At 70.9% G+C, this 57,452-nt stretch carries 45 protein-coding genes, 1 tRNA gene, 2 pseudogenes and 1 riboswitch (1 of these 49 running past the window's edge); of the genes and pseudogenes, 30 read left to right on the plus strand and 18 right to left on the minus strand.

Features of this window, described 5'->3' with window-relative positions:
• Nucleotides 1–187 precede the first annotated feature (187 nt).
• Together AB0K43_RS21080 and AB0K43_RS21085 are read left to right on the plus strand one after the other, a co-directional pair.
• Nucleotides 188–682: a hypothetical protein gene (locus tag AB0K43_RS21080; RefSeq protein WP_363641912.1), complete on the plus strand. Its 495-nt coding sequence runs from the start codon at nucleotides 188–190 to the stop codon at nucleotides 680–682.
• The gene (locus AB0K43_RS21085; RefSeq protein ID WP_363641914.1) at nucleotides 679–2,448 is read left to right on the plus strand and encodes a hypothetical protein; all 1,770 of its coding nucleotides are present in this window, start codon (nucleotides 679–681) and stop codon (nucleotides 2,446–2,448) included. The genes AB0K43_RS21080 and AB0K43_RS21085 overlap by 4 nt, the downstream gene beginning before the upstream one ends.
• Before the next feature lie 233 nt (nucleotides 2,449–2,681).
• On the opposite strand, the pseudogene AB0K43_RS21090 reads toward AB0K43_RS21085, so the two are convergent.
• From AB0K43_RS21090 to AB0K43_RS21100, 3 genes and pseudogenes are all read right to left on the minus strand, one after another.
• Nucleotides 2,682–3,024 (minus strand): annotated as a pseudogene (locus tag AB0K43_RS21090) (NUDIX hydrolase).
• 544 nt (nucleotides 3,025–3,568) lie between these two features.
• On the minus strand, nucleotides 3,569–4,144 hold the full coding sequence (locus tag AB0K43_RS21095; RefSeq protein WP_363641916.1) for a GNAT family protein: 576 nt from the start codon (nucleotides 4,142–4,144) through the stop codon (nucleotides 3,569–3,571).
• A 23-nt stretch (nucleotides 4,145–4,167) separates the two neighbouring features.
• The gene (locus AB0K43_RS21100) at nucleotides 4,168–5,574 is read right to left on the minus strand and encodes a hypothetical protein (protein ID WP_363641918.1); all 1,407 of its coding nucleotides are present in this window, start codon (nucleotides 5,572–5,574) and stop codon (nucleotides 4,168–4,170) included.
• 381 nt (nucleotides 5,575–5,955) lie between these two features.
• Here AB0K43_RS21100 and AB0K43_RS21105 point away from each other — a divergent pair, with 381 nt between their 5' ends.
• The 6 genes from AB0K43_RS21105 to alaS all read left to right on the plus strand — a co-directional run bounded on the left by AB0K43_RS21105 (nucleotide 5,956) and on the right by alaS (nucleotide 12,400).
• Complete coding sequence (locus tag AB0K43_RS21105) at nucleotides 5,956–6,789, plus strand: aspartyl/asparaginyl beta-hydroxylase domain-containing protein (RefSeq protein ID WP_363641920.1); 834 nt, start codon at nucleotides 5,956–5,958, stop codon at nucleotides 6,787–6,789.
• Nucleotides 6,790–6,844: 55 nt separating this feature from the next.
• A complete protein-coding gene (locus tag AB0K43_RS21110; RefSeq protein WP_363641922.1) occupies nucleotides 6,845–7,717 on the plus strand; it encodes a hypothetical protein in 873 nt (290 codons plus the stop codon).
• Entirely contained in the window at nucleotides 7,714–8,313 is a 600-nt protein-coding gene (locus tag AB0K43_RS21115; RefSeq protein WP_363641924.1) for an LOG family protein, read from the plus strand. Before AB0K43_RS21110 ends, AB0K43_RS21115 begins: the two co-directional genes overlap by 4 nt.
• Nucleotides 8,310–8,861 carry a phosphoribosyltransferase family protein gene (locus AB0K43_RS21120; RefSeq protein ID WP_363641926.1) on the plus strand — a complete coding sequence of 184 codons (552 nt, stop codon included), beginning with the start codon at nucleotides 8,310–8,312 and terminating at the stop codon, nucleotides 8,859–8,861. The genes AB0K43_RS21115 and AB0K43_RS21120 overlap by 4 nt, the downstream gene beginning before the upstream one ends.
• Nucleotides 8,858–9,526 (plus strand): HAD family hydrolase, encoded by a 669-nt coding sequence (locus AB0K43_RS21125; protein WP_363641928.1) that lies wholly within the window; start codon nucleotides 8,858–8,860, stop codon nucleotides 9,524–9,526. The genes AB0K43_RS21120 and AB0K43_RS21125 overlap by 4 nt, the downstream gene beginning before the upstream one ends.
• A gap of 219 nt (nucleotides 9,527–9,745) precedes the next feature.
• Entirely contained in the window at nucleotides 9,746–12,400 is a 2,655-nt protein-coding gene (gene alaS, locus AB0K43_RS21130) for an alanine--tRNA ligase (protein ID WP_363641930.1), read from the plus strand.
• A gap of 82 nt (nucleotides 12,401–12,482) precedes the next feature.
• Here alaS and AB0K43_RS21135 read toward each other — a convergent pair whose 3' ends face one another.
• Nucleotides 12,483–12,947 carry a GNAT family N-acetyltransferase gene (locus AB0K43_RS21135; protein ID WP_363641932.1) on the minus strand — a complete coding sequence of 155 codons (465 nt, stop codon included), beginning with the start codon at nucleotides 12,945–12,947 and terminating at the stop codon, nucleotides 12,483–12,485.
• Between the two features lie 186 nt (nucleotides 12,948–13,133).
• Here AB0K43_RS21135 and AB0K43_RS21140 point away from each other — a divergent pair, with 186 nt between their 5' ends.
• The 6 genes and pseudogenes from AB0K43_RS21140 (at nucleotide 13,134) to AB0K43_RS21165 (ending at nucleotide 24,871) form a co-directional block, all read left to right on the plus strand.
• Complete coding sequence (locus AB0K43_RS21140) at nucleotides 13,134–13,607, plus strand: NUDIX hydrolase (RefSeq protein WP_363641934.1); 474 nt, start codon at nucleotides 13,134–13,136, stop codon at nucleotides 13,605–13,607.
• Between the two features lie 60 nt (nucleotides 13,608–13,667).
• Nucleotides 13,668–14,136: pseudogene (locus AB0K43_RS21145) on the plus strand (NUDIX domain-containing protein).
• A gap of 55 nt (nucleotides 14,137–14,191) precedes the next feature.
• A complete protein-coding gene (locus AB0K43_RS21150; RefSeq protein ID WP_363641936.1) occupies nucleotides 14,192–15,124 on the plus strand; it encodes a phosphorothioated DNA-binding restriction endonuclease in 933 nt (310 codons plus the stop codon).
• 683 nt (nucleotides 15,125–15,807) lie between these two features.
• Nucleotides 15,808–19,050 (plus strand): helicase-related protein, encoded by a 3,243-nt coding sequence (locus AB0K43_RS21155; RefSeq protein ID WP_363641938.1) that lies wholly within the window; start codon nucleotides 15,808–15,810, stop codon nucleotides 19,048–19,050.
• Nucleotides 19,047–21,902, plus strand: a complete 2,856-nt coding sequence (locus AB0K43_RS21160; RefSeq protein ID WP_363641940.1) for a DUF1156 domain-containing protein — start codon at nucleotides 19,047–19,049, stop codon at nucleotides 21,900–21,902. The genes AB0K43_RS21155 and AB0K43_RS21160 overlap by 4 nt, the downstream gene beginning before the upstream one ends.
• Nucleotides 21,902–24,871, plus strand: a complete 2,970-nt coding sequence (locus AB0K43_RS21165; protein WP_363641942.1) for a DUF499 domain-containing protein — start codon at nucleotides 21,902–21,904, stop codon at nucleotides 24,869–24,871. Before AB0K43_RS21160 ends, AB0K43_RS21165 begins: the two co-directional genes overlap by 1 nt.
• Nucleotides 24,872–25,328: 457 nt before the next feature.
• Here the strand turns inward: AB0K43_RS21165 and AB0K43_RS21170 are convergent, their stop codons facing one another.
• The 5 genes from AB0K43_RS21170 to AB0K43_RS21190 all read right to left on the minus strand — a co-directional run bounded on the left by AB0K43_RS21170 (nucleotide 25,329) and on the right by AB0K43_RS21190 (nucleotide 32,533).
• Complete coding sequence (locus AB0K43_RS21170; protein ID WP_363641944.1) at nucleotides 25,329–27,428, minus strand: glycosyl hydrolase family 28-related protein; 2,100 nt, start codon at nucleotides 27,426–27,428, stop codon at nucleotides 25,329–25,331.
• 153 nt (nucleotides 27,429–27,581) lie between these two features.
• On the minus strand, nucleotides 27,582–30,344 hold the full coding sequence (locus AB0K43_RS21175) for a molybdopterin-dependent oxidoreductase (protein ID WP_363641946.1): 2,763 nt from the start codon (nucleotides 30,342–30,344) through the stop codon (nucleotides 27,582–27,584).
• Nucleotides 30,341–31,165, minus strand: coding sequence for an FAD binding domain-containing protein (locus AB0K43_RS21180; RefSeq protein ID WP_363641948.1), 825 nt, complete (start codon nucleotides 31,163–31,165; stop codon nucleotides 30,341–30,343). The genes AB0K43_RS21175 and AB0K43_RS21180 overlap by 4 nt, the downstream gene beginning before the upstream one ends.
• Nucleotides 31,166–31,323: 158 nt before the next feature.
• Entirely contained in the window at nucleotides 31,324–31,980 is a 657-nt protein-coding gene (locus AB0K43_RS21185; protein ID WP_363641950.1) for a hypothetical protein, read from the minus strand.
• 82 nt (nucleotides 31,981–32,062) lie between these two features.
• Nucleotides 32,063–32,533: a nuclear transport factor 2 family protein gene (locus AB0K43_RS21190; protein ID WP_363641952.1), complete on the minus strand. Its 471-nt coding sequence runs from the start codon at nucleotides 32,531–32,533 to the stop codon at nucleotides 32,063–32,065.
• 164 nt (nucleotides 32,534–32,697) lie between these two features.
• Between AB0K43_RS21190 and AB0K43_RS21195 the strand changes: the two genes are divergently transcribed.
• The 5 genes from AB0K43_RS21195 (at nucleotide 32,698) to AB0K43_RS21215 (ending at nucleotide 35,012) form a co-directional block, all read left to right on the plus strand.
• Entirely contained in the window at nucleotides 32,698–33,132 is a 435-nt protein-coding gene (locus AB0K43_RS21195; protein ID WP_363641954.1) for a cupin domain-containing protein, read from the plus strand.
• A 62-nt stretch (nucleotides 33,133–33,194) separates the two neighbouring features.
• Nucleotides 33,195–33,635, plus strand: a complete 441-nt coding sequence (locus AB0K43_RS21200) for a MerR family transcriptional regulator (protein WP_363641956.1) — start codon at nucleotides 33,195–33,197, stop codon at nucleotides 33,633–33,635.
• Between the two features lie 12 nt (nucleotides 33,636–33,647).
• The gene (gene trxA / locus AB0K43_RS21205) at nucleotides 33,648–33,974 is read left to right on the plus strand and encodes a thioredoxin (RefSeq protein WP_363642062.1); all 327 of its coding nucleotides are present in this window, start codon (nucleotides 33,648–33,650) and stop codon (nucleotides 33,972–33,974) included.
• A gap of 83 nt (nucleotides 33,975–34,057) precedes the next feature.
• The gene (locus tag AB0K43_RS21210) at nucleotides 34,058–34,480 is read left to right on the plus strand and encodes a MarR family transcriptional regulator (protein ID WP_363641958.1); all 423 of its coding nucleotides are present in this window, start codon (nucleotides 34,058–34,060) and stop codon (nucleotides 34,478–34,480) included.
• Between the two features lie 106 nt (nucleotides 34,481–34,586).
• Nucleotides 34,587–35,012, plus strand: a complete 426-nt coding sequence (locus tag AB0K43_RS21215; protein ID WP_363641960.1) for a PPOX class F420-dependent oxidoreductase — start codon at nucleotides 34,587–34,589, stop codon at nucleotides 35,010–35,012.
• Between the two features lie 63 nt (nucleotides 35,013–35,075).
• Here the strand turns inward: AB0K43_RS21215 and AB0K43_RS21220 are convergent, their stop codons facing one another.
• A complete protein-coding gene (locus tag AB0K43_RS21220; RefSeq protein WP_363641962.1) occupies nucleotides 35,076–35,801 on the minus strand; it encodes an aquaporin in 726 nt (241 codons plus the stop codon).
• 204 nt (nucleotides 35,802–36,005) lie between these two features.
• Between AB0K43_RS21220 and AB0K43_RS21225 the strand changes: the two genes are divergently transcribed.
• Entirely contained in the window at nucleotides 36,006–36,782 is a 777-nt protein-coding gene (locus AB0K43_RS21225; protein ID WP_363641964.1) for a MerR family transcriptional regulator, read from the plus strand.
• A 66-nt stretch (nucleotides 36,783–36,848) separates the two neighbouring features.
• Here the strand turns inward: AB0K43_RS21225 and AB0K43_RS21230 are convergent, their stop codons facing one another.
• Nucleotides 36,849–37,886, minus strand: a complete 1,038-nt coding sequence (locus AB0K43_RS21230; RefSeq protein WP_363641966.1) for a helix-turn-helix domain-containing protein — start codon at nucleotides 37,884–37,886, stop codon at nucleotides 36,849–36,851.
• A gap of 134 nt (nucleotides 37,887–38,020) precedes the next feature.
• Between AB0K43_RS21230 and AB0K43_RS21235 the strand changes: the two genes are divergently transcribed.
• The 4 genes from AB0K43_RS21235 (at nucleotide 38,021) to AB0K43_RS21250 (ending at nucleotide 42,169) form a co-directional block, all read left to right on the plus strand.
• Nucleotides 38,021–38,473 carry a rhodanese-like domain-containing protein gene (locus tag AB0K43_RS21235; RefSeq protein WP_363641968.1) on the plus strand — a complete coding sequence of 151 codons (453 nt, stop codon included), beginning with the start codon at nucleotides 38,021–38,023 and terminating at the stop codon, nucleotides 38,471–38,473.
• A gap of 165 nt (nucleotides 38,474–38,638) precedes the next feature.
• Nucleotides 38,639–39,955, plus strand: a complete 1,317-nt coding sequence (locus tag AB0K43_RS21240) for a hypothetical protein (RefSeq protein WP_363641970.1) — start codon at nucleotides 38,639–38,641, stop codon at nucleotides 39,953–39,955.
• A 223-nt stretch (nucleotides 39,956–40,178) separates the two neighbouring features.
• Nucleotides 40,179–40,832, plus strand: coding sequence for a SigE family RNA polymerase sigma factor (locus AB0K43_RS21245; RefSeq protein ID WP_363641972.1), 654 nt, complete (start codon nucleotides 40,179–40,181; stop codon nucleotides 40,830–40,832).
• Nucleotides 40,829–42,169, plus strand: a complete 1,341-nt coding sequence (locus tag AB0K43_RS21250; protein ID WP_363641974.1) for a hypothetical protein — start codon at nucleotides 40,829–40,831, stop codon at nucleotides 42,167–42,169. The genes AB0K43_RS21245 and AB0K43_RS21250 overlap by 4 nt, the downstream gene beginning before the upstream one ends.
• A 70-nt stretch (nucleotides 42,170–42,239) precedes the next feature.
• Here AB0K43_RS21250 and AB0K43_RS21255 read toward each other — a convergent pair whose 3' ends face one another.
• Both AB0K43_RS21255 and AB0K43_RS21260 read right to left on the minus strand, forming a co-directional pair.
• Nucleotides 42,240–43,721: an aminopeptidase P family protein gene (locus AB0K43_RS21255; protein WP_363641976.1), complete on the minus strand. Its 1,482-nt coding sequence runs from the start codon at nucleotides 43,719–43,721 to the stop codon at nucleotides 42,240–42,242.
• Nucleotides 43,722–43,842: 121 nt separating this feature from the next.
• The gene (locus AB0K43_RS21260) at nucleotides 43,843–45,270 is read right to left on the minus strand and encodes a PP2C family protein-serine/threonine phosphatase (RefSeq protein ID WP_363641978.1); all 1,428 of its coding nucleotides are present in this window, start codon (nucleotides 45,268–45,270) and stop codon (nucleotides 43,843–43,845) included.
• A 496-nt stretch (nucleotides 45,271–45,766) separates the two neighbouring features.
• Here AB0K43_RS21260 and AB0K43_RS21265 point away from each other — a divergent pair, with 496 nt between their 5' ends.
• Nucleotides 45,767–46,471 carry a bifunctional DNA primase/polymerase gene (locus AB0K43_RS21265; RefSeq protein ID WP_363641980.1) on the plus strand — a complete coding sequence of 235 codons (705 nt, stop codon included), beginning with the start codon at nucleotides 45,767–45,769 and terminating at the stop codon, nucleotides 46,469–46,471.
• 217 nt (nucleotides 46,472–46,688) lie between these two features.
• Here AB0K43_RS21265 and AB0K43_RS21270 read toward each other — a convergent pair whose 3' ends face one another.
• From AB0K43_RS21270 to AB0K43_RS21285, 4 genes are all read right to left on the minus strand, one after another.
• Nucleotides 46,689–47,675: a DUF5926 family protein gene (locus AB0K43_RS21270; RefSeq protein ID WP_363641982.1), complete on the minus strand. Its 987-nt coding sequence runs from the start codon at nucleotides 47,673–47,675 to the stop codon at nucleotides 46,689–46,691.
• A 145-nt stretch (nucleotides 47,676–47,820) separates the two neighbouring features.
• Nucleotides 47,821–48,309 (minus strand): ATP-binding protein, encoded by a 489-nt coding sequence (locus AB0K43_RS21275; RefSeq protein WP_363641984.1) that lies wholly within the window; start codon nucleotides 48,307–48,309, stop codon nucleotides 47,821–47,823.
• 442 nt (nucleotides 48,310–48,751) lie between these two features.
• The gene (locus AB0K43_RS21280; RefSeq protein WP_363641986.1) at nucleotides 48,752–49,576 is read right to left on the minus strand and encodes a glycerophosphodiester phosphodiesterase; all 825 of its coding nucleotides are present in this window, start codon (nucleotides 49,574–49,576) and stop codon (nucleotides 48,752–48,754) included.
• Between the two features lie 140 nt (nucleotides 49,577–49,716).
• Nucleotides 49,717–51,078, minus strand: coding sequence for a cytosine permease (locus AB0K43_RS21285; protein ID WP_363641988.1), 1,362 nt, complete (start codon nucleotides 51,076–51,078; stop codon nucleotides 49,717–49,719).
• Nucleotides 51,069–51,220, minus strand: a riboswitch (TPP riboswitch). Its footprint overlaps the gene before it by 10 nt.
• Nucleotides 51,221–51,578: 358 nt before the next feature.
• On the opposite strand from AB0K43_RS21285, the gene AB0K43_RS21290 reads away from it, so the two are divergent.
• From AB0K43_RS21290 to AB0K43_RS21310, 5 genes are all read left to right on the plus strand, one after another.
• On the plus strand, nucleotides 51,579–53,069 hold the full coding sequence (locus AB0K43_RS21290; protein ID WP_363641990.1) for a trypsin-like peptidase domain-containing protein: 1,491 nt from the start codon (nucleotides 51,579–51,581) through the stop codon (nucleotides 53,067–53,069).
• A 61-nt stretch (nucleotides 53,070–53,130) separates the two neighbouring features.
• A tRNA-Ser gene (locus AB0K43_RS21295) sits at nucleotides 53,131–53,218 on the plus strand.
• A 315-nt stretch (nucleotides 53,219–53,533) separates the two neighbouring features.
• Nucleotides 53,534–54,223: a histone deacetylase gene (locus tag AB0K43_RS21300; RefSeq protein WP_363641992.1), complete on the plus strand. Its 690-nt coding sequence runs from the start codon at nucleotides 53,534–53,536 to the stop codon at nucleotides 54,221–54,223.
• A gap of 735 nt (nucleotides 54,224–54,958) precedes the next feature.
• Entirely contained in the window at nucleotides 54,959–56,323 is a 1,365-nt protein-coding gene (locus AB0K43_RS21305) for an FAD-linked oxidase C-terminal domain-containing protein (RefSeq protein ID WP_363641994.1), read from the plus strand.
• 431 nt (nucleotides 56,324–56,754) lie between these two features.
• Nucleotides 56,755–57,096, plus strand: coding sequence for a hypothetical protein (locus AB0K43_RS21310; protein WP_363641996.1), 342 nt, complete (start codon nucleotides 56,755–56,757; stop codon nucleotides 57,094–57,096).
• Between the two features lie 283 nt (nucleotides 57,097–57,379).
• Here AB0K43_RS21310 and AB0K43_RS21315 read toward each other — a convergent pair whose 3' ends face one another.
• Nucleotides 57,380–57,452 carry the final stretch of an EamA family transporter gene (locus AB0K43_RS21315; protein WP_363641998.1) on the minus strand. Its footprint extends 989 nt past the window's final position, so the window shows 73 of its 1,062 coding nt (coding positions 990–1,062); the start codon falls outside the window, past its right edge — the gene reads right to left on this strand; the stop codon is at nucleotides 57,380–57,382.

Here is a 57,452-nt window from a genome sequence, read left to right on the forward strand (position 1 = left end):
CCGCTCTTCCGATCTGGCGACGACGCGCTGATCCTCGCCCAGCGGCTGATCGAGTGGTGCACCCGCGCCCCCGCGCTCGGCATCACCGGACGTGCGGCGCCAGGGGGCGCCGTACGAGGAGAAGCCCAGCACCCAGCCGCCCGCGAACGTACAGCCGCTTGCCGTTCGCGCCACCGCTGTCCCCGACGTGCCCTCCGCCGAGAGCGACCCCGACGTCCCGCCCACACGCCTTGCCACCGCGCGGCGTCCCAAGCGAGCCGCCGCGCACCGCGCCCCCAAGCGCCGAAAGCGCAACAACGAGAACCCTCTCGACGACCAACTCACCTTCCGCTGCCGCAGCGAGGACAAAGCCGAGATCAAGCGCCGCGCCAAGGCCGCAGAGCTGGCCACCGCCGTCTACGTCATCCGCAAGGCCCTCGCCGACGACCACGCCGACATCGCCACCCGAGACGAGCGCCTAGACGCGGCGATCGACGAGGTCGCCGCCCTGCGAACCCAGATCGCCAAGCTCGGCAACAACGTCAACCAGCTCACCCGCGACTACCACTCCGACGTCGCCCTCCCACCGGGCCAGGTCCTGGACGCCTTCACCCAGGGCCGGTCCCTGCTCGCCGACGCCCGCACGCTCCTCACGCACCTGGACGAGGCGGCGATGCGCCTCGCGAAGAGCAGGAACCGATGATCGCCAGCATCGGCGGCGGCAGCAGCACCATGGGCCTGCTCAAGTACCTCTTCGGACCTGGCGAGCACAACGAGCACGACAACCCGCACATCGTCGGCTCCTGGGACGGCTTCGCCCCCGACCCCGGCCGCGAGCCGGGCGTCACCTTCACCCAGCTCCGCGACGCGCTGGACCTGCGCGTCGTCCAGGCCGGCGAGCGGGCACCCAAGGAACACGTGTGGCACTGCTCGGTGCGCGCCGCCTCGACCGACCGGCTCCTCACCGACGAGGAGTGGGACCACATCGCCCAGCGGATCGTCGCCGCTGCCGGGGTTGCTCCTGAGGGTGACCCTGACGGCTGCCGGTGGATCGCAGTGCGCCATGCCGACGACCACATTCACATCCTCGCCACCCTCGTGCGCGGCAACCTCACCCAGCCCCGCATCCGAGGCGACTGGGGCCGGGTCGAGAACGAACTCACCCTCATCGAGAACGAACTGGGGCTGTTCAGCCTCGCCCACGCCCGCACCAAGGACCGGCACAGCGGGCCCAAACGCCCCACCCGCGCCGAACTGCGCAAGGCCGAACGCCGCAACCTCACCCAGACCCCGCGCGAGACCCTGCGCACCGCCGTCCGCCAGTCCCTCGCCGGAGCCGCCACCGAGGAGGAGTTCCTGCGCCGCCTCGCCGAGCACGGCATCAGGACCAGCACCCGACGCGCGCCGTCCGGCGACGCCATCGGCTACAAGTTCGCACTCCCCGGCGACCGCAACGCCAAGAACGAGCCCGTCTGGTTCTCCGGCAGCAAACTCGACCCCGACCTGTCCCTCCCCAAGATCCGCGCCCGCCTCGCCGCCGGCGCGGCCGAACCCGTCTACCCCGATCCCAACGAGCACACCTGGCCCGCTTCCGGCCGACACCAGGCCAGCACCACCATCGACCACGCTCTGGCCGCCCTCGCCGACGACCAGAGCGACGATCGGACCGCCGCGACGATCAGCGGCAGCATCGAGATCCTCGACGCCCTCGCCGCCACCAGCCCCGTCCTCAGCAGGAAGGAGATCACCCAGGCCGCTCGCGCCCTCGACCGCACCGGCCTCACCCACACCCGAGCCGCCAAGACGGACCTGCGGGCCATGCGCTCAGCCGCCCGCGCCGTCCTCAACGCAGGACCAGCCGTCGGCCGTGCCGAGGACGGCGCCGCAGCCGCCACCGTCCTCTCCAGCCTCGTCCTGCTCGCCGTCGTCATCGCGAAGTGGCACACCGCCCGAGGTCACGAGTACCAGGCCCAGGCTGCCAACGCCGCCGCTGACCACCTGCGTACCGCCTACGCGCGGCACGCGGCCAAACCGATGGCCGTCCTCGACCTCCACAGCCAGCGCCTGCCCCAGCCCGCCCAGGACCGGCAGGCCGCAGCCATTCGCCACGCCCTGCCCGCCGACCATGCCACCAAGGTGCTGAACGAGAACGGCTGGAACGCGCTCTCCGCCACCCTCGCCGAAGCCGAAGCCGCCGGCCACGATCCGGCCGTCCTGCTCGCCCAGGCCGCTGGTCGACGCGAACTCGCCAGCGCCGACTCCGCCACCGCCGTCCTCAACTGGCGCATCCGACGCGATGCCGGCCTCCCGACGACGCCGACCGGCGCAGCTGCGAAGCCGACCACGCGCACAGGCGCGGCACTGGTCAGGACCACCACCGTCCGGCAAACAGTTCCCCGCGTCGACATCCCCGCCGCACAGCCTGCACCCGTGCCCGCAGCACCGTCGTCCCCTCGCCCCCGACGCTGATAGCCCATCACCCGCCGGTGTCAACTTCTCAGGCACTGGCGGGTAATGTCAGGTCGATGGCGTCTTCGGCGAACGGGAACGCTCCCAGCCGCGACAACTTCGAGGACGGCTTGATCGCATTTCGCTTCGATAGGCCCTGGCTGGAGTGACCCGGAAACTCACAGGTTGAAGCGCTGCACCGCTGCCATCAAGCCGGCGGCGGCCACGCAGTGCCCCTGTCCAGTGCGGCCAGGTCAGCCGCGGAGCGCGGCGTCCAGGTATGCCTGCACCGGTTCGAAGATCCCGTACGGCACGTACGTGGGGATCTCCGCATGGGAGACCCAGGCCAGCTCGGCGACTTCGTCGGGAGCCGCAACATACGCGGCTCCGATCCGTGCCGCACAAGCCACATAGGACATCCGCCGCCCCGTCTTCGGATGTACTCGCTCGCCAAGGAGACAGAGGGCTGCCACCTCGAGGCCCGCTTCCTCCCGCGTCTCACGGACAGCGGTCTGCAGCGGCGTCTCCCCGGCCTCGATCTTGCCTGCCGGGAACTGCCAAGGACAGCTCGCCCTCGCTGACCCGGCGTCGCAACATCAGCACGCGACCTTCGCGGACCACCTTCGCGGCGGCGATGCCCGTGGGCTTATGAGTCGTCGGGTTCACGTCGGCTCCTCAAGGCGGATAGGACGGGTGACTGATCGTGGAGGCGTCTCCGAAGTAACTCAGCGATGCCCGAGGACGCTGCGGCCTGGACTTCAAGTGCGACGCAGGAACCTGCGGGGGCCGCGATGGCGTCCCGCACGCCGGCCTACCCACTGCGCTGTTTCCAAATCTGTCGCTGGACTGGGCTGGCCTGGTTCGTCGTTGAGAACGATCGACTGCCAGACCCGCTCTTGGAGTTCCTGGATGCAGGGCCCGCAGGCGTACATCGCCGCCTGGGCGCCGGCCACGCTCGCCGGGCCGATCCACAGCACGCGTGTCCACTGCTGACCGCAGTAGAGCCAGCAGAAGCCGTCGACCCAGTGGTTGCCGTCGTCCGTGGCGGCAGGGGCGGGCAGGCCGCCACGGGCGAAGTCCGCGATCCCGGGTATCACCTGGTGGGGCACTGCCAGGTCCGTAAGCACATGTTCCCCCAGGGTCAGCTTCCGTCGGCAGTGGCGGTCTCCAACCCGTCGATCGGCGACCACTCCTGTTCCAGGATCGAGTAGGTGATCGAGTCGCGCCACGCGCCTCGGACGAAGACGTGGTCGCGGATACGGCCGTCCTCGGTCATCCCGGCCCGGAGGAGGGTTCGCGCCGATGCCTCGTTGAGCGGCGAGCGCGCGGCCCAGACACGGTGCAGGCCAAGGGTATTGAATGCCAGCGCGCACAGCAGATGGACGGTCTCTGTGCCCAGCCCCCACCCCCACCCGGCGGGGTGCAGGGCGAAGCCGATCGTGGCTGCCTGTTGTGGCTCGGTCGCCAGGCGGGCGAAGCCGATCAGTTCGGTCCCACCGAGTCGGGTGACGGCGAGGCAGTACTCCGTCCTCGGGCTGTCCTTCGCCGACTCGATCGAGCGGTCGATGATCAGCTGGACCTGCTCCGGGGTCCGCGGTTCGAAGCTGAGATGCCGGGTGGCCTCCGGGTCGCCGTAGACCGCTAGGAGGGCGTCGGCGTCCGCGGGTTCGATTTCACGCAGTGCTAGGCGGGGGCTGGCCAGGTGGACTGGAATCATGGGTGCGGAGCCTACCGGCGCGGTCACCGGATGAGGACCGACGTCGGGGTAGCAGTGAAGGCTTCGATCTCCTCGCGCAGGCTGATGACCGCTCCGCTGCCTCGGCGGCCATCGGCGTGCAGTGCGGTGTGGACGCGTTGGGCGCTGCTGGTGATACCGAAGTTCCTTTGCTCGACTGGGAGATCGAGCACCGGGCGAACAGCCTCGGCTGCGCCCTCGAACTCGCCGCGGGCGATGCGGGCGAGCGCGAGATCGGTCTGGGCGCCGGCCTCGTCGCCGAAGGCCCATTCGTCCTCGGAGGCGTTGCGATACGCGGTGACGGCAGCCTCGGACTGAGTCTCGCCGAGCGCGGGGTCCTCGCCCAAGTGCACGGTGGCCTCGGCGACGTAGTAGAGCTGTCGGGGCACCGGGAAGGTCATGATGCCGCCGAAGCCGTCGAGGTCGTCGAGCTGGACCGCAGCGCGGGCGTCCTCCGCTCGCTGGATGGCTGAGCGGGTGGCATCTCCGTCGCCGAGCAGGGCGTTGGCGCGAGCGGACAGACAGGCGAGCCACACGCTCGTGGTTCCACGAACGCTGCTGGCAGCGGTCTGCCCGAGTGCGGCGTAGTCGGCAGCTTCGCCGGGGCGGCCGGCCCAGTAGGCGATGAGCGACTGCAGGGAGCGGATCCAGGCGCGCATCGCGGGGTGGTCGGCGTTGTCGGCGCACACGTAGGCGGTGCGGGCCTGCATCATCGCGGCACTCGGGTTCCCCAGGTCGTGGCTGGCTTTGGCGAGCATCCCCGAGGTGATCCCGGCGAGGAGGTACAGGTCGCGGGCCTGCAGGGGCTTGACCCTGCCGTGCTCCAGCAACCGGAAGGTGAGGTCCTGGACCTCGACCAGGTCGCCGAGGAGGGTGGGGAGGGCGAGCCGAGGATAGGCGGCGGTCAGCCGCCGCACCTCGTCATGGATCTGCCCCAGCGTCTCCGGGCCGACACTGCTGCCTTCCGCCATCGCGGTGAACCGAAGCGCGCGACGAGCTGCCATCACAACCTGCCTTTCCAATTCCGTGGTGCCCGCTTCGTGGCGGGTCTCGATGCTGAACGGGCCACCAGCAGGCAGCACATGCGCCTGCTCGGACGAGAGGAGGACGGGGGCTGGCCGTGGTGGTGGGACGAAGAACGAGGGCGCGACGGCTTCCGGACTCGGAACCGCCGGTGCGGGTGCCAGGAGGAGATCGACGCTGACTCCGAACATGGCCTCAAGAACCCGGCACAGGTCCGGATACGGCCGTGTCTTGACCGCGCCGCCGTACCAGCGTTCGAACTGGCGCTTGGAGACCGACAGTCCCTCCAGTCGAGGGTCGTCGTCCTCCTGCGCCAGCCGGTTGGCCGTCGCTTCGAACCGGAGCCGGAAGGTCTCGTGCACCTGCCAGTGCCGCTGTAGCGTCAACACCCTTAACAGCGTTGGATCTTGAGCCACAGCAGATCCTCTCCGATCCCCGTTCGTCTGTTCTGACGATAGCCCTGGCGGCGCGGCAGGAAACCCCTTCAGGCGCCGCCCGGCCGAGATGACGGTGCTCATGACGGCAGTCATGACGCGCGACGACGCAAGCCTCTCGCTCCGCCCGCGAACGACGGCGGCCAGAAGACGGCAGCGGCGTCGTATCGAGGCCCGTCGACGCGCCGCCATCCTGAGCACTCCTTCGCTTTCCGTGCATTCCTGACAGCGAAGCGTGAGATCAGCTGCTGAGACCAGCAGCCCCCGAGAACACCCACGTCGAGCACCACGTGGACCCGGCCTGCCGAGGGGCAGGCCGGCAACGGGAGGGAACCGATGGACAACACCTTGACCACCCTGGCCGGGCAGATCGCCCAACTGGACGCGGTGGATCCCGCACAGCTCGAACGGATTCGCCACGAGGCCCTGACCGCGCGGGCCCCCTGGAAAGCCGAGTACAGCGCCTACCAGTCCGGCGGCTGGTGGACGACCTCGCTCATGAACGCCTCCGGCGACGCCGGCGACGTGACGATCGGCGACTGCACCGCCCAACCGACCGCGCTCCTCGGACAGATGCCGGCCACCGCCGCGCTGCTGACCGAGCTGGGCCTGAACTACATGTGGGTGCGCCTGGCCCGACTGGAGGCCAACGCCTTCCTCTGGGAACACCGTGACTACGACGAACTCGACCAGGTCGAGCGGCACCGGCTGCACATCCCGCTGCACACCAACTCCTCCGCGTTCCTGGTCACCGGCGGCACGAAGGTCCACATGACCGGCGGCCGGATCTGGCGGCTGACGCCGACCTACGCGCACGGGGTGTGCAATCTGCTCGGCCCCGACCGCATCCACCTGATCGCCGACGTGTATGCCGATGACGTCTACCGGCGGCTCGCGCGGCGCCCGTCCCTCCAATCGGCGGCTGCGGAACCGCTGCCCATCGCCGACGAAGCGACCCTCGCCGAACGGCTGGAAGCCGCCCGCGGCATGGCAGCGCTGGGCTACACCGATGCGGCCGAACGCATGCTGCTGCGGTTGTTCTACGCCTACGCCCTGCCCGAGGGCACGGTCTACGACCTGATCGCCGAGCTGCACACCTCGCTCGGTGACATGGAGGCCGCGACGCGCTGGACGGTGGCCAAGCGGCGCCTCCTCGCCCTCTCGCCCTGACCAGTCGCTCACCTCGCACTGTCCATCCCCGCCGGAATCCGAACGGAGGACGCGCATGCCCACCCTGCAACTGGCCGAGCTCACCGAGGCCAACCGCCCGACCCAGCTCCCGCTCCTGGCGAAGCTCGCCGACATCCTGGCCACCTCCCCGGCCGTCACCCACCTGATGGTCCGCGGCTCACTGGCCCACGGCACCGCCGACCGCCTCTCCGACGTCGACTTCGTCGTCGGCGTCGACGACGCCCAGCTGCCCGCCTTCGTCGAGGCCCTGAACGACCTGATGTCCATCGAGGCCGGCGCCCTGCTGCCCGGCTGGCGCGACACGATCGTCGCCGACCTCGGCGGGGTCGGGACGGTCTTCCTCATCCCGGACGAGGGCAGGCTGCACCAGATCGACCTCTACCTCGCGCCCGCCTCCCGCGTCCCCCACCTGCAGGCGACGGTCGCCACAGCCCCGCTCCTCGACCGCCGGCCCGCACCCGCCGCGCCGGACGCGGTCGCGCTGGCCGAGCGCTTCGCCGTCGAGTTCCTCGCTCGGCCGCGCTCGTGCACCGAGCTGCTGATCGAGCACCTGGTGCTGGCCGTACTGCTCCACAAGCGCATCAAGCGGGGTCAGCGGTTCGTCGCCTACTCCGAGTGGCACCGGCTGCACACCGCGACGAAGGACCTCATCAAGACCGCCCTCGCTCCGACCTCCCGGTACTGGGGCTGGTACCAGCTGCGCGAGGAGATCGCCGTCACCCCGATCGGCCGGGCCTGCCTGGGCGACCTGGACGCGGCGATCAGCGGGCCGGCGATCCCGCTGGCGGCGGACGTCGACTCGGCGATCGAGCGGATGCTCGCCCTGGTGAACCGCACCTGCCCGGAAGCACTCGACGGACTGCGCGACGCCGTCGCCGCCTACCGCACCTACCTGGAGCTCGTGTGAACGCGCTCCACCTCTCGGGCCCGGCGACCAGCCGGGCCCGAGAGGGCCTCACCGCCGTCTTCTTCGGGGGCGTCGTCCCCGCCTCCGAAGCGGAGGAGAAGCTGGCCGAGGAGATCGGCCGGGCCCTGGCCCAAGCCGGACACTCCCTTCTCCACGGCGGCTACAACGGGCTGATGGAGGCCGCCGCCCGCGGGGCCTCCTCCCAGGGAGCCACGGTCACCGCGGTCACGCTGATCGGCAAGCACGACGAGTGGGGAGCGTTCAACCCGCACGCCACCTCGTCGGTCCACCTGCCCGACCTCGGCGCCCGCCTCAACCACTACCTGGAACACGCCGACTTGGTCGTCGCGATGGGCGGCGGCGTCGGCACCCTGCACGAGCTGGCCGCCGCCGTCTACTACGCGACCACCGTCCGCCCCGTGCCGGTCTGTCTCGCCGGGCCGACCGCCGTTCGCCTGCTCGCCTTCCTGCGCGAGGAGAAGTGGCTCTTCGAGACTCCCACCCGGCCGCTCGGCTTCCTCACGGCCACCGAGTCCGCCGTCGCCTTCCGCGCCCACCTCACCGCCCTCGCCACGGCCCCGATCGGAGGAGCATGACCACCAGCACACCGCTGGCCGGCCTCGCCGCCAGGCTCGCCGAAACCGCCTGCGTCGACGCCCCGTTCAAGCTCGCCAACGGCACCCAACTCGACGCCTACTTCGACGAGTACCGCCTGGCCGCCGACCCGACGCTCCTGCGCGACGTCGCCGCCGCCATGGCCAACATCGTCCCCGACGACGCCCAGGTCCTGGCCGGCATCGAACTCGGCGGCGTCCCCCTCGTCGTCGCCCTGTCCGCCGCTACCGGCCTGCCCGCCGTCTTCCTGCGCCGTCAGCCCAAGGGCTACGGCTCCCACCGCCAGATCGAAGGCGCCGCCATCGACGGCCGACGCACCGTCCTCGTCGACGACGTGGTCCGCTCCGGCGGCCAACTGCTCCACATGACCCGCATCCTGCGGATCGCTGGGGCTCCCGTCGCCGATGCTCTGTGCGTGCTGGAACGCCCGCTCGGCGGACGTGGGCTGCTGGGCGATCAGCGGGTCACCCTGCACAGCCTGCTCGCCGAGGCCGACCTGCCCTCGCCCAGGAACGGAGATGCGGCGTGAGACGAGCCGCGCTCTTCGACGTCGACGGCGTACTCGTTGACAGCAGGGCCGCCCAACTCGCCGCCCTGGCAGGGTTCGCGACCTCCGCACTCGGCCGCCGCGTCAATGTCGCGGACCTCCCGTCGTGGGCTGCGACCACCCCGCGAGCGCAGGTGCTGGCCGAGCTGGGCCTGTATGGAGCGATCAACGAGGACGGCTGGGATGCGGCCACCTCCACGGCCAGCCTCGACGCCGTCGTCTTCCCGTACGTCAAGGACACCTTGAAAGCGCTCAGGGCCGAGGGCCTGGCCACCGGCATCGTCACCCGCCGCGACCGCCGCCGACTGGGCTGGCTGCTGCCGCCGGACATCCTCGACCTGATGGACACCGTCGTCTGCTACGAGGACGCGACGCCCAAGCCCGCGCCCGACGGACTGCACCTCGCCCTCGACCGACTCGGTGTCGCTCCCAGCGCCGCCGCCTTCGTCGGGGACATGGACGCGGATATCCACGCCGCCAGAGCGGCGGGCGTTACCTCCGTGGGCGCAGGCTGGGGCTTCACCGAGCCCGAGGCACTCGCAGGCTTCGGAGCCGACCTCGTCCTGCTCGACCCCGCCGAGCTCACCGACGTGCTGCTCGCCCTGCTGCACGCGGGGCAATCCGACAGGAACAGCAAGCGATCTTGACTCCAGATCAGCTAGGCTCGATGGTGCAGCGCACAGAAGATCGGCACGTGCGCTGCACCATCAGTGAGCGACGGATCTGGAGTCATGGTCTACACCGTGGGGGCGCGAGCTATCTGCGTCGAGCTGGAGAACTGAGAACTTCTCAGTCCCTGTTCTCGGCCCGGCTCGGCGTGTGATCTCCCCCCACCCTCCACGACTCTTCCGTGAGGCCATACCGCCATGCGCTCGACGCAGATCCGCTCCACCTTCCTGGACTACTTCGCCTCCCGCGGACATCGCGAGGTTCCGTCCAGCCCGCTGATCCCCTCCGATCCGACCCTGCTGCTGACCAACGCCGGCATGAACCAGTTCAAGCCCTACTTCCTGGGCGAGGTCACCCCGGAGTTCCCCCGCGCCACCAGCATTCAGAAGTGCGCCCGCACCTCCGACATCGACAACGTCGGCCGCACCAACCGGCACGCGACCTTCTTCGAGATGCTCGGCAACTTCTCCTTCGGCGACTACTTCAAGGCCGACGCCATCGCCTACGCCTGGGAACTCCTCACCCAGGGCTACAACTTGGAGAAGGACCGGCTCTGGGTCACCGTCTACAAGGACGACGACGAGGCCGAGCAGCTCTGGCGCAAGATCGGCGTCCCCGCCGAGCGCATCCAACGCCTGGGGATGGACGACAACTTCTGGTCCATGGGCGTCCCCGGACCGTGCGGGCCCTCCTCCGAACTCCACTACGACCGAGGCCCCGCCTTCGGCCCCGAAGGCGGCCCCGCCGTCGACGGCGAGCGCTTCATGGAGATCTGGAACCTCGTCTTCATGCAGTCCCAGCGCGGTGAAGGCGACGGAAAGGACGATTTCCCGATCCTCGGCGACCTCGCCCAGCAGAGCATCGACACCGGCCTCGGCCTCGACCGCCTCGCCGCGATCCTCCAGGGCGTCGAGAACGTCTGCACCACCGACCTGCTCCTGCCGACCCTGAAGACGGTCCAGGAACTCGCGGGCCGCGACTACCCCGGCACCGGAGAGGAGAAGGTCTCCTTCCAGGTCGTCACCGAGCACGCCCGCTCCATCGCCTTCCTCATCGCCGACGGCGTCCTGCCCGCCAAGGACGGCCGCGGCTACATCCTGCGACGCCTCATGCGCCGCGCGATCCGCCACGCCCGCCTGCTCGGCATCGACGAGGACGTCCTCGCGCCGACCACCAGCAGCGTGATCGCCAACCTGAGCGACGTCTGGACCGAACTGTCCGACCAGGCCGCCCTCATCGAGCAGGTCGTCACCGCCGAGGAGGAGTCGTTCACCCGTACCCTCGTACAGGGCACCCGGCTGCTGAACGCCGCGATCACCCGCACCCGTGAGAGCCGCTCCACTGCGCTGCCCGGCGAGACCGCCTTCGAACTCGCCGACACCTTCGGGTTCCCCCTGGAACTGACCGTCGAGGCAGCCCACGACGCCGGGCTGACAGTCGACGAAGACCGCTTCGCCACCCTGCTGGACGAGCAGAAGAAGCGCGCCAAGGCCAGCGGCAAGGCCAAGACCACCGAAGCCCTGCGCAAGCAGGACACCTACCGCGAGCTGTCCGCCCACCTGCCCCGCACCGACTTCATCGGTTACGACCATCTCGCGGCCGAGGTCACCGTCCTGGGCCTGATCCTCGACGGCGCCGTCACCACCACCGCCCCCGAAGGCACCGACGTCGAACTCGTCCTCGACCGCTCACCGTTCTACGCCGAGGCCGGCGGCCAGATCGGCGACACCGGCACCCTGCGCACCAACGACGGCACGCTGCTGCGGATCACGGACACCCGCTACGGCCTGGAAGGCTTCCGCGTCCACAGCGCCCGCGTGATCGAAGGCGAGATCCGCCTCGGAGCGAGCGGCGAAGCCACCGTGGACATCGACCGACGCAAGGGCCTCATGCGGTCCCACTCGGCCACCCACATCCTGCACGCAGTCGTCCGCGCCACCCTCGGCGACCACGCCCGCCAGCAGGGATCCCTCGTCGAGCCCGACCGGCTCCGCTTCGACTTCGCCCACTTCTCCGCCGTCACCCCCGACCAGCTCGCCGAGATCGAAGCCGCCGTCAACGGCCACGTCCTCGACGACCCGGCCGTCCGGGCCTGGCACGCCGACCGCGTCGAAGCCGAGGCAGCCGGCGCCATCGCCCTGTTCGGTGAGAAGTACGGCGACACCGTGCGCATCGTCGACATTGGCGACTTCTCACGCGAACTGTGCGGCGGAACCCACGTCGGCCACGGCTCCCAGGTTGGTGCCTTCCGCCTGCTCAGCGAGTCCTCGGTCGGCTCCAACCTCCGCCGCATCGAAGCCTTCACTGGCCACGGCAGCCTCCGCCACCACGACACCGAGCGCCGTCTGCTCGAAGAGGTCTCCACGCTCCTCGGCACACGCCCGAAGGATGCCCCCGAGGCCCTGCACAAGCGCCTCGACGCCCTGGCCACCACGCAGCGGGAACTCGTCCGCCTGCGCGAGGCCGAACTACGGAGCCAGGCGGGACAGCTCGCCTCGGGTTCCCGCCAGGTCCCCGGGGGCCGGATCGTCTCGCAGCGGGTCACGGGGCTGGGGGCGGATGACCTCCGCGTCCTCGCCGCCGGCACAGCCGACCGCCTCAGCAACGACCGCGCCGTAGTCGTCCTCGGGACCGAACACGACGGCAAAGCCCTGCTCGTCGCCGCCATCACGCCCAGTCTCCACAGCGACGGAGCCGAGGCCAGCCAGATCCTCGCCGATGCTGCCCGCGCCGTAGGCGGCGGAACAGGCGGCAAGGGACCAGTCGCCAACGCCGGAGGCCGCCGCGTCGAAGCCCTCGACCAGGCTCTCAGCATCGCCGTCCAGGAGGCGACCCGCGCCCTCAACCCGTAGACGCCCAGGTGCCGGGAGGCATGCTGCGGGCGGTGACCCCGCGCGGAGGCCGCCGCCCGCAGCATGCCTCCCGACACCACGGTCAGCGCGCCAACAGGTCCTTCACCAGGACGATGCTGTCGTAGTTGGTGACGTCCCACCGCCACGTGCCCACCGGCACGTAGCCACGCCGGCGGTACCAGCCGACCAGCTCGCTCGCCTGGGACGACGTGTCAATCACTACCTGTCCGCAACCCAACGCGGCAATCCGCTCCTCTGCGAGCGTCAGCAGCTGCTGTCCCAGCCCGGTGCCCCGCTGGGACGGCTCCACGGCCAGCTGCCAGAACGACCCCGCGCCCGCCGGAGCCGGGTATCCCTCCGGGGCAGCGAAAGGAGCCGCCACCGTCACCGTCGCCACCATCGCCTTTCCTTGGAACGCCACCCAGCACTCACCCTTGCCCAGGCGGTAGGCCGTGTCCTGCGCGGACTGGTACGAGGCAAAGAACACCCGCCCAGCGGCGGCGTGATCGGAGTATGCGAGATGCAGCAAGCGGGTCAGCTGCTCCACCGAGTCCCCCTCGGCGAATCGCCGCACGGTGCCGAGGCCGAAGGGGCGGTCTCGGGCCGCCGGATCAGTTGATCGAAGAGTCACAGCAACAGTGTCGGCCGAATGCTGACCTACGGCCTGCTGGGCGATCGACGCTCCGGCCAGAACCTAAGTGGTAACCCAGCGTGGACCACTACAGTCGTCGCCATGAGCGACTCCGATGCGCCTGAGGCCGTAGCCCAGCCGCGCACCGCCGCCGGCGTGCTGTTCTTCGACGAAGCTGACCGCGTGCTCCTGGTGAAGCCCACGTACAAGCCGGGATGGGAGATCCCGGGCGGCTACCTCCACCCCGGTGAGACTCCGAGCGAAGGAGCGGCCCGCGAGATCAAGGAGGAGATCGGCATTACCCCGCCCATCGGCCACCTCCTCGTCGCGGACTGGGCACCCCACCCGACCGAAGGCGACAAGCTGCTATTCGTCTTCGACGGGGGCATCCTCCCGGTGGACGAACGCGCTCAGATCAACCTGGACGGAGTGGAGATCGGCGAGTACGCCTTCCACACCGCCGACCAGATCGACACGCTCCTCATCCCTCGACTGGCCCGGCGAGTCCACGCCGCCATTGACGCCCGATCTCGCTCGGCGACCGTCTACCTGGAGCACGGGACACCTCACCCCTGACCGCCGCGGCTGGCCCGCCGAGTCTCTCTTTGTCCACCTCAGCCATCAAGGAGCTCCGGCATGGGCAGGACCGAGTACCTCAACGACCCCGACGCCCCCAAGGCCAACACCCTCATCCCCGCCACCAACCTGCTCGTCGTCGACGACAGCGGCGCCATCCTGCTCCAGCGCCGCCGCGACACCGGCCAGTGGGCGCTGCCCGGCGGAGCCCAGGACATCGGTGAGACCGCCGCCCAGTGCGCGGTGCGTGAGTTACCTGGAGGAGACGGGTGTCATCGCCGAGGTCACCGGCTTCCTCGGGGTCTACACCAACCCGCACCACATCGTCGCCTACACCGACGGCGAGATCCGCCAGCAGTACGAGAACGCCTACATCGGCCGACCTGTCGGCGGCGAGCCCACGATCAACGACGAGGCCGACGGCGTCCGCTGGATCCAGCCCGCGGGCCTCGACCAGTACGACATCCACCCCAGCATGCGCCAGCAGATCGGCGACTACCTCGCCGGCACCCACCCCTACCTCGGCTGAGGCGCCAAGCGTCACCACGGAGTTGACGTCGGTGCCACGAACTACGCTGGCGGCCATGGACTGGCTCGATCGGGTGGCGAAGCTGCGGCAGTGGACGAACAACGAGGTCCGCGCTCCGCACAAGCCGTTGCTGCTGCTGTACGCGCTCGGCAGCTTCCAGCAGGATGCTGATGGTGAACTGCGCTACAGCGCGGTCGAGGAGGAGCTGAAGCGGCTGCTGGTCGAGTACGGGCCACCGAACCCGACGACCCCCGCGTACCCCTTCCACCATCTGGTCAGTGATGGCGTGTGGGAGGTACGAACCGACCGCGGGCCGGGGAGTCCAGGGAGCAGGGTCCGGATTCTCCGCTCCAGCGGTGCCACCGGCAGGCTCGTGCCAGAGCTGCGGACAGCGCTCACCAAGGAACCGTCGCTTCTGGGGCGGCTGGCCAGAATGCTGCTGGACATCCATTTCCCGCCGTCACTGCACACCGATCTGTGCGAGGCGGTCGGTCTCGACCTGGAGCTGGCCGAGACCGGGCCCGTAACCGGCCTGCCGGGTGGCGCAGAGACCGCTGCCCGACGGCAGCGGGATCGGCGGATGCGTGAAGTAGTCCTGACGGCCTACGAGTTCCAGTGCGCCTTCTGCGGCTACGACGGGATGCTTGGTACGAGCAGCGTCGGGCTGGAGGCCGCGCACGTGCGCTGGTGGTCATACGACGGTCCGGACGAGGTCGACAACGGCCTGTGCCTGTGCTCGTTGCACCACAAGCTCTTCGACAAGGGCGTCCTGGGACTGGGCGAGGGGCATCGCATTCTTGTCTCGCAGCGGTTCGTCGGCCGCAGCGAGACGAGCAGGCAGCACGTGCTCGCGCTGGCCGGGCGGCCGGTCCTCGGTCCTCAGGTGGGCCTTCCGCCCGTCGCCGGGCGGTATCGCGAGTGGCATGCCCGACAGGTCTTCCATGGTGCACCCCGTGCCCCAGCAGGGCAGCCTGTGTTGACTGGGTGACAGCTGGTCGGCCGTGCAGCCTGCGGTTGCCAGGGCAACAACATGCATCCCTGCCCGCAGCCTGCTCGTCCCCGACTACCGGTGGGGCAGACTCCAGGCCAGCTCGCGCGAGCCGAATCCGGGGGACGCGATTCTGGGGCTCGCGTTCCTTGGTCGTCGCTGAGACGATCGATTTATCGATCAAAGTCGTCCCGTTGCAGGCCTGCTGCTCGCCCTCGACCAGCTCGGAGTCGCTCAGCAGCCAGGACGCTCGGCACGCCGCTGAGTCACTTCGTCCAGGCTGCCGCGCGCTCGCTCCGCGCATGCTCTCTCGAACGGAAGCGCCGGGAGTTGCACCCAGCACACATCGCGAGCACCGGGTGTGGCCGGTTTCCGCAGCCAGTACTGCCCAGTAACCGTCAGAGTCGTGAGCCGCAAGAAGGCAGGCGGCATGGAGCAACTACTCACGATGGCGTTGGAGGGTGGCAGCTTCGGCGGCGGTCCAGTCCGGGTGGGCAAGATGGTGGCCGCCGGAGTTTCGGGCCCGCTGTGGGCGGCGTGGACGACACGGCCCCTGGCGAGTGGAAGTCGGAAGAAGCCCCCGAGGCGTGCTCGCGCCGATCGATGCTGAAAAGATATCAATCTTGCTTCACAGCACATCACTTGTGCACAAAGAATACATCCGGGGGGAATGAGGGGGACTGGTGACTGCGATCGATCCGCGCGCACTGCCTGCTGCGGGCAGCCAGATCATCGTTGATGGAGAGCTGGTCACCGTCGTGGCCGCGATGCCAGCCACGGATGGCGTTGACCTCGTCATCCGTCGCGGCGATGGCACACTCGGTGATGCCGCACTCGACCACAGTGCGTTGGCCAAGGCGGTTGTACCGGTCAACGACGCACGTGGCGAGCCGGCAAAGGCTCTTGCGGCGATGTGGGGCCGGTGGATGCAGTTTGCCGTGCCACGCATTCGGTCGGCCGTCCTGGCTACCCGGCCGCTGCGTCCCTTCGCACACCAGGACGAGGCCGTCTTCACGCACATGCTTGCTCAACCTCGGCTGCGGTTTCTGCTCGCTGATGAGCCAGGAACAGGCAAGACGATCATGACTGGCATGTACATGGCCGAAGGGGTGCGCCGGGGCCTCATGCCCGGCAGGTCGATCATCATCGTGCCGGCGCACCTCGTCGAAAAATGGAAGCGTGACCTGCGGCGGTACTTCGCTATCGATGCGCAAACCCTGACCCCCGATGTCGCTCGGGATCCGAAAGACTTAGATCCGCGAGTCAGCGTGTGGGTCGTTTCCGTCGACACGTACACATACAACTTAGACGTCCGACGCAAGATCTCCGGTGCCCGCGCGTCGTGGTCCCTCACAGTCTTCGATGAGGCGCACCGGCTGACCCCAACCTCGCAGTACCTCGGAGCTGCCCGGGAGGTCGCCAATCGTACGCATCATCTCCTCCTTCTAACCGCCACACCTCACCGGGGGAAAGAGCATTTCTTTCGCGGCTTGCTGAATCTCCTCGACCCCACGTTGTACCCGTGGGACGAACGTCAGACCGAGTACGACACCGCACTCAAGCCGAGCACTCTGTCGTTCCTGCGGCGGATGAAGGAAGACCTTAAAGATCTCGAAGGAAACGACCTTTTCCCACGGCGGTTTGCTGAGACGGTGCCAGTGAAGCTGAGCGAGGTGGAGCTGGCTGCATACACGTCGGTGATGGGCTACGTTGACACGTTCTACGGAGCGAATGCCACCTTGGCCCGATCCATCTACGGTAAGCGGGCCGCGGCCTCTCTCGTCGCGGCCAGCACCACCATCCAACGCCGGCATGACGCGCTACGGGGCCCCGCAGCCAGTCGCGTGGACGCTGCGGTCCCTGACGAATTCAAGAACGGTGATGGACAGTCGCTAACGCTTTCGGTGGAGGACGACGGAGCTTGGCAGCGCCTCGAGGACGACGTTGTAGCAGCGCGGAGCAAAGACAGGAAGGCCGAGCTCGCCGCGATTGATGCTGTCATCACGCAGATCCGGCTGGCCAACAGCTCCGGGCCGACCTCGAAATGGATAGCCACGAAGGAGCTGCTCGTTCGGCACGACATTGCCCCCGGTCGCGGTCAGTTGCTCGTGTTCACTGAGTACGCTGACAGTGCCCGATGGCTCACCAAGCTCTTCGCTGACGACGGATATACGGTGGAGACTCTCGAGGGTGCGGTCGGGCACCACGATCGGGACAAGCTCCAGCAGCGCTTCCTCAATGGGGAATTCCAGGTCCTCGTCAGTACCGACGCTGGTGGGGAGGGTATCGACCTTCAGTCGGCCCACGTGATGATCAACTGGGATATCCCATGGTCGCTGGTGCGCCTTGAACAGCGGATGGGGCGCCTTCACCGCATCGGACAGACCGTGACCGTGCATATCTATCACTTGGTGGCCCCGCAGACCCGAGAAGGGCGCGTGCAGGAGGTTATCCTCGGCAATCTCGAACGTGCGGGAGAGGCCCTGCGGGGACGCATCTTCGACCTGCTCGATGCGACCGTCGCACGTACCGGATTTGACTACGCCACGGCCCTCGTTGAGGCTCAGCGCTCGCCATCATCGGGAGCAGTCGTTGCCATTCCAGGAGCCGAGGAACTCCTCAGCCACGCTCGTGAGTTGGTCTCGGATGAGGACAAGCTGCAAACTCCAGCGAACACCGCTGCGGCTATGGACCGATTCCGGGCTGACCGGCTCGAAGCGATCAACCCAGTTATCGTCGATGGCTTCCTGGATCAACTCTCCCGCGCTCAGGGCTGGACGCTCGGTCCTGGACCGGCGCGTGGAATCCGCACTGTGACCGCGACAGGTCTGCTGCCTCCTGCGCTGGGAGGAGAGCAAGAGCGGCTCGTGGCCGCCGACGGCGCCTCAGTGCGTAGGGCAATCAACGAGGGCGCCCAAGGACTCGACGACGCAGTCATCCTCGGGCCCACAGAGGAGCCGTTCAGCGAACTCGTGGATCTGGCACTGCGAAGTGGGGAGGCCGAGCTCGTTCGCGGCACTGTATTTGTTGACACCGCAAGCCTCACTGGCTACACCCTGCTGCTCTACGACGCCGAGGTCGAGGTTCATGACGGCGTGCGACGAAGTCGACGCAAGACCCCGCTACTCGTTCGCTTCAGCGGAGCGGGCGCGTTCGAGGCCGCATGGGAGTCACTGATGAACTTGCGGGTTGCGGTGCTGGGGGAGGTGTCAACGGTGCCGGGGCCAGCTCCGGCAATGCGTGCTGAAGGGCTGTCGGAAGCACAAGCGGCACTCCTCCGCGAGGTCAACCGGCAGAGAAATGAGCGTACAGCTTGGGCCGCGAAAGCCCGTCAGCAGCTGGACCAGGTCGAATACCGCTATCTAGCCGAGCTCGAGGAACTGGCACCCGACGTTCGCCGGGACCGAATGACGCAGTTCGATGTGCTCAAACGCCAGCGCCTCTCTCAACTCGAAGACATAGGGAGGGTCGCGCCGAGCGCACCACGGCTCGTCGGCTGGGCTCACGTCCTCGGCGGTGCCCGTGCTACCCAAATGGGTCACGACCCCGACAGCGAAGCGCTCGCAGTTACCACTGTGCTGGCGGAGCTTGAGCGGCTCGGCTTTCTCGTGGATGACCGTCAGACCGCCGGCGTTGGCTACGACCTGTTCGCCCGGCACGGTGCAACGGGCGAACAGCGGCTCGTCGAGGTCAAGGGCTTCAGCGGGAACCTGAAGCCGGTGTGGCTAGAGCAGCACGAATGGGCGCAGGCGCAACAACGCGGCGAGGACTACTGGCTGTACGTGGTCACCCGCTGCGCGACATCACCGACAGTCGTCGTCCGGGCTCAGGATCCTGCTTCGCAGCTCGCGAGTGGACCCCGGCGCATTGAGCGGTTCCAGATCAAGGTTGCGGACCTGAAGAGACTTATGGGAGACGGACAGTGAGCTTCATTGACGACGCGCCGATGGCGGCCGAAGTACCAGCCGCCCCTGGAGATGTACGGACCCGGTTGATCGACCGCTGGTTCCCTTGCGCGGCAGTGGATGCAGCCGTTGAGACACCGGCAGGCTCCGGTCTGAGTGAGAAGGCGCTCTTCACCTGGTTTGCCTCTCGTCCAATCGCGCAGGCGCGCGCCGCCGCTCTAACTAGCCTTCTGCCAGACGACCCTGACTTGCATGGCCTAGTTGAGCAAGCCGTTCTTGACGGAGACCACGGCGCTCTCGAAGCGCTCGCGAAGCGGATTGGAGAGCAGTACCCTGCCGGTCGACCAGTCCTGCTGGACATGTTCTCAGGTCGCGGCATCATCCCTCTTGAGGCAGCCCGCCTTGGTGTGACGACCGCAGCGCTCGACTTGAGCCCCGTAGCAATGCTTGCCACCAAGCTACTGACCGTCTATCCGCTCACAGACTGGGACCGGGAGCCAGGTCTGCCGTTCCATGCGGATCACGGCCGAAACGTTGTAGATGAGGAATTGTCGGATTCAGGACTATTTGCCTATGCGACGTCTGAACCGCGACTTGTCAGTGACGTGCGTATGGTGTTGGCCGAGGTCGGCAGACGGGCACTTGCCGCGGTCGAACCATACTATCCGAGAAATTCCGACGGAGAGCTTCCGTGGGGCTATTTGTGGGCAGTTTCCATTCCCTGTGACAACTGCGGCGAGCGTTTCCCTCTCGTGGGGTCAATGGCATTGCGCCACCCATATAAGTTTACCAATGATCCCGGTCAGGCATTCCGCTTGGTTCGAGATAGTAGCGGCTATTGGTATGCAGATGTGCACGAGGGGTCGCCCGTTGCAGATCCTACTTACTCTTCGGCTTCGGGCCGCCGTGGAAAGAGTGCACGTTGCCCTGAATGTCGCCATGTCCACAGTCTTGACGCGGTCAAAAATAAGGGCTTTGCAGGTCAGTACCGCGATGAGGTTCTAGCTGTAGCCGATCTGGTGCAGGTGTCGGCTCCGACAAAGAATAGCCCAAATCGCACAGTCGAACGCAAAGTCTTCCGTAATCTATCAAATGCTGATAGGGAAGCTGTCGGCGCGGCAAGTTCGGCACTGCTCAAGCTCGAGCCTTTTGGGGTCTTGAGTGCTATTCCAAATGAGGGAATTCCCGATGGAAATGCGAGCCAGATAGACGCCTCTGGGTATGGATTCCAGACATTCGCCAGTCTCATGGTAGACCGCCAAGCGCTTTATACAGCAGAACTGGTGCGGGCCATACGAAACTGCCACCAGGACATGCTAGCGGCCGGTGTAAGTGACAACTACGCGCTCGCCTTGACGTCGTATGCTTCGGGTAATCTTGTTCGCAAACTGCGGCGCTCCGGTCGAGGGTGTCGCGTGAACAAGCATGGAAAGCCCGATGGGTCCAAGCAAAACCGGCTAGATGCGCACGACATATTCGCAAACGAGAGTGGAATAACATTCACGTTCGACAGCTTTGAAACGGGCCCTGGCGCCGGCCCAGGCACATGGGGGTCCGTCTCTCGCAGTGGTCTTGCTCCTCTCGCTAAGCATTTGGCTGGCCTTCCTCAGCAGGCTCGTCCGGTCAAGGTTCGACGAGGATCCGCACTTGCACTTCCCTACCGAGACGGCAGTGTTGACGCGATCGTCACGGATCCGCCTTACTATGAAATGATCGCTTATAGCGATGTATCGGACTATTTCTACGTTTGGCTCCGGCGTGCAATGTTCGACATAGACCCGGACCTCTTTGCTGAGGGGGAATTGCAGAATAAGGCTGAGGAGATCATCCATAAGCCGAGCACGATTAAAAGCGAACATCGCACGAAACAGTTCTACGAGGACTCGCTGGCCCGAGCGTTCGGAGAGGCGCGGCGAGTTCTTCGAGCTGACGGCCACCTGGTGGTTGTTTTTGGGCACTCCGATCCTGAAGCATGGCGGCGACTCCTCTCGGCATTGCACGCAGCTGGCTTCGTCGTCACAAGCTCTTGGCCGTCGCGTACCGAGTCCAGCAATACTGGCGTTGCCAGTATTAAAGTGACGGTTACTATTGGCTGTCGGGTCGCTGCGGCTGTACGTCCAGTGGTAACTGCCGCGCAGGTTGACAGAGAAGTCGCTGAGGCAGTCAAGTCGGCTGTTCGCGAGTGGGATGCCGACGGCCTCGCGCTCACTGACCAGCTAATGGCTGCGTACGGCCCGGCGATGGAGGTCTACGGCCGGTACAACAGGATCCTCAAGCCAGATGGCAGTCGGGCTGAGCTTGACCGCTACCTCACCCTGTCCCGGTCCGCCGTACGTGACGCGACAGCCCTCAAGCTCGACGAGCTGCCCCTGGAGACATTCGACGCGCCTACCCGGTTCGCAGTCTTCTGGCAGCGGCTATACGCTCGCGGCGCCGTGCCCAAGGGCGAAGCACGCTTTCTCGCCCAGGCTGACAATCTCCGGATCGAAGATATGCGTGGCCCACTGCTCACCGAGAGCAAGAGTGGCTTCAAGCTTCGTCTGGATGCGCCTGACCAGATCAGTGAGCGGTCCTCGACATTCGAGGTAGTGCGCGCCATGGCTGCGGCCTGGGACAAGGGCGCGACCGAAGCTGTAGCCGGGGCCATGACCGCCGCTGATCGGCAGCCAACTGATGTGCACCTGTGGGCAGTGGTGGGAGAAATCATCGCCCAGCTGCCACCCAGCGACCTGGTGGCGAAGGCCCTTACCGCGATCCACCGCAACTCCGGCACGATCGGCAACCTCGTCCAGAGAGTCGCCACGGACGCGCATGCCGCAGCTGAAGATCCCCAGCTTGCTCTCGCCTTTGACAATGCCGAGGAGTCCTCGTGATGAGTTCCAGCGCAGTTCCGCACTGGGCCGACGTTCTGGCGCTGCGCCCCGAGGTGAAGGCATCCGACGGTTCCATCGGGGAGCTGCAGATGAGCCTGCACAAGGCCGTCTATCAGACTGTAGACGTGCCCTATCGCAAGGTTGACTACTACGTAGACATCACCCAGCCAACACCAAACCTGGTTGGGTTCTTCGGTCGTGTCGCGCGACGGTTGGGCACCCACAGCAATGCTACGGCGCTATTCCACCTCGACCAGGGGATGGGTGGTGGCAAGAGCCATGCGCTCGTAGGCCTGTTCCACATGGCAAACAGCCCCGCGCAGTTTTTTGCAACCGAGCTCGGCGGGAAAATCCTGCAGGAGGCGGAGCAGGGAGGCGTGGACGTTGACCTTAGCAGCGCCAAGGCCGTTGTTCTGACCGCAGACTATTTCAGCCCAGGAAAGACCAACGAAATCTTCGGGCCGGCGACGAGCCTATTCGAGCGATTCATCTGGTCTCTCGTTGACGGGGACATGGACCGCTACCAACGCTATATCGCTGGCGGACCAGACAAGGGGACCCTGCAGCAGGCCCTCATGGAAGCCGACCGGCCGGTTCTGATCCTGCTCGACGAGCTCATGGACTACGTACTACAGCTTTCCGACGCGAGCAACGTCGAACGGATGCCGGGCGAGAAAGCATTCCTCAACGCGCTCATGGATGCCTGCGATGATGTACCCCGAGTGGCGTTCGTCCTCGTCATGATCCGCAGCGAGTTCGACGAGCGCGGCTACCCGTTCCAGGCTCAGGACTTCCGCGCTTACGTCTCCGAGCGGCTGGTCCGAAACGGCACCACCGCGGCGGTTACCGAGTCGCAGGACTTTGCCTCTATCATCCAGCGCCGCCTGTTCGCAAATACCGACGTCATGCTGCCGACTGAGCTCCTGGCTCAGCAGTACATCACTGGTAGCGACGTGGCCTGGCGTGAGAAGGTCTTCGACAAGCTCGGACCCAATCGTGAGCTCGCCGGGTTCTCCGAGCGAATGGCGGCGAACTACCCGTTCCACCCGGATCTGATGCGTCTGGTCCGCGAGGAGTGGTCGCACGTGCAGAACTTCCAGCGTGTTCGCTCTACCGTCGCGATCTTCGCGCGGACGGCGCTGCACTGGGTCACTGAGCACCAAGCCGGACGATGGGCTCCTGGGCTGATCGGGGTGGGCGACATTCCCCTCACGGTCGCCCTGGAGCAGGTCTTGTCCTCCGGGCTGCTGATGAACAACGATCGTGCCATCCAGGGTTACCGCTCAGTGGCAACCACCGACGTCACCAGCACTGATGGGGCTAGTGGCCGCGCGGTTACCGTCGATGCCCGTCTTCGCACGGATGGGGTCACAGGTTGTCAGGCGGCAGCGGCTGTCCGCATGGCCAGTGCCTTGTTCTGCTACTCCATCGTTAACCGCCCTCGAGGAGGTAAGGGAGCGACCAAGGCAGAGCTGCTCGCGGCGATTTATGAGCCTGAGCCGACACCGGGGACGCAGTACACCGATGCAGAGGAGGTCTTCAACGCGCTAACGGGTGATCACGGCCTCGGGGCGCTCGAGGTCACCGCGCCATCTAACGCCCCGGCCCGCTACTACCTATCGATCAAGCAGACGCTGCGCATGTACTTCACCGCCGCAGTCGCTTTGGTCAAGCCCGAGGACAAGGATGACCTCATCTGGGAGCAGGCGCAGCGGCTTGGGCAGAAGGGTACGTTTGACGCCATACAGTTCGTTGGTGCCCCGGCAGCAGCCGGGCCGATCGACCGCACGCGTGTCTTCGAAGGTGTCGACAGTCCTGGGGAGAACCGACTCGTAGTGCTCGACCCGCGCCGATGGACGCTACTGAATGGCAAGGATACGCAGAGCCGCGCCGAGATCACTTCCGTGCTCGGGCTAGGCCCGGACCCGCTTCGGTTCGACAACTCTGCCAGCTGCGTAGTTGCCTGCGTCAACACTCAACGTCGTGCGATCGCCCAAAAGCGGGCCGCCGAAGTCATCGCCTGGCGCTATGTCGTGCGCCAACTCAACGCTGATTCCGAGGAGGAGTTGCGTGAGGCGCAGGCCAAGCGCAAGGAGGTCGAGGAGAAGTTCCGCCGTGACATCGAAAGGGCCTATCAGCACTACGCCTACCTCGTGCGTGCCGGTGATCTGCACATCGAGTTCAAGCGTTTCGACGACGACAGTCGGAGTTCTCTGCGCGGAGATCACGTTTGGACCGCCCTTGTGGAGGCCGGACGAGCTACACAAAAGCAGGGTTTGTCCGGCGTCTACCTCGAAACGCTCCTCGATGCCTTCGATCGAACGCTCACTCCACGCGAGGTCGTGCAGTCGTTCTACAAGAACCCGTCCTTCCCTCTAGTCCCGTCAACCGACGAGATTCGGCGGGTCGTATTCGATCTAGTGCAGAGCGGCTGGGAGTTCATTGACGCTGACGGTGAACCATTGGCTATCACGTCGCCTGCGCAAGTGTCGATCAACTCGATTCAGCAGTCACTGCGCCGCCGGCCCGTTGTGCCAGAGGCAGGGAGTGATCGCGGCACATCGGGCGCGACCCTCTCCGAGCGGCCCTTGCAAGAGGGCCAACCTGTGCTACCGGGTCAGCGAGCTATCAAGGCTACCGAGTTGTTCGAGGGACGCGAGAATGACTACCACGCGGACTTGGGAACGGTCGCCGATACCCCAGTAGTGGCCGGTATCGAGGAGGCGGTGGTGTACAAGCGCTACCGGCTAGAAATGTCGAACAAGAGCGTCACGTCCCCAGAGGCCCGCGAAGCCGTCTGGCAGCTGTTTCGGGAGCTTGCGAAGGTCATAGATACCGCTAACCCTGCCGATCATCAACTGCTCAGCCTCAACGTCACGCTGACGACGGCTGAGGGCCACCAAGGCGGGCTTGAGGACAAGACGAAGCAGGCTGGCGGCCGTGTACACGTCGAGGACGACGACTTTTAGTCAAGCCTGAACATGGACTCCAGGTGGGGTGAACGAGATCGCTGAGCAAGGGAGCGCTGCGCCGCGGCAGCGCTTCCGCTGAGGCTGCTCCCAGGGCGGTGACGGCGTGGTCAGCCGGAGCGTGCCAGATCCGTGCCAGAACGGACAGTGAACCACGGTCGGAAGTGGTCAAACCCGTCGTCCCGGGTGGCCATCAGGTCGTGAATCGCCGCAGGTCAGGGGGCCTTTCGGGCTGGAAGTGCCAAAGATTCCCAAGCTTATAGCGCGAGTTCGATTCTCGTCGCCCGCTCCAGCAGTAGAGCCCCAGGTCAATGACCTGGGGTTTTTCGTTGTTCGAACCCTTGCCGATGGCCGTGGGCGTCTTTCGATCGAGCGAGAGGCGCTGGCATGCCCGAGAAGGCCCACCCGGGACAAGGTGCCCCGTGGGCCGCGCTGCGGCCCACGGGGAGGGGGCGTGCTACCAGGGTGAGGGTGCCGGGGGTGTGACCACCGGTGGGCGGTCGTCGCAGGTGAGGGTGTTGGGGAGTTCCCAGGCGGCGAGCCAGGGGCCGGTGGTGCCGCCGCCCTCGTTGCCGCCGAGGTCGGTGAGGGTGAACTCGGAGCCGGCGGGGGTGAAGTGGAAGGTGCCGCAGTTGTTGACGCCGACCGCGCCGACGTGGCGGGCGTCCACGTTCTCGAAGGAGGCCGAGCCGGCCGCGCGGGCGCTGAGCACGGAGGTGCCGGCGCCGTCGACCCGGATGTCCTTGAAGCGCAGGCCGGTGATCGAGTAGCGGTCCTTCACCGGCCAGTCGGCGACCAGCATGATCGCGTTGTAGCCGTTGTCGAGGAAGGTGTCCCCGGTGACCTGGATGTCGGCGGCGATGTCCCGGTCCAACGCGTAGAACCAGAGGGCGCCGAGGCCGATGTTCCAGTTCAGCTCATAAGTGCCGGCGCGGACGGTGGTGTTGTCTGTGATCCGCAGCTGCCCGGTGAACAGCTCGGCGCCGAAGCGGGAGCCGACCTGGATGGCGCTGCCCTCCCGGACGGGGTCGGCGATCAGGTTGCGGGAGATCGTGTTGTCGCTGCCGCCGTACACCGCGATGCCGTTGGCGAGCACCGGGGTCTGCACGGTGTTGTGGTCGACGGTGTTGCCCGCGTCCTCGGCCCGCTCGGACCACAGGGCGAGCCCGTCGTCGCCGGTGTTGCGGACGAAGTTGTCGCGGACCACGGAACTGCGCACGCCGGTGTGGAAGTTGAGACCGTCGGCGATCTGGTCGGCGATCACGTTGCCGCGCACCGTCAGGTTCGACATCGGGCCGTCGAACCACAGGCCCACCTTGGTGTGGTGGATGTAGAGGCCTTCGATGCTCGAGTCGCTCATCGCCCCGCCGACGCCGTTCACCTGGTCGGTGTCGATCCGCTCCCGGACGTCGCCCTCGATCGCGAAGCCGGACAGGTGGACGCCCGAACTGCCGCCGGCCGCCGCGTCCTTGCCGTAGAAGCCGACGCCGGTGTGCACCGAGCCGTCGGGGGCCGGCGCGGGCAGGTCGACCTGGTGGCCCGTGACGATCGTGTACCAGCTGCCGGCGCCCTCGATCGTCACGTCGTCGACCAGGATGTGCCGGTTCACCTGGTAGGTGCCGAGCGGCAGGTAGACCTTGAGGTGGCTGCGCCGGGCGAACGCGATGGCCCGGTCGATCGCGTCGGCCGAGTCACGCCGGCCGGTCGGGTCCGCCCCGAAGGCCAGCACGTTCGCCGCCACCAGGTCGACCTTCGGGGCCCCGACCAGCTGCGAGTCGAGCAGGTCGATCACCGTCCAGGCGGCGTTGCTGCCGGGCGGGACGGTGAGCCGGACGCGGTCGCCCGCCCGGTAGGTGCGGCCCAGCAGCAGGCGCTGCTCGTCGTAGGCGTGGTTGGGCCGGAACGGCTTGGCGACGGCCGGCGCCGGGGTGGTGGCGGCGGGCACGCACGAGCACTCGGTGATCCACCAGTCCGGGTGCAGCAGATCCGCGCCGGGGTCGTTCGAGAACGGGTACTGGTTGTACAGCCACGCGTAGCGCGAGCTGAGCGTCATCGTGGTGCGGGCCCGGCCGTTGACGGTGAGGTCCAGCGGGGCGGTGATGCCGCCGCCGCCCGGCGCGTCCGGGATGCTGTACCGCACCGTGACGGCGTCGGCCGCACCCGGCAGGGTGAACTCGACGTACTGGCCCGGGGCCAGCCGCACCGCCCGGCGGCCGGAGGCCTCCGCGGCCAGGGTGTACGCGCTGCGGTCCGGGCCGACCACCGTGCCGTCGGTGGCGGCGTTCTCCGCCTCCTGCTCGGCGAACGGGACGTCCGCGCCGCGGCCGGCCACCAGCGCCGGGTCGAGCGCGGCCCGGGTGACGACCGGCGCCGGGCCAGAACCGGCCCGGGCGTCCCCGGCCCGGGCGTCCCCGACCCGTGCATCGGCGACGGCCGCGCCGCCGAGCGCGACGCCGAGCCCGAGGGCCACCGCGGTCAGTGCGGCCAGCGCTCCCGCGGCCCTCCGGCGCGGGCGGCCCGGCCGCCCCGGCCCAACTCCCGTGCTGCTGCGTGACATCGAATGCTCGCCTCTCTGGGGTGGGTGGGCGCCCGGGCGGCCCGCGGGGTGCGGACGCCACGAGGGTGAGGCGACAGTAGGGCGCCCCGCCCGGGCCCACAAGGCACCTGGCGAACATTTTCTTGTTGATGTCTGATTATTGCGTGAAGAGCATCACTCGTTGCGGGCCGGAGAGTGGCCCCGTCGCTCCGCGATCGCCAGCCAGACCTTGTCGCGCAGCAGCGGGACCTCGGTGAAGCGGATCCCGGTCGCGTCCCGCAGGGCGTTGGCGAACGCGGGGGCGACCGGGTTGAACGGGCTCTCGCTCATCGACTTGGCGCCCAGCGGCCCGATCGCGTCGGAGGTCTCCATGAAGTGCACCTCGGTACGCGGGACGTCCGCGTAGGCGGGCAGCCGGTAGCGGCGGAAGGCGGCGGTGGTGACCTGGCCCTCGTCGTCGACCAGGACCTGTTCGAACAGGGTCGCGCCGAGCGCCTGGGCGACCCCTCCCTCGACCTGGCCGCGGCACTGCATCTGGTTCACCACCCGCCCCGCGTCGGCCGCGTGCACGCTGCGCAGGATCCGGATCTCGCCGGTGTCGGGGTCGACCGCGAGCCGGAACCACTGCGCGTTGAAGGCCACCGAGCGGGGGGAGCCGCCCCAGTGCCCGTCGGCCGAGAGCGCCACCTCCCGGCCGCGGGCGGCCTCGAAGAGCTCCTTCAGCGCGACCGTCCGCCCGTCGCAGTCGACCGCGTCCGCCGTCAGCCGGCACAGGCTGCGCGGGGTCCGCGCGTACTCCGCGGCGAACGACAGCAGCTGCTCGGCCAGGGCGTTGGCCGCCTTCATCACGGCCTTGCCGGCGACCACCGTGCCGGCCGACCCGAACGCCCCGGTGTCGTGCTTCACCACGTCGGTGTCGGACTGCCGGACGGCGATCCGGTCGACCGTGGTGCCGAGCGCGCCCGCGGTGATCTGCTTGTGCACGGTGGTGGTGCCGTTGCCGAACTCCGCGGTGCCGACGGCGATGTCGTAGGTCCCGTCCTCCAGCAGCTTCACCGTGGCGTCGGCGAAGTGGCCGCCGGGCGGCCCGGTGGCGATCATCGACATGGCGGTGCCCTGCCCGACCAGCCAGCCCTCGGGCGCGTCCTCGGCGCTGCGGTCCTCGGCGATGGCGTCGCGGACCACCTGGAGGCACTGGTCGAGGCCGTAGCTGGCGATGTGCAGGTCCTCCTCCTCGCCGCCCGGGCTGACCATGTGCTCGCCGGGGCCGATGATGTTGCGCTCGCGGAAGACCAGCGGGTCGATGCCCAGCCGCCGGGCCATCTCGTCCATCGCCGACTCCACGGCGAAGGTCACCTGCCCCAGCCCGTAGCCGCGGAACGCCCCGGCCGGCACGCAATTGGTGTACACCGAGTAGGCGTTGACCTTCTTGTGCGGGGCCCGGTAGACCGCCATCGACTCGCCGACGCTGTGGAACATCACCGCCGGCCCGTGGTTGCCGTACGCGCCGGTGTTGGAGACCACCCGGAGCTGGAGCGCGGTGAGCGTGCCGTCCGCCTTCGCGCCGGCCTTGATCCGGATGGTGAACGGGTGCCGGGTGGTGGCGCCGTAGAACTGCTCGGGGCGGGTGAACTCCAGCTTCACCGGCCGCTTCAGGCGCATCGCGGCGAGCAGCACGATGTCCTCGACCAGCATCTCCTGCTTGCCGCCGAACCCGCCGCCGACCCGGCCCGCGACCACCCGGACGTAGTCCTTCGGCAGGTCGTACAGGGCGCACAGGGCGCGCCTGGTGAGGAACGGGACCTGGGTGCTGGAGCGGACCACGATCCGCTCCCCGCCCTCCTCGCCCTCCTCGCCCTCCTCGAAGTAGGCGAGCGCGCCGTGCGTCTCCAGGCTGGCGTGCTGCACCCGCTGGGTGCGGAAGGTCTCCTCGTACACCAGGGCGGCCTCGGCGAAACCCTCCATCACGCTGCCGATCTCGCCGTGCACCTCGCCGCAGACGTTGCTCTCCGGACGGGCGATCCGCGACTCCGGGCCCTTGGGGTGGAGCACCGGCGCGCCGGGTGCCATCGCCAGCTCCGGATCGATCACGAACGGCAGCACCTCGTACTCCACCGCGATCCGGCGGCAGGCCTCCTCCGCGGCCCCCTCGGAGTCGGCGACCACCGCGGCCACCCGCTGGCCGGCGAACCGGACCACGTCGTCCAGCACCCGGGTGTCGTCCGGGTCCTCGGTCGGGTGCTCGTGCCGGGCCGAGGAGAACAGCCGCTCGGGGGCGTCGTGGTGGGTGAGCACCAGGTGTACGCCGGGGACCCGCAGCGCGCGGGAGGTGTCGATGGAGACGATCCGGGCGTGCGGGTGCGGGGAGCGCAGCAGCTTCATGTGCAGCAGCCCCTCGACCTCGACGTCGAAGGTGTAGCGGGCGGTGCCGGTGACCACCAGCGGCCCGGCCGGCGCAGCCAGGCTGCGGCCGACCGCCTGCCCCGCGCCGGGCTCCTCGGCGTGCTTGACCCCGCGCACCGCGTCCTCGATCGCCCGGTAGCCGGTGCACCGGCACAGGTTTCCCTTCAAGGCCCGCGGCAGGTCGGTCAGTTGATCCTCGTCCAGGGCGGAGGCGGTCATCAGGAAGCCGGCCGTGCAGAAGCCGCACTGGAAGCCCTGCGCGTCCAGGAACCGCTGCTGCATCGGGTGCAGTTCACCGTCCTCGGCCAACCCCTCGACGGTGGTCACCGAGCGGCCCTCGGCCCGCACGGCCGGGTAGAGGCAGCTGTGCACGGGCTCCCCGTCCACCTGCACGGTGCAGGCGCCGCAGTCGCCCGCGTCGCAGCCCTTCTTCACCCCGAACCAGCCGCGGTCGCGCAGGTAGGTGCGCAGGCACTGCCCCGGCCGGGGCTCGGCGTCGAAGGACCTGTCGTTCACCCGCATCTCGAAGCTCATCGCCCGGCCTCCTCGACCAGTTCGCGGCGGATCTCCTCGGCGAACCGGAAGGTCATGTGCCGGCGCCAGGCCGGCAGTCCGTGGATGTCGTCGAAGTACTCGTCCGGCGCGACGGCGTACTCGACCGCCTCGCGCAGCGCCGCCGCGTTCGGCGGCAGCGGGAACCACAGCCGGATCGGCCGGACGGTCGAGGCGGTGACGGTGATGGTCAGCGCCCCGTCCAGCGGATCGAGGGCGCCGATCAGCAGCGCGCCCGAGCGGCCCAGTCCGTATAGCGAGGCCTGCCGGAACGCGGTGCGCGCGCCCAGTGCCCGGGCCGGCAGCGTCACCGAGCGCAGCAGCTCGCCGCGGTCCAGCGCGTTGCGCCCGGCACCGGTGACGAACCGCGCCACCGGCACCCGGCGGACCGCCCCGGTCTGGGCCCACAGCTCGCCGACCCCGTCGAGCGCGGCGGTCAGCGAGATCATCGGCCCGGCCGGCAGCGAGTTGCAGAGGTTGCCGCCGACGGTGGCCATGTTCCAGATCTTCCAGGAGGCCAGGAACGCCCGGCAGCACTGCTCGAACAGCGGCCGGGCCGGCCACGCCGCGGCCCCGGCGAAGCGGGAGAGCTGGGCGATGGTGCAGGTCGCGGCGATCTCCAGGCCGCCGTCGGCGGTCACCCGCAGCGGCTCCCAGCCGGTCCGGCTCAGGTCGATCAGCCGGCGGATGTGCGGTTGCGGCTCGGAGAACAGGTAGGTGCCCCCGCCCAGCCAGGCGTCACCCGGCTGCCAGCCGCCGCGACGCCGGGCGTCGCGCACCTCCAGCACCGTGTTCAGATCCACGTCGTCCACCGTCCTCGACAGCTCGATACGGTGATTGAAGCAACGCGTGACCTGCGGGGACGAGTGTCACCGCACACCGGCTGCGCCGCCCGGGGCTGGAGGATCGACCAGCGCCGGCGGCCCCCGGAAGGGTGCTCAGGCGCCCCCCGGAAGGGTGCTCAGGCGGCTGCGCCCAGCGCCCTGGCGAGCAGCCGGCCCTGCCGCCCGGCAGGCCCCCGGGTGCCCTGGCCGCGGGCGCCGGCCAGGGCCGGCCGGAGCTCGACCAGCCGGTGGGCCAGGGCCGGGCGCTGCTCCTGGGGTGTCCCGGTGGCGGCGAGGGCGGCGGCCACCGTGACGGCGGCGTCGGGCGGCAGGGTGGCGGCGCGCAGCGCGGGCAGCAGGAGCAGCAGCCGGGGGTGCCGGGCGGTGATCCCCTCGCTGGTGCCCGGGTGGCGGGCGGCGTGCAGCAGCTCGGACCAGCTGAGGCCGGGCCCGGCGGGCCGGCCGCCGGTGCGGGCGAGCAGCCGGGGGCGGCGCCAGTGCGGATGGGTGAGCAGCAGGTCCAGGGCGGTCGGGCGGGGCACGGCCAGCACGGTGTGGTCGTGCTCCAGCGGGACCTTGGCGATCGGTCGGCCGGCGGCCCCGGCCAGTGCGGCGCGGGCGGCGTCGGCCGCCGCCCGGCTGACCCCGAAGGCCGCTCCGGCCGGCGTGCCCCCGCCGGCCTCCTCGGCCGGTGGCGGCAGGTACCGGGGCAGGTAGGCGGCCCAGAAGCCGGGCAGCGTCAGTGGCCCCTCGTCCGGCTCGGGCAGCCCGTCGACCTCTTCAGGGATCAGCACAGGGCCATCCTGGCATCCGACACCGACACTGCGGGAGAGGGCCTCGGCCGAGCCGCGGGCCGGGCCCCGCCCGGTACGGCCGTCAGGACGGCCGTGGGCCGGACCACTCGTAGCGCTCGCCGGCGGCGCGCGGGCCGTGGATGGTGCGCTCGGCCTCGGTGATGGCGAGATCGTTGATCGAGGCTTCCCGGCGGCTCATCAGGCCCTGCGGGTCGAACTCCCACAGCTCGTTGCCGTGGCTGCGCCACCACTGGCCGTTGGCGTCGCGCCACTCGTAGCAGAACCGCACGGCGATCCGGTTGCCGGTGAAGGACCACAGGTCCTTGCGCAGCGCGTAGTCGAGCTCCCGCTCCCACTTGCGGGTGAGGAAGGCCTCGATCGCGGCCCGGCCGTCGACGAACAGGTCGCGGTTGCGCCAGCGGGAGTCGGGTGTGTAGGCCTGTGCGACCCGGTGCGGGTCACGGGAGTTCCAGGCGTCCTCGGCGGCCTGGACCTTGGCGCGGGCGCTTTCCTCGGTGAACGGGGGCAGGGGTGGCCGGGTGGCTTCGGGCATGGGGTGCTCCTGGCTTCGGGTGCTGCGATCTTCTAACCCTTGAATCATGTAGTAATGGTTAGAGATTGGCAAGGAGGGCGGCCCGAGGGGGCCGCTCGGCCCGGTCGCTGTGGCTATCGTGTCCGGCCGAAGAGGCATCCACGGCAAGGACGTTGGGGGCGGACATGGGCGGCGGCAGGACCACCAGGGGTGAGCGGCGGCGCGGGGCCGGCGCGATCGGACCGGCCGCCGCGGCGCCGGGGGTGAGCGCCACCGTGCTCGCCAAGGGCACCACCGCCGGCTCCGTCTCGATCCGCAGCAAGGGCCGTACGGACGTGGTGGTCCGCGAGATCACCATCCAGCCCGGCGGCTCGACCGGCTGGCACTACCACCACGGGCGGCTGATCGCGGTGGTGCGGTCCGGCGCGCTCACCCGGGTCCTCGACGACCGCTCGGTGCACACCGTCACCGCCGGTCAGTCCTTCGTCGAGCCGGCCGGCCGGCGGCGGGTGCACATCGGCCGCAACCTCGGCAGCGAACCCGTCGTCCTCTACGCGACCTACCTGCTGCCCGAGGGCAGCCCGCTGGCGGTGGACGCGCCCGCCCCGGGCTGCCGCTGAGCGGAGCCCGGCCCGGGACGGGGCTGGCCTTGACGTCCGGGGCAAGGTCTACCGTCGGTCCCATGCGGATCGGCGAACTGGCGGCGCGGGCGGGAACGACCACCCGCACCCTGCGGTACTACGAGTCGCGCGGGCTGCTGCCCGCACGGCGCTCCGGCAACGGCTACCGGGCCTACGACGAGGAGGATCTGCGGCTGCTGCGGCAGATCCGCACCCTCCAGGACTTCGGCTTCGGGCTGGAGGAGACCAGGCCGTTCGTCGAGTGCCTGCAGGCGGGCCACCCGGCGGGCGACGCCTGCCCGGCCTCGCTCGAGGTGTACCGGAGCAAGCTGGCCGAGCTGGACGCCTGCCTGGAACAGCTGCAGTCGGTCCGCGACCAGGTCGCGGCGCAGCTGGAGCGGGCCGAGCTGGAGCGGGCCGAGCTGGCCCGCGCGGCCGCCCGGCCGGGTGGGCCGGCGCCGCAGTGCGAGCTGTCCACGGTGCGTGGACCGCAGACGAGTTGAGGGGATCAGATGATGGCAGTGGAGCTGCAGACGGTCACCGACCGGAGCTTCGAGCAGGAGGTGCTGGCGGCCGAGCGGCCGGTGCTGGTGGAGTTCACCGCCGACTGGTGCCCGCCCTGCCGGATGCTCGCGCCGGTGCTGGCCGAGATCGCCCGGGAGGAGTCCGACCGGTTCCGGGTCGTCCAACTGGACGTCGACGCCAACCCGGAGACCCAGGCCGCGTACGGGGTGCTGTCGATGCCGACGCTGATGCTCTTCCGGGGCGGCGAGCCGGTCCGTACGCTGGTCGGCGCGCGGGCCAAGGCCCGGTTGCTGCGCGAGCTCTCCGACCTGGTGTGACCTCCGGGGTCGGCCGGGGGCTGCGAACCCGCGGCGAGCCCCTACCGTGGGGGGCAGCAACCGGATCCTAAGGAGCAACCCCCATGCCCGACCGCGACGCCGCGCTGGAGACCATCCAGCGGGAGCTCACCGCGTTCGCCCGCCGGGCCCGTCACAAGGCCGCCCAGCTGCACCCGGACCTCTCGCTGGTCACCTACAGCATGCTCGACCTGGTGAACGAGCGCGGTACCTGCCGGGGCGCCGACCTGGCCTCGCACTTCATGCTCGACAAGTCCACGGTCAGCCGCCAGGTCGGCGCGCTGGAACGGCTCGGCCTGCTGGCCCGGGAGGCCGACCCGGAGGACCAGCGCGGCCAGTTGCTGCGGCTCACCGACGCCGGCACCCAGCTGCTGGCCGAGGCGTACCAGCAGCGCCGGCGCTCCTTCACCAAGCGCTTCGAGACCTGGTCGGACGAGGACATGGCGACCTTCGCCGGCTACCTGGTCCGCTACGGCGAGGCGGACTGACCCACCCCGCGGCCGTCCGGCGCGCGGGAACGGCTCCGCCCGGCCCGCCGCCCCCGCCCGGCCCGCCGCCTGGCTCCGGCCGGGCGGCTCGGCCAGGATGGGGCGCATGACCCGAATGACCGAGCCCCAGTGGCGCGAGTTCCTCAGCCACGGCACCCGTACCGGCAAGCTCGCCACCACCCGCGCCGACGGCGGCCCGCACCTGGCCCCGATCTGGTTCCTGCTGGACGGCGACGACCTGGTGTTCAACACCGGCAAGGACACCGTCAAAGGCCGCAACCTGGCCCGCGACGGCCGGGTGATGCTCTGCGTCGACGACGACCGGCCGCCGTTCGCCTACGTCGTGGTCCGCGGCACCGCCTCGATCAGCGAGGAGCTGTCCGAGGTGCGCGCCTGGGCCGGCCGGATCGCGGCCCGCTACATGGGCGAGGACCGGGCCGAGGAGTACGCGGCGCGCAACGGCGTACCCGGTGAGCTGCTGGTCCGGGTGAAGATCGAGAAGGTGACCGGGGAGCTGGGCGTGGCCGACTGACCGGTCGGCACCCCGCCCTGCCCCGCCCCGCCCCGCCCCGCTCCGCCCCGCCCGGCCGCGTGTTCAGGCCGGGGCGAGGAGTTCCCGGGCGTCGTCCGGCGCCCGGTCGCGCCCGCGGCCGAACAGCACCGGCACCAGGGCCAGGCCCACCACCGCACCCGCCGCCTGCGCCAGCACGAAGGCCGGCACCGACGCCGGCGCGATCCCGGTGGAGCCGTCGCTCAGCGCCCGGCCGAGGGTCAGCGCCGGATTGGCGAAACTCCCCGACGAGGTGCCCCAGCAGGCCGCCCCGACCCAGGCCGCCACCGCCACCGGCAGCAACCGCGCCCGGCCGCCGCGCACCAGCCCGACCACCAGCAGGATCAGCACCCCGGTCGCCACCCCCTCGGCGAGCCACAGATGCCCGGCCGCCCGCCGCTGCCCCGCGAGCTGCACCAGGGGCCGCTCGAACATGGCGTTCGCCAGCCCCGTGCCCAGCACCGCGCCCGCCGTCTGCGCCAGCACGTAGCCGCCCAGCTCGCGCAGGGTCGGCCCGAGGCCGCTGCGCCGCTCGCTCCACCAGGCGGCGGCCGACACCAGCGGGTTGAAGTGCCCGCCGGAGACGGGCGCGAACAGCGCGATCAGCAGGGCCAGCGCCAGCACCGAGGCGAGCACGTTGGCGAGCAGCTGCACCCCGCCGTCCCGGCTCAGGCCGGCGGCCCGGATGCCGGAGCCGACCAGGACGGTGGCCAGCACCGCGGTGCCGACCGCCTCGGCGGCCAGGCGGCGGGGCAGCGGAGTCGTCATCATGGCGTTCATCCTGTTCAACGGCGCACGGCCGGACAATTGGCCGGTGTGCCGAAGTACCGGCCGCTCTCCGCGCGTCCCGCTCGGAGACTCGTACGGCGTACGCCCCCGGCGCCCGGAGCCCGACGGCACCGCCGGGAGCCCGCGGCTTGACCCTCACGCGACGTGAGGATCCAGGCTGGAGCCAGGAGAGAAGGGAGGACCCCGATGCCCTCGGCGGACAGCTACACCGTGGGACAGCTCGCCAGAATCGCCAAGGTGACGGTGCGCACCCTGCACCACTACGACGAGATCGGCCTGCTGTCGCCCGGTGGCCGCACCTCGGCCGGGTACCGCCGCTACGCGGACGCGGACCTGGACCGGCTGCAGCAGATCCTGTTCTACCGCGAGCTCGGGTTCCCCCTCGAGGAGATCGCCGCCATCCTGGACGACCGCTCGGTCGGTCCGTCCGAGCACCTGCGCCGGCAGCACCGGCTGATCGGTGACCGGATCAGACACCTCCAGGACCTGGCCGCGGCGGTCGAACGAGCGATGGAGGCAAGGACGATGGGCATGCAGCTGACCCCGGAGGAGAAGTTCGAGGTGTTCGGCCCCGACTACGACGAGGGCTGGGAGGCCGAGGCCGGGCGGAAGTACGGCGGCTCCGAGCCCTGGGCGCAGTCCCAGCGGCGCACGGCCGGCTACGCCAAGGCCGACTGGGAGGAGATCAAGGCGGAGGGCGAGGAGCTCAACGGCCGCCTGGTGGCGGCGTTCACGGCGGGGCTGCCGGCCGACTCGGTGCGGGCGATGGACCTCGCCGAGGAGCACCGGCAGCAGATCACCGCCCGGTTCTACGACTGCGGCTACGAGATCCACCGCGGCCTGGCCGCGATGTACCTCGCGGATCCGCGGTTCACCGCCACCTACGAGAAGCTGGCGGTCGGCCTCGCGCGGTGGACGCACGACGCGATCATCGCCAACGCGGACCGGCACACCGGCGGCTGACCTCGCGGGCGACCGGTGCCGGCCGGGCGCCGCAGGCCTGGCACCCCCGCCCGCCGGCAGCGGGGCTCAGGCCGCCCCGCGGCCGAAGGTGCGCCGGTAGGCGGTGGGGGAGGTGTGCATGGTGCGGCCGAAGTGGTGCCGGAAGGTCGCGGCGCTCTCGAAGCCGACCGCACCGGCGATCTCCTCCACCGTGCCGTCCGGGGATTCCAGCAGCGGCAGGCTGGCGGCGATCCGCTGGGTGATCACCCAGCGCATCGGACTGGTGCCGTTGCGGGCGGTGAAGTGCCGCAGGTAGGAGCGGTCGGACATCCGGGCGGCCCGGGCCAGCAGCGGCACGGTGAGCGGCGCGGCGAGGTGGTCCAGCGCCCAGCGCATGGAGCGGGCGATACCGTCGTCCTCCTCCTCGACCGGCCGGACCGCCGCCTCGATGAACTGCGCCTGGCCGCCGTCCCGGTGCGGCGGCACCACGAACCGGCGGGCCACCGTGTTGGCCACCTTGGCGCCGTGGTCGCGGCGCACCAGGTGCAGGCACAGGTCGATCCCGGCCGCGCTGCCCGCGCTGGTCAGGATGGTCCCGTTGTCCACGTACAGCACGTCCGGGTCGACCCGCACCGCCGGGTGGCGCTGCTGGAGCAATTCGGCGTACCGCCAGTGCGTGGTGGCCGCCAGGCCGTCCAGCAGTCCGGCGGCGGCCAGTGCGAAGGCGCCGGAGCAGATCGAGACGATCCGGGCCCCGCGCTCGTGCGCCGTGCGCAGCGCGGCGACCAGGCCGGGCGAGACCTCGCCGGTGAAGGGGTTGGGCACGGCCAGCACGACGACGGTGTCGGCGGCGGCCAGCTCCTCCAGCCCGTGCGGGGCGCTCAGGGTGAAGCCGCCGACCGCGTTCAGCGCGGCCCCGGGCCGGTCCGCGCAGACCTTCACGTCGTACCAGGGCGCCGCCAGCAGCCCGGTCACCTCCGGCCGCGCCAGGCCGAACACCTCGACCACCACGCCGAGTTCGAACGGGGCCATGCCGTCGACGACGTACACGGCGACGGTGTGCACGGGCTCCGGGCGCCGTCCGATGCTGACGGCCACCGGGCCGCCGGTCCGCTGCTCGGTCACTGTTCTCCCCACTTGCGCAGCCTGGCGGGATCTTGACGAGTGTAGTCGTACCCGCCACTGTCGGGGCGCGGTGCCCGGACCGGAGGATCGACCTGTCGGGAACGCACCCGCAACAGACCGTCAGGAGTCCGCAGATGACCACCACCGCCTCTCCCGTGACCGAGATCCCCGCACTCGCACCCGAGCGGGCCTTCGCCTTCTTCGCCGAGCGGCTCGGCTGCCAGGCCGACCCGGCGGACGTCTGGTACGCGCTGCGCGACGGGCGGCAGGACTTCACCCTCGTCGACGTCCGGGCCGAGGGCGCCCACCGCAAGGCGCACCTGCCCGGCGCGATCAGCCTCCCGCTCGCCGGGATCACGGCCGAGCGCCTGGCCGAGCTGCCGTCCGGCCTGCTGGTGGTCTACTGCTGGGGCCCGGCCTGCAACGGCTCCACCAAGGGCGCGATGAAGCTGGCCGCGCTCGGCCGCGAGGTCAAGGAGATGATCGGCGGCCTGGAGTACTGGGTCCGGGAGGGCTGGCCCACCGAGGGCCGGCGTCCGATCGACCCGGCCACCGCCTCGCCGGCGGACCTCGGACTGGTCTGCTGACCCCGTCCGCAGATCTCCTCACATCTCTTCGAAACCGGCTGCAACCTCCGGGGAGGATGGACGTCTATCAGGTTGAGAGCCCGGGGAACGGGAGCCGGCGGCGCCGGGGCTGATCGGCAGGGCTCTCACCGATCCGAGGACATCCACTCCGTGGGGGAGCGCACCATGAACACGCCCATCGACATCCGTTTTGCGAAGAACATCACGATTGCCCAGGCCGCCCGGTCCGGCTGGGGCCGCCGCGGCCGCCGACTGGCGCTCGCCCTGCCGCTGGCAGCCGTGGCCGCGGCCGGCCTGGTCGCCTGCGACGGCCCGCAGGCCGGGCAGGCCGGCGCCGCCCCCTCGGTCCGCGCCGCGCTCGCCCCGGTCGTACCGGTCCCGGCCGTGCCGGTCACCGCACCGTCCGAGCCCGCCGACGCTCCCGCCACCGGGGCACCGTCCGCCGCCGCTCCCGCCACCGGGGCACCGTCCTCCGACGCTCCCGCCACCGCCACCGCGCCCACCCGGGCCGCCGTGCGGCCGAGCACCTCCCCGGGCACCGGGGCGGCCACCGACCGGCCCGCCGCACCGGCGCACGGCAAGGGGATCGAGATCCGGTTCGACGGCCTCGCCGCGGGCCGCCGGGTGGAGGCCGGCGGCGACCGGGTGCCGTTCTCCGTCACCTGGACCAACGCCACCGGCCGGCGGGTCGAGGGGATCGCCCCCGTGGTGGCGTCCCGGTTCTTCGACGGCGCGCGCTGCGCGATCTTCGCCCCGATGGCCTCGGGCGGCCTGGAGCGCCGGGACGGTGACCACTGGACCGCGCTCGACCTGAGCCAGGGCACCGGCATGGACTACGCGCAGCAGGGCGACGCCGCCGCCTTCTCGCTCGCCCCGGGCGCGAGCCGGACCATCGAGTACCGGATGGGGCTCACCGCCGACAACGGCCCGGGCACCCTGCGGATCGAGGCCGACGCCTACCTGCGCCCGGACCGGGGCACCTTCGACAAGATCGGCGAGGCACTGACCGGCGTCCAGGTGGTCGACCCCCACCGCCCCGCCGCCGCCCTGCTCGCCGGGCCCGGCACCGAGCTGCGGGCGGGCGGCCCGGCGGTCGAGCTGACCACCCGGATCACCAACCCCACCGGCGCCGCCTTCGGGTCGGCCCAGCCCGAGCTGCTGCTGCTCACCGGGTCGGGCTCCGGCCAGGTCGACGGCGCGTACCTGGCGCCCGAGGCGGTGCGGGTGGAGGTGTTCCAGGAGGGCACCTGGCGTCAGATCGCCACCGAGAGCGGGTGCAGCGGCGCCCGGGACGGCCTGCGGGTCGACACCGACCGGCTCCGGCAGCGGCTCGGCGCGGGCGCGGGCGCCGAGACCAGGTTCCGGATCTCGCTCGCCCCTTCGGCGGCCGGCGCGGTCACCTCGCTGACCGTGGCGGTCGGGGCCCAGGCCGACGGCCACCACGCCGAACTGTCGACCCGTCAGCTCGCCGTCCGGGGCTGAGGCGTGTCCGGCGATCACGGGCCCGTGTCCGGGCCCGCGTCCGAGCCCGGGCCCGAGCAGGTGCCGGGCCCCGGCCGGCAGCGCGCGCACGCGCCGCAGGTGCCGGGCCCCGGCCGGCAGCGCGCGCACGCGCCGGGGGCGGTCGTCCGCCTGCGAACGCCGGTGCGACAATCTTGCGGATCATCGACCGTGATCACTGTTCGGCGGGGAGCGGGAAAAGTACATGTCCATGGTGATCGCCCCGATCTCCGGGTTCGGTACCCGGGGTGGGGTGCGGGGGATTCTGCGGCTGCTGTTCGCGGCACCGGCAGAGGCGGGGACCGAGTCGGCCGAGGCCGGCCGCAGGTCCAGGTTCCGGCTGCTGCGCGGCGGCCGGGACGCGCAGGAGGAGCGCCCCACCCTGACCGACCTCTACCACGCCCACCGGCTCGGCCTGGTGCGGATGGCCGTCCTGCTGGTCGACCGTCAGGACATCGCCGAGGACGTGGTGCAGGAGGCCTTCACCGCGCTCTACCAGAAGCACGGCGAGCAGCTGGACGATCTCGACAACGCCCTCGGGTACCTGCGGACCTCGGTCGTCAACGGCGCCCGCTCGGTCCTGCGGCGCCGCAAGACGGCCCGCGAGTACGTGCCGCCGCACGAGGCCGACGCCCCGTCGGCGGAGGACCACGCCGTTCTCAACGACGAGCACCGCCGGGTGCTGGTGGCACTGGACCAGCTGACCCAGCGTCAGCGCGAGGTCCTGGTGCTGCGGTACTGGTCGGACATGTCGGAGGCGCAGATCGCCGAGACCCTGGGGCTGTCCCGGGGTGCGGTGAAGTCGACCGCCAGCCGGGCGCTCGACGCCCTGGAGAAGCAGCTGGAGAAGGCCCGATGACCAACAAGCCGGAGAACGAGGAGACGGCCACCGAACGCCTCCTGCGGGGGGCGCTCTCGGCCCGCGCCGCTCAGGTGACGGCGCAGAGCCTGCGGCCGCTCGCCCCGCCGAACACCCGGATCCGCCGGCTCCGGCCGGTCCTGACGGTGGCGGTCCCGCTGTTCGGCCTCGCGGCGGGCGTGCTGGGGTACTTCACCATCGACACCCACCCGACGGCGATGCGCCAGGACCCGGCGCCGGCCGCCAGCATCACGGCCAGCCCGGCGCCGTCCGGGAGCCCGAGCCCGTCCGCCTCGTCGAGCGCCACCGCGAGCGAGTCCGCCGGCGCGGGCGAGCAGGCCCAGGGCCCCATCCCGCAGACCTTCCGCAAGGTCAACTTCGAGCTGCCGGCGGGCTGGGTCGCCGACCCGCCGGTCGGGCCGGACCAGTGCCTGCGGCCCGCGGACACCCACCCCAGGTCGCCGTTCACCTGCGAGCCCTACGGGATCAAGCTCACCGTCTACGCGGCCGCCGACGAGCTGATCGGGGCGGCTTTCCCGGCGGCGGCCGACGTCCAGAGCAGCGACGGATGGCAGCGGCAGCCCGGCGCCTGTTACGCGCCGGACGCCCCGAAGATCGAGAACGGTGCGGACGGGGCGCCCAAGCAGCAGGCCCTGCAGAGCTACAGCCTGAAGGTCGCGAAGCTGGCCGGCCACCAGTCGCGGCAGGCCACCTGGAAGCTCACGTGCGCGTCCGGCGAGCCCTTCACGGTGCGGCGCTGGGACTTCGTCACCCAGGAGGTCTACGTCAGCGCGCACGGTCTCGCCCCGGCCCGCGAGGACGACCTGCAGTCGATCCTGGACAGCCTGGACCTGAGCGGGGTGCACCACAGCCTCGCCACCACGGTGGAGCCCGGCGCGTCGGTGTCCACCGCCCAGCTCGGCTCGGACTGCAAGGAGAGCCCCGCCCCCGGCCAGGACCCGGTGCTGAAGGTGGCGCAGCGGGTGCTGGAGGCCGCGCAGGCCCGTGACTACGCCAAGCTCACCGAGCTCTACCGGGCTCGCGGCAACGTCTCCGACAAGGACCTGACGGCGCAGCAGGCGCTCTGGCACCAGCCCGGCGTCCTCGACCAGCTGGCCCGGGTGCTCAGCACGACCCACCTGTCGGCCACCGACGGGGCGGTCTGGCCGGGCTTCACCTTCGGACCGGCCACCTGCCCCGGGATGAAGGCCGACCTGGCGCTCTTCGACGTCGCCAGGCCGGAGGACTACCGCGGTGTGGTCACCACCGTGGCGGCGGACTTCCCGGACCCGGGGCAGGCGAGCGTGATCGCCTGGGCCGGCATCCAGCTCCGCTGATCCGACGGGACGGGCCCGGGCCGATGATCGGCCCGGGCCCGTCCCGTCACGGCAGCGGTCGACCGGCAGGTCAGCCGGCCAGGCCGGCCATCCAGGACTCGACGTCCTCGGCGCGGCGCGGCAGTCCGGCCGAGAGGTTCTCGTTGCCGTCGGCGGTGACCAGGATGTCGTCCTCGATCCGGACACCGATGCCCCGGTACTCCTCGGGCACGGTCAGGTCGTCCAGCTGGAAGTACAGGCCGGGCTCGACGGTCAGCACCATGCCGGGGACCAGCTCGGCGTCCACGTAGGACTCCCGGCGGGCGTGCGCGCAGTCGTGCACGTCCAGGCCGAGCATGTGACCGGTGCCGTGCAGGGTCCAGCGGCGCTGCAGGCCGAGCTCCAGCACCTTCTCCAGGTCGTACACCGAGGCGTCGATCAGGCCCCAGGCCAGCAGGCGCTCGGCGAGCACCCGCTGCGCGGCGTCGTGGAAGTCGCGGAACCGGCCGCCGGGGCGGACCGCCGCGATGCCGGCCTCCTGGGCGTCGAACACCGCGTCGTAGATCCGGCGCTGGAGGTCGTCGAAGCGGCCGTTGATCGGCAGGGTGCGGGTGACGTCGGCGGTGTAGAGGTTGGCGGTCTCCACGCCGGCGTCCAGCAGCAGCAGCTCGCCGGGCCGGACGTCGCCGTCGTTGCGCACCCAGTGCAGGGTGGTGGCGTGCGGGCCGGCGGCGGCGATCGAGCCGTAGCCGACGTCGTTGCCCTCGACCCGGGCCCGGCGCCAGAAGGTGCCCTCGATCCAGCGCTCGGAGGTGGCGACAGCCTGGTCCAACTCCCGGACCACGTCGGTGAACCCCTTCACCGTGGCGGTGCAGGCGGCGCGCAGCTCGGCGACCTCCCACGCGTCCTTGACCAGCCGGAGCCCGCTCAGGAAGACCTTGAGCTCCTCGTCCTTGGCGGCGTCCAGCTGCTCGCCGAGGGCGCTCTCCAGCTCGACGTCGTAGCCGCGCACGATCCGGGTCGGGGCGGGCGCGGCGGCCAGCTCCTCGGCGGCCTTGCGGACGTCCTTGCAGGGCAGGCCGTAGCGCAGCTCGGCCTCGGCCAGGCTGTGCCGGCGGCCGACCCAGAGCTCGCCGTAGCCGTCCAGCCAGAACTCGCCGTTCTCCCGGTCGGAGCGCGGGCGCAGGTACAGGTGGAACTCGTGGCCCTCGCCGGTCGGCTCGCCGACCAGCACGGCGTCCTCGCTCTGGTCGCCACTGAGGTGGACGTACTCGCTGGCCGCGCGGAACGCGTAGTCGGTGTCGTTGGCCCGCACCCGCAGGTGGCCGGCCGGGACGACCAGGCGCTCACCGGGGAAGCGGGCGGACAGCGCGGCGCGGCGGGCGGCCGTGTACGGGGCCTGCTCGACCGGCTCCAGGCCGCGCAGCTCGGTGTCGGCCCAGCCGGACTTCATCGAGGCTGCGAGCTCGTCGGAGACCTCCGAGTAGAGCCCGTTCTTGCGGCCCTCGAACTCCTCCTCCGCGGCCAGGCCCTCCGGGTTGTCGGACACCGCCGGGGTACGGTCCTCGGTCACGTACGTCGCCTCCTTGCGCGCGTGGCGCCGCCCCGGGCACCCCGGATCGCGGGGTGGTGGGCGGCCTCGGCTCCCATGGTACGGATGCCGGCCCGATCACCCGTTCGGAGGTTGCGCCCGGTCAGTCGAAGCGGACGGCCAGCAGCACCAGGTCGTCGGTCGCGCCCTCCTCGGGCACCTCGCCGACCAGCGTCTCCAGCAGGTGGGCGCAGAGCCGGTCCGGGTCGAACCGCACGTCCCGGGGCGCGTCCGCGGCCGCCCGGCGCAGGGCGGCCTGCCCGGCGTGCAGGGTCGGCCCGCAGCGGCGGGCCAGGCCCTCGGTGCAGAGCACCAGCACGTCGCCGCGCTCGACGGTGAACTCGATGCCCGGCGCCTCCCAGCAGCTGAGCATCCCGAGCGGGGCGGAGAGCGAGGTCTCCACGAAGTCGGCGCCGTACCGGGTGACCAGCACCGGCGGGCAGTGGCCGGCACCGGCCAGCGAGACCCGGCGCTCCTGTGGCTGGACGCAGGCGTAGACGGCGGTGGCGGAGCGGTTCGGCTCGGTGGTCTTGAGCAGCAGCTCCAGGTCGCCGAGCACGGACACCGGGTCCTCGCCCTCCAGCACCGCGTACGCGCGCAGCGCCGCGCGCACCCGGCCCATCGCGGCGGCCGCGCCGGCGGCGGCGCCGGGACCGGCGCCGGGGCGGTCGGCGGAGACGCTGCCGACGGTGAGCCCCAGCGAGCCGTCCGGCAGCGCGATGGCGTCGTACCAGTCGCTGCCGCAGGAGTGCTCCAGGGCGGCCGGCCGGTAGCGGACCGCGAGCCGCACCCCGGGCAGCACCGGCAGGTGGTCCGGCAGCAGGCTGCGGCGCAGCGCCCCGGTGGCGCGCACCGCGGTGTCCGCCTCCAACTGCCGGGACAGCAGCGGCGCGGCGAACTCGCAGTACCGCTCGACCAGCTGCCGGCGGCGCTCGTCGGGCCGGGCCGGCTCGTCGTAGAACCAGACCGCGGCCGCCAGCGGGCCGTCCTGCTCGGTGGCCAGGGTCAGCGCGTAGCAGGCGCCGAGGCCGAGTTGGGCGGCCACCTCACGGAACCGGTGGCCGACCGCCGGGTCCTCGGCCAGGTCGGAGATCATCAGCCGACCGGTCTCCGAAGGGCGGCTGAGCAGGCCGGCGAACGGGCCGTGCTCGGCCGGCACGGTCTCCAGCGCGCCGATCCCGGCCCGGTCAAGGCCGAGCCCGACCGGGCGGCCGACCCCCCGGGCGGTGGTGGTGACCAGTCCCCGCGGGGCGCCGAGCAGGGCCGCCCCGGAGGCGAGCACGGCGTCCAGCGCGGCGGGGAGGCCGCGGGCCCGGACCAGCAGCTCGGTGTGCTCGTGCAGGCTGGTGAAATCGGACAGCCATCCGGTCAAACGGTCCTGCAGCCCCTCCGGGGCCCCGGCCGGGAAGCCGGCCGGCAGCTCGTCCGCCACCGCCGGCCCGGGCAGCGCGGCGGAGGTGCTCGACAGGGCGATCGGGCCGGACGGAGCGGGCTCGGTCGGCACCAGGTGGAGCGGCCGGGCATCGGTCATGTCGGAACTCCCCGCAAAGTGGTACGTGTCACGCAGGACCCCCGGAACCGCCCAAAACGACTGCTATCTCACTACTCGGCAACAATCCACCACTTGTACACAGGCCGATCGGGGCATGTCCAGAATTCTGACAAGGCCGCTCGGCCGGATCGTGACCCCGGCCGGGGCGCGGCGCCGCCCGGGCGGGGCGGCCCGGACGCGCCGACGGCGCCGTCGGCCAAGCCGACGCGCAGTCAAGTGGTGCTCCGGATCGTATGCTTCGCATCCGCGCCGGCCGGCCCGCCCAGGTTTGACTCACTCGTACGGTGGAACCAGGAGCTGCCGGGAGGCGTCCATCCGGACGTATGAGGGATTCTCGTTCCAGCGAGCCGGTCCACCCGGCTCCGCCCCTCACCCACCCCCTTGGGTCACCTCGGCCGGGCCGTGCGGCAGCCGCCCGGCCGACGCGCCGATCGACGGTCCCGTGCTTCATGGTCGCGGAAAGGAACGAGTGCCCATGCGTCGGACACGTCGTCGACTGGAGCCGCTGCGGCGGGCCGTGGCCCGGTGGCAGCCGGTGCCCTGGCGGGAACTGCGCGCCCGGCGGCCCGGCGGCCGGCGCCGGGCGCTGGCGGCGGCCCTCGCGGCGGCCGAGCTGGGCTGGCCGGTGCTGCCGGGGGCCCGGACGGTCCGCGGTGCGGCCGGCCCCTGCTCCTGCGGCGACGTCTGCTGCCCGGTGCCGGGCGGGCATCCGCACGAGCCCTCGCTGCTCGCCGCCACCACCGACACCCGGATGGTGCGCTGGTGGTGGGAGCGGCGCTCGCCCGGAGCCCCGGTGCTGGTGGCCACCGGCCGTACGGTCTGCGCGGTCAGCGTCCCGGCGGCGGCGGGCGCCCGGCTGCTGGCCTGGTTCGACGGGATCGGGGTGCCGCTGGGCCCGGTGCTGGCCACCCCGACCAGGTACCTGCTGCTGGTCGCCCCGTACACGCTGGAGGAGTTGGGCGAGCTGCTGGCCGAACGGGACTGGGTGCCCGGCTCGTTGCGCTACCACGGCCCGGGCGGGTACCTGCCGTTGCCGCCCTCGCGGACCGGCGCCGGTGCGGTGCAGTGGGTGCGCGCGCCGCGGCCCGACGGGCTCTGGCTGCCGCAAGTGGGTGCGCTGCTCGCCGGGTTGATCGCGGTGGCCGCGGCCGCACCGGACGGCACCCGGCTGCCGTTCTGATCGACGGCGCTCGGTCGGCCGCAGGCGTACTGTCCTGCGGGCCGTCCGGAAAAAGGAAAGGCCCGGCCGCTGGCGACGGGGGATGCACCAGCGACCGGACTGTTTAAAACAGTAACAAAGATCCGCGTGCGCGCCAATTTGTCCGCGCGGCCCGGGTCTTGGAATCCTCCGCGACCAGGACCGATGTGGGCGAATTGTGACACCCGTCACCGTGCGGTCAGTTCAAGGTGACCTGACGGTTCACCAGATTGGCGCGGGAGCGGCGCTCTTCGGCGCTGAGCGGCTCGGTCTCCTTGAGCGCGGCGGCCAGCTTCTCGGCGAAGGCGGCGGCGGGCTGCTCGCAGTCGGCCGCGGTCATCTCCAGCGGCAGGTCCCAGACCGGCACGATCAGGCCGTGCGCCCGGAACGAGCCGACCAGCCGGGTGTCCGCGCCGAGCGAGGTCTCGCCGGCGGTGGAGAGCCGGGCCAGCGCGTCCAGCAGCTGCTCCTCCGGCACCGTCATGACCCAGCGCAGGTGGTTCTTGTCCGGGGTGCCGCACCAGTACGCCGCGTCCACGCCGGCGAGCTTCTCGGTCGGGATGGCCGAGGCGTTGGCCCGCTCCAGCGAGGCCGCCACCTCGCCCTCGGCCGCCTCGGAGTCCTCCAGCCAGAACTCGAAGCCGGTGTGCACGTCCGGGACGAACGCGGCCTCGGTGTCCAGCAGTTCCTGCAGCCGGCGGCCGCCCGGCACGGTCCGGCGGGACGGCACCGGGCTGCCCGGCGCGGTGGTCAGCGCCAGCTCCAGGGCGTCCGCGAGGTCGCGGCTCAGGTCGCCGGAGGAGGACTGGGTCTGCAGGCCCAGCAGGATCGAACCGTCCGGGCGGCGCAGGGCCGGCCAGGCCAGCGGGAGCACGGTGGCCAGCGTCACCGACGGCACCTCGCCCTCGGCCTGCTCGGCGACCCCGGGGGCCAGCGTCAGCGGCACGGTGGCGGCGGGCACCAGCTCGCGCAGCGCCACCCAGTCGGCCTCGCCCGGCAGCCCCTCGAACGGACGGTGCACCAGCTCCTGCACGGCGTGCGCGGCCTCCCGCCCATGGCACGCCTTGTACCGGCGGCCCGAGCCGCACGGGCACATCTCGCGGGCGCCGACGACCGGGACCTCGCCCGCGGTCACGGTGCTGGACTGGCTGCGCTGCGGCGACTTCTTGGCGGCCTTCTTGGCCATGGTGCGGCTCTCCCGGTGACGGCGACGTCTTGCTCCGGGCAGCCTACTGAGAATTCCGGGGCTTCCCCGCGCACGGCACCCGGGTACGCCGTTCGGGTGGCGTACCGCGGGTGGGCGTACCGCGGTCGGCGGGGCCGTGCGGCCGCTAGGCGCTGCGGGCGTGCGGGCCGGCGGTGTCGGGCAGCACGGCCGGGCCCGGGGCACGGCGGCCGTCGGCGGGCAGCTCGGCCCAGACCGTCACCCGGCCGGGCGCGTGCCGCACCCCCCAGTCGCTGGCCAGCTCGCCGACGATGTTCAGCCCGCGGCCGCCGCGGGCGGTCACCGAGGGCCGGGCGGGCAGCGGCCTGGTGACCGCGCCGCCGTCCGTGACCTCCAGGGTCAGCAGGCCGTCGCCATGGGTCTGCCAGCGCACCAGCACCCCGCCGGCCTCCCCGTCCGCATCCCCGTCACCGCTCGGCTCACTGCTCGGCTCGGTCGCGGCCGAACCGAGCCGGACCGTGCCGCCCGCGGTGACCAGCCGGCCGACCGGCAGCTCCGCGTCCCGGTCGAGCTCGGCCAGCAGGGCCAGCGGACGGGCGTACCGACAGGAATTGCTGAGCAGTTCGGAGAGGATCAGAACTGCATCGTCAATCACCGAATCCGGTATCTTCCGATCGCCCAGATCGCGTCGCAACCGCCGTCGCGCCACGCCCACGCTCGCCGGACCGTGCGGCACTGCCAGGGTCGATGAAGCCGGCCCGGCCTTCTCAGGCACAGAACGCGCCACCATCAACGCCACCCCCGGACCTCCTTCAGCTTCTGCCGAGGGATGGATGCCCCTTGGGATTGCGTCGGAAACGAGCGTTCACAGATCCCTGACGGCCATTTCCGGCATCGCAACGCACGGTGCCCAAAAGGTGATTAGATGCTCACGGTCTGTTGTGAAACAGGTCGGAAATACCCCGGCGAGCACTTTGCGCCCCCTTCCGCGCCCCTTCACCCCCGCGCGCCCGAATACGGCGCACGGCGGCCCACGGCGGGGCGCGGCGGCCCGCAGCGGCCCACAACGGGGCGCACGCCCGCCAAACCGACCGTGCTCAGCGGCCCAACTGCTCCAGCACCTGGCGTGGCCGGTTGGTGATCAGCGCGTCCACCCCGAGCTCCAGGCACAGCTCCACGTCGGCCGGCTGGTCCACGGTCCACACGTGCACCCGGTGCCCGGCCTGCCGCAGCGCCGGCACCAGGCCGGGATTGCGCCGCACCAGCTCGATCCCCGGGCCCGCGATCCGGGCCCCGCCCGGCAGCGTCCCGGTGCGCCCCAGCAGCGGCAGCCGGCGCTCCAGCAGGTACACCGTCGGCACGGCCGGCGCCGCCCGGCGGACCCGGTGCAGTGCCAGCTCCGAAAAGCTCATGATCCGAACGGTCGACCCGGAGGGATCCGCCGCCGCGTCGGGCAGTAGGCCGAACCGCTCCAGCATCTTCAGCAGCTCGGCCTCCACCCGCCCCGCGTACCGGGTCGGGTGCTTGGTCTCGATGGCCAGTTCGACCCGGCGGCCGCTGTCCGCCACCAGCTCCAGCAGCTGCGCCAGGGTCAGCACGGTGGCGGGCCGCGGGGCCTGCGGCGACTTCCAGGAGCCGAAGTCCAGCTCGCCGAGCTGGGCCAGCGTCATCGCCGACACCGTGCCCCGCCCGTCGGAGGTGCGGCGCACCGTCCGGTCGTGCACGCAGACCAGCTCACCGTCGGCGGTCAGCCGGACGTCGCACTCCAGGCCGTCCGCACCCTCCTCGATCGCCAGCCGGTAGGCCTCCAGGGTGTGCTCGGCCAGGGCCGCCGAGGAGCCGCGGTGCGCGATGACCTTGACCGACCTGCGGTCCGGGGCGCCGGACGAGGCGGCGGCGGGGTCGAGGGGCTGGGTGTCCACGACGATCACCCTACGCGGGCCCGGATGGCCGAAAGCCACCGCCACCGGGAACGTGCGGTGAACAGCTCCCCGGCGGCGGTGGCTCCCGGCAGTGGCTTCGGCGGTGGTGGCGGTGGCTTCGGCGGTCTCCGCGACCGGCGTCAGACCGCCTTGCGGACCAGGGTGGTGGCCCAGGTGGCGAGGGCGGCGGTCAGGAAGGCGAACAGCGAGGCCGAGGTCCACGCCTGCGGCACGAAGCCCACCCCGGACTGCAGGTTCTGCCAGAAGCCGGTCCACCAGCCGGCGATCGCGGTCGGCGCGATGAACTGGTAGGTGGCGAAGCCGATCGCCCAGGGCAGCAGCATCAGCCAGCGGGCCGGGGCGTCCTGCTCCAGGTTCCAGCCGCTGCGGCCGGCACCGAAGAAGTAGTCGACGGCGAGCACCGCGAACAGCGGTACGAACACCGCGCCGATCAGGTAGAGGAAGTTGGTGTAGCCGGCGCTGAGCTCGTGGACCCACAGGGCGAGGCCGGTGACCAGCGCGCCGATGCCGACGGTGAGCACCCGGCGGTCGACCCGGGGGAAGAGGTTCTGCACCGACATCGCGGTCGAGTACACGTTGGCGAACGACTGGTCGGTCTCCCGCACCACCAGGACCAGCAGGAACAGCCAGCCGGCCGTCACCCCGGTGAACGAGTCGAAGATCTTGCTGCTGTCGCCGTGCTGCTGGAGCAGCGCGATCAGGCCCAGCACGTAGCACCAGACCTGGGCCACCGTGTAGCCGGAGAAGGTCCCCCAGAACGAGGTGCCCGGGGTGCGGGAGTGCCGGGTGTAGTCCGCGGCCAGCGGGACGAAGGAGATCGACACCGCGATCACCGCGTCGGTGGCGGTCAGGAAGCCGTCCCAGTTGCCCGCCCCCGGGTCGGGGAAGCCCTGCCGGCCGAGCTGGACGGTGAAGTAGACCATCGCGACGCCCACCGCGATCGCCACGTACTTGCGCAGCACCGCGATCGCGCCCAGCGGCCAGATCGTCAGCACCGTGGTCAGCGCCCCCGCGAGCAGCACGAACAGCCAGCGCCAGCCCTGGGTGCCGACCACGTTCTGGGCACCGCCCGCGATCACGATCAGTTCGAACAGGCCCCAGCCGACGCACTGCGCGATGTTCAGCACGGTGGGCAGGTAGGAGAGCCTGGTCCCGAACAGCCCGCGCAGCACCGCCATCGCCGGGGCGCCGGTCCGGGCGCCGATCAGAGCGGCCACGCCCAGCATCGCGGTACCGATCACGGTGCCCACCACGATCGCCGTCACGGCGGCGGCGAAGGACAGCTCCGCCCCCGCCGCCCCCAGCACCGTCGCGGCGCTGGAGAAGCCGATCAGGCTGACGCCCAGATTGGCCCAGAGCGCGAACTGGGCGCGGAAGTCCAGGGTTCTGGGGGGTTCAGTGTCGAGCACCAGGGGCGCCTCGGGGCGCTCGGCCACGGGGGTGGCGGAGGTCGAGGCAGGGGAAGGCGAAACAGCCGTCATGGCCGATACTCCCTACGCCGGCATTACCCGGACAGGTTCCGGCGGTCTGCGCTCCCTCGACCACCCCCGCCGTGATACCCATGGCGTACGGTCGAACAGCGCACTCTCAGCCTGGTGGGTCCAAGCTCCCGCGTCGTTTCAGTTTGGAGCGCCAGGCTAACGGTCGGCGGCTCGAACGCCAAGGCCAGGGAGCTGCCGTCCGCATCGCGGGACCACCGGGCGACGGCACGGGTGGAACGGCCGCAGGTTGTCGGGAGCACCTAAGCATTCTCATGACTTCTTCAGGGGGCTGCTTACGGCAACTGAATCGGCTATGCGAAAAACTATGGCCAAGGTCCTGTCAGCTATGGAGGTCGTCCGTGAGCACCGAGCACGAGAGTGGGTCCACCGGGCCGCAGGAGGGTCGGTCCTCCGGCGTCCCAGAGGCGGGTGCTCCGGCTACTGACACCACGTCGGCCGCCGCGCCGCCGGCGGGTGTCGAGTCCGCAGACACGCTCGCCATGTCCAAGCCGTCCGCCCCGGCTGCGCCCGAGTACATCGACGCGCCCCCGCCGGTGCCGCCCGCCGCGGCGGGCTACGTCAGCGCGCCCCCGCCGGCCGCTCCGGCTCCGCCGGTGCCGCCCGCTCCGGCCGTGCCGGTGGCCCCGGTGTTCGCCGAGGGCGCGCCGCAGGGCGACCCGTACGCCGCCCCGGTCACCCCGGCCGGGCACCCGCAGGCGGCGCACCAGTCGCCCGCCGCCGAGTCGGCCCACCACCCGTTCGGCGCCGGCCAGCCGCTCGGCGGCTGGGGCACCCCGCCCGGCGGCGTCGGCGGCCCGGGCCAGCCGGGCGAGTGGGGCGGCCCGGGCACCCCGCCCGGCCCGCGCCGCAAGCGCGGCAGCCTGATCGCCCTGGTCGCGGCCGTCGCCCTGGTGGCCGGCCTGGCCGGCGGCGCGATCGGCGTCTCGCTCACGGACGGCAAGGACGGCAGCGTCGGCTCCTCCAGCCACACCAGCACCACGGTGACGGTCGGCGACAACAAGAAGGCGCTCGACCGGGCCCCGGAGTCGGTCGCGGGCATCGCCGCTGCGGCCCTGCCCAGCACCGTCACCATCAAGGCCCAGGGCTCCAGTGAGTCCGGCACCGGCACCGGTTTCGTCTTCGACACCGAGGGCCACATCCTCACCAACAACCACGTGGTCGCGCCGGCCGCCAGCGGCGGCAAGCTGACCGTGAAGTTCTCCGACGGCTCCTCCTACCCGGCCTCCGTGGTCGGCCGAGCCCAGGGCTACGACGTCGCCGTGGTCAAGCTCGACAACCCGCCCAAGGACAAACTCGTCCCGCTGGCGCTCGGCGACTCCGACAAGGTCGCCATCGGCGACGCCACCATCGCGATCGGCGCCCCGTACGGCCTTGAGGGCACCGTCACCACCGGCATCGTCAGCGCCAAGGACCGCCCGGTCGCCTCCGGCGACGAGACCGGCTCCCAGGCCTCGTACATGAACGCCCTGCAGACCGACGCCTCGATCAACCCCGGCAACTCCGGCGGCCCGCTGCTGAACGCCTCCGGCCAGGTCATCGGCATCAACTCGGCGATCCAGTCCAACACCAGCGGCTCCAGCGGCCGGGCCGGCTCGATCGGCCTCGGCTTCGCCATCCCGATCAACCAGGCCAAGTGGGTCGCCGAGACGCTGATCAAGGACGGCACCCCGGTCTACGCGATCCTCGGCGTGCTGCGCAACGACGACTACAAGGGCGACGGCGCCCAGATCCAGACCAAGGACGTCCAGGGCACCCCCGCCGTCACCCCCGGCGGCCCCGCCGACCAGGCCGGCCTCAAGCCCGGCGACGTCATCACCAAGCTCGGCGGCATCGCGACCGACAGCGGCCCGACCCTGGTCAGCGAGATCTGGACGCACAAGCCGGGCGAGAAGGTCGAGGTCGAGTACACCCGCGACGGCAAGGCCGCCAAGACCACCGTCACCCTCGGCGAACGCAAGGGCGACAACTGACCCCACCCCCGGAAACGGTGTGCACCGAACCCCGCCGGACCCGTTAGGCTGGCCTCCGCCTGGAGAGCTGCCCGAGCGGCCTAAGGGAACAGTCTTGAAAACTGTCGTGCGGTGACCCCGTACCGTGGGTTCGAATCCCACGCTCTCCGCTGGTAGGAGAACCACCTGCGCAGGGCGGGTGCCGGAAGTCCTCCGGTACCCGCCCTCTGCGTTTGTGCCCCCGGAGCGTGCGGGTGTGGAAGTCCTGTGGCACGGATCGGGGCGCCGTTCGGGGACCGACCGATCGCGGCGTACGCGCGGCGGCGGCCCGTTCCCCCGCACGGGTGGAACCCGCGCCGCGCACCGGTCGTCGCCGCGCACCGGGCGCGCGGATCCCGCAGAATCGGGCGCCGGGCCGGCCGCGATCCGAGGGGCTGTCACCGGGGCCGGAGGCAGCGGGCCGGCAGGCCAGGACGGGCGGGCGGATGACCACGATCGCGGCGCGCCGCCCCGACCCGCGCCCCGACCCGCCGCCCCGGCCACCCGCGCCCGACGACCGGATCTGGTACGCCGCCTACGCCTCGAACATGCTCCTCGCCCGGCTGACCTGCTACCTCGCCGGGGGTCGCCTCGCCGAGGGCGACCGCGACCACCCGGGCAGCCGGGACCGCCGACCGCCCGAGCGGGCGGTGCCGCTGCTGCTGCCCGGCCGGCTGCACTTCGCGCTGGAGTCGCTGGTCTGGGGCGGCGGGATGGGCTTCTACGACCCGCTGGACGACGGCGAACTGCCGGCCCGCGGCTACCTGCTGCGGGCCGGTCAGTTCGCCGACATCGCCGCGCAGGAGGTCCGCCGCGCACCCGGCGCGGATCTCGACCTGAGCGCCGTACTGGCCGACGGGCGGGCCGAGTTGGGTGCCGGCCGGTACGAGACGCTGCTCTGCGTGGGCACCCTGGCCGGGCTCCCGGTGCTGACCTTCACCGCGCCCTGGCGCACCGCGGAGGCGGAGCTGAACCCCCCGTCCGCGCGGTACCTGCGGATGCTCGCCGCAGGGCTGCGGGAGGCGCACGGCTGGGACGCCGGCCGCTGCTCCGCCTACCTGAGCAGCCGCCCGGGGGCGGCCGGGGCCTGGACGCCCGCCGGCGTCCTGCGCGCGCTCGGGGCGGCTGACGGCTGACCGCCCGCAGCGGTCCGCCCGGTGGCCGACCGCCCCGATCGCCCGGTCCGGCTCCCAGGCGGCCGGATGGCGGCGTCCACCTCGCTGACCTTCGAGTGGCCGACGGTGAATCACCCGTCGCGGTCGGTCGCCCCGTCACGCCGGGCGCCAGCTCGACCTTCCTGGTCCGGAAATGGACCCGCACGGTGGTGTCCGGCTTCCAGAAGCTCTCCGGGCGCAGGTCGAGCGGTCGTCGCCGAACCAGTGGCCCCGGACCGGGGTGCCGTCCGAGGCCTCCACCAACACCGCCCTGGCCGTGGGCGCCCGGCCGAGCCCGTCGGGGGTGATCGCCCCCGCGATGCCGGCGCCGTTGGCGTCCGTGACCGCGACCCGGGTCGGCTTCCCGCCGCACCCCGCGACCAGCAGCGCTCCGCCGATGGCCGCGAGTACGGCCGCCCGCCTCTTCGTGTGTCCCCCGATCCGGCCGCCGCCCGGCAGGGCCCGCGGCTCCCCGTCATCCCCGTCATCCCCATGGGCCTCCGTCGGCCCAGCGGCGCAAGGCACGCGCCGAACGCCGCCGAGGACGCGCCCCGGCAGCGGCTGTCTCCGGACGGCTGCCTCAGCACCCGCGCCGCGCCCTGCGGGAGCCGTCCCGTGCCGTGCGGGAGCCGACCGGTCCCCGAGGCAGCCTTGCGGCCACCCCGGCGTGGCGGAAGAGTGCGGAGCGGGACAGGTGCGCGAGGAGCGGAGGCTGCCGTGAGTGATCTGGTCGACCGGTTGGTGCAGGGGCTGCCCGAGGGAGCCGTGGTGGTGGACCCGGACGTGGCGGCCACCTACGCCCGCGACATGGCCGGGTTCTGCGCGGCCGGATCGCCGGCCGTGGTGGTCTTCCCGCGGACCGTCGAGCAGGTGCAGCACGTGCTCCGGACGGCCACCGCGCTGCGCGTCCCGGTGGTGCCGCAGGGCGCCCGCACCGGCCTGTCCGGCGGTGCCAACGCGGTGGACGGCTGCATCGTGCTCTCGCTGGTCGCGATGGACCGGATCCTGGAGATCGACCCGGTCGACCGGCTGGCCGTGGTGGAGCCCGGCGTGGTGAACGCCGTGCTGTCGCGGGCGGCCGGGGAGCACGGGCTGGCGTACCCGCCCGACCCGTCCAGTTGGGAGTCCTGCACCATCGGCGGCAACATCGCCACCGGCGCCGGCGGGCTGTGCTGCGTCAAGTACGGGGTCACCAGCGAGTACGTGCTGGGCCTGGACGTGGTGCTGGCGGACGGGCGGCTGCTGCGGACCGGGCGCCGGACGGCGAAGGGCGTCGCGGGCTACGACCTGACCCGGCTGCTGGTGGGCTCCGAGGGGACGCTGGGGGTGGTGGTGCAGGCGGTGCTGGCGCTCCGTCCGGAGCCGGCGCCGCCGCTGGTGCTGGCGGCCGAGTTCGCCGGGACGGACGAGGCCTGCGCGGCGGTCTGCGAGGTGATGGCCCGGGGGTTCACACCGTCGCTGATGGAGCTGATGGACGCCACCACCGTGCGGGCGGTGAACGAGATGGCCGCGATGGGGCTGCCGGAGAGCACCAAGGCATTGCTGCTGGTGGCCTTCGACGGGCCGGCGCAGGCCACCGAACTGGCCGCGGTGGCCGAGCTGTGCCGGGCCGCGGGGGCCACCGAGGTGGTGCCGGCCGAGGACCGGGCGGAGTCCGAACTGCTGCTCCAGGCGCGGCGGCTGGCGCTGCCGGCGCTGGACCGGATGGGCACCACGATGATCGACGACGTGGCGGTGCCGCGCTCCCGCCTGGCCAAGATGCTCGCCGGGGTGGCCGCGATCGCCGAACGCGGCGCGCTGACCATCGGCGTGGTCTCGCACGCGGGGGACGGCAACACCCACCCGGTGGTGGTGTTCGACGCGACCGATCCGCAGGAGACGGCCCGGGCCGAGCGCTCCTTCGAGGAGATCATGGCGCTGGGCCTGGAGCTCGGCGGCACGGTGACCGGGGAGCACGGCATCGGCCTGCTGAAGCGGGAGTGGCTGGCCCGGGAGCTGGGGCCGGTGGGCCTGGAAGTGCAGCGGCAGATCAAGTCGGTCTTCGACCCGCTGGGAATCATGAATCCGGGTAAGACTCTCTGACGTTCATTCAAATGACCATCCAGTCACGATGATTCTGCTGATGGCGGCTGGCCGAAAACATCGGGGTGAATGGCCGACATCCCCACCCCGAGGGCGTGTGCCCAAAATTGCACGCCGAGGTGGTGCGGTCGGTGTGCGACCGGCCGCGCGCACGCCCGGCGCAAATCCCGCCCAGGATCCGGCTGTTCGTGCCGAGCGCCATGTCAGCGGCGGAGCGTCTGTCGACGAACGATCTCTGCTCGGGCCATGCGCGGCCGCGGTGAAGTCACGCTAACGGGCGAAAAGCCCTTCCGGTACTGGCGCTTTGTCGATTTGTTGCGGAAGGCTGTCCCTAGGCGTCGCAGCCCCCCGGGGGTTCGTCTGGCAGCGAACTCCCTTACTTGTCAATGCAAATGCAGCCCTTTCCGGGCCGGCAGCTTCTTGGAGGACTCATGGCGCGCTCCCGAATCCGCACCACCGGCCGGCTGGCCGGCCTGCTGGTCGCCGCACCGCTCGCGGCCGGCCTGCTGATCGCCGGCGCCGGCTCGGCCGCCGCCGACGACGGCGCGTTCGCCGGCGACGGTTCCAACAGCAGCGTGGTGTCCAACTTCGGCAGCGGGAACATCTTCGGCTCGGTCGACGGCAACTACAACGCAACCCAGCAGACCGCCACGGGCTCGGGTGCCTCGAACCAGAACAGCAATGTCGGGATCAAGGACAACTCGGGCTTCGTCTTCACCGATCAGTCCAACAAGGACTTCAGCTTCGTCTTCGCCCCGGTCATCGGCGGCTGACGCCGAGGTCGGGACGACACCCCGGGCCCCGTTCCCCCATCACCTGCACCACCACTGACGGCGGGGGCGCCGACAGTCGGACGCACGGTGCGGTCGGCCGGTCGAGATCGGACCGGCGGACGGGACGGGCCGGGCGCGACACCCGGGAGCGGAAAGGGTCACCGCACTCCGGCGATGACGGGCGGCACCGGCAACGGCGCCGCCCGTCGGCGTTCCCCCGCCCACCTCCGGGCCGCACCGCGCCCCGACACCGCGCCCCGACACCGCGCCCCCGCGCCGAGCCTCAGCGCCGCGCGGTCAGGGTGGCCCCGACACTGGCCACCACCACGCAGGCGATCCCCGCCACCTGCACCCAC

The sequence above is a fragment of the Kitasatospora sp. NPDC049258 genome (genome assembly GCF_040678895.1).
GTDB lineage: Bacteria > Actinomycetota > Actinomycetes > Streptomycetales > Streptomycetaceae > Kitasatospora.

Excerpts from the sequence above, each read along its gene's own strand:
- AB0K43_RS21285 (WP_363641988.1), bottom strand. The coding sequence starts at position 51,078 with ATGACGGCTGTTTCGCCTTCCCCTGCCTCGACCTCCGCCACCCCCGTG.
- AB0K43_RS21310 (WP_363641996.1), top strand. The coding sequence starts at position 56,755 with ATGGCGCGCTCCCGAATCCGCACCACCGGCCGGCTGGCCGGCCTGCTG.
- AB0K43_RS21240 (WP_363641970.1), top strand. The coding sequence starts at position 38,639 with ATGAACACGCCCATCGACATCCGTTTTGCGAAGAACATCACGATTGCC.
- AB0K43_RS21210 (WP_363641958.1), top strand. The coding sequence starts at position 34,058 with ATGCCCGACCGCGACGCCGCGCTGGAGACCATCCAGCGGGAGCTCACC.
- AB0K43_RS21105 (WP_363641920.1), top strand. The coding sequence starts at position 5,956 with ATGGACAACACCTTGACCACCCTGGCCGGGCAGATCGCCCAACTGGAC.
- AB0K43_RS21120 (WP_363641926.1), top strand. The coding sequence starts at position 8,310 with ATGACCACCAGCACACCGCTGGCCGGCCTCGCCGCCAGGCTCGCCGAA.
- AB0K43_RS21250 (WP_363641974.1), top strand. The coding sequence starts at position 40,829 with ATGACCAACAAGCCGGAGAACGAGGAGACGGCCACCGAACGCCTCCTG.
- AB0K43_RS21300 (WP_363641992.1), top strand. The coding sequence starts at position 53,534 with ATGACCACGATCGCGGCGCGCCGCCCCGACCCGCGCCCCGACCCGCCG.
- AB0K43_RS21140 (WP_363641934.1), top strand. The coding sequence starts at position 13,134 with ATGAGCGACTCCGATGCGCCTGAGGCCGTAGCCCAGCCGCGCACCGCC.
- AB0K43_RS21165 (WP_363641942.1), top strand. The coding sequence starts at position 21,902 with ATGAGTTCCAGCGCAGTTCCGCACTGGGCCGACGTTCTGGCGCTGCGC.
- AB0K43_RS21200 (WP_363641956.1), top strand. The coding sequence starts at position 33,195 with ATGCGGATCGGCGAACTGGCGGCGCGGGCGGGAACGACCACCCGCACC.
- AB0K43_RS21170 (WP_363641944.1), bottom strand. The coding sequence starts at position 27,428 with ATGTCACGCAGCAGCACGGGAGTTGGGCCGGGGCGGCCGGGCCGCCCG.
- AB0K43_RS21270 (WP_363641982.1), bottom strand. The coding sequence starts at position 47,675 with ATGGCCAAGAAGGCCGCCAAGAAGTCGCCGCAGCGCAGCCAGTCCAGC.
- AB0K43_RS21225 (WP_363641964.1), top strand. The coding sequence starts at position 36,006 with ATGCCCTCGGCGGACAGCTACACCGTGGGACAGCTCGCCAGAATCGCC.
- AB0K43_RS21195 (WP_363641954.1), top strand. The coding sequence starts at position 32,698 with ATGGGCGGCGGCAGGACCACCAGGGGTGAGCGGCGGCGCGGGGCCGGC.
- AB0K43_RS21245 (WP_363641972.1), top strand. The coding sequence starts at position 40,179 with ATGTCCATGGTGATCGCCCCGATCTCCGGGTTCGGTACCCGGGGTGGG.
- AB0K43_RS21260 (WP_363641978.1), bottom strand. The coding sequence starts at position 45,270 with ATGACCGATGCCCGGCCGCTCCACCTGGTGCCGACCGAGCCCGCTCCG.
- AB0K43_RS21095 (WP_363641916.1), bottom strand. The coding sequence starts at position 4,144 with ATGATTCCAGTCCACCTGGCCAGCCCCCGCCTAGCACTGCGTGAAATC.
- AB0K43_RS21290 (WP_363641990.1), top strand. The coding sequence starts at position 51,579 with ATGTCCAAGCCGTCCGCCCCGGCTGCGCCCGAGTACATCGACGCGCCC.
- trxA (WP_363642062.1), top strand. The coding sequence starts at position 33,648 with ATGGCAGTGGAGCTGCAGACGGTCACCGACCGGAGCTTCGAGCAGGAG.
- AB0K43_RS21175 (WP_363641946.1), bottom strand. The coding sequence starts at position 30,344 with ATGAGCTTCGAGATGCGGGTGAACGACAGGTCCTTCGACGCCGAGCCC.
- AB0K43_RS21085 (WP_363641914.1), top strand. The coding sequence starts at position 679 with ATGATCGCCAGCATCGGCGGCGGCAGCAGCACCATGGGCCTGCTCAAG.
- AB0K43_RS21235 (WP_363641968.1), top strand. The coding sequence starts at position 38,021 with ATGACCACCACCGCCTCTCCCGTGACCGAGATCCCCGCACTCGCACCC.
- alaS (WP_363641930.1), top strand. The coding sequence starts at position 9,746 with ATGCGCTCGACGCAGATCCGCTCCACCTTCCTGGACTACTTCGCCTCC.
- AB0K43_RS21150 (WP_363641936.1), top strand. The coding sequence starts at position 14,192 with ATGGACTGGCTCGATCGGGTGGCGAAGCTGCGGCAGTGGACGAACAAC.
- AB0K43_RS21110 (WP_363641922.1), top strand. The coding sequence starts at position 6,845 with ATGCCCACCCTGCAACTGGCCGAGCTCACCGAGGCCAACCGCCCGACC.
- AB0K43_RS21220 (WP_363641962.1), bottom strand. The coding sequence starts at position 35,801 with ATGATGACGACTCCGCTGCCCCGCCGCCTGGCCGCCGAGGCGGTCGGC.
- AB0K43_RS21215 (WP_363641960.1), top strand. The coding sequence starts at position 34,587 with ATGACCCGAATGACCGAGCCCCAGTGGCGCGAGTTCCTCAGCCACGGC.
- AB0K43_RS21190 (WP_363641952.1), bottom strand. The coding sequence starts at position 32,533 with ATGCCCGAAGCCACCCGGCCACCCCTGCCCCCGTTCACCGAGGAAAGC.
- AB0K43_RS21265 (WP_363641980.1), top strand. The coding sequence starts at position 45,767 with ATGCGTCGGACACGTCGTCGACTGGAGCCGCTGCGGCGGGCCGTGGCC.